Source organism: Arthrobacter sp. YC-RL1 (genome assembly GCF_001454985.1).
In the GTDB taxonomy this organism is placed as follows: Bacteria; Actinomycetota; Actinomycetes; order Actinomycetales; family Micrococcaceae; genus Glutamicibacter; species Glutamicibacter soli.
Genome location: NZ_CP013297.1, coordinates 3,591,794 through 3,647,794 on the forward strand (window position 1 = coordinate 3,591,794; position 56,001 = coordinate 3,647,794).

Annotated in this window: 52 protein-coding genes and 5 riboswitches (2 of these 57 only partly in view); of the genes, 28 read left to right on the forward strand and 24 right to left on the reverse strand. The window is 64.7% G+C overall.

The window, feature by feature from the left end:
• On the forward strand, positions 1-680 hold the end of the coding sequence (locus ATC04_RS16515; RefSeq protein ID WP_047118079.1) for an SLC13 family permease. It extends 754 nt beyond the left edge of the window; the window shows 680 of its 1,434 coding nt (coding positions 755-1,434); its start codon lies beyond the left edge, outside the window; its stop codon occupies positions 678-680.
• 90 nt (positions 681-770) lie between these two features.
• Here ATC04_RS16515 and ATC04_RS16520 read toward each other — a convergent pair whose 3' ends face one another.
• Positions 771-1,325 (reverse strand): DUF664 domain-containing protein, encoded by a 555-nt coding sequence (locus ATC04_RS16520; protein ID WP_047118080.1) that lies wholly within the window; start codon positions 1,323-1,325, stop codon positions 771-773.
• A 146-nt stretch (positions 1,326-1,471) separates the two neighbouring features.
• Here ATC04_RS16520 and ATC04_RS16525 point away from each other — a divergent pair, with 146 nt between their 5' ends.
• The 3 genes from ATC04_RS16525 to ATC04_RS16535 all read left to right on the forward strand — a co-directional run bounded on the left by ATC04_RS16525 (position 1,472) and on the right by ATC04_RS16535 (position 4,513).
• Positions 1,472-2,365, forward strand: coding sequence for a hypothetical protein (locus ATC04_RS16525; protein ID WP_047118081.1), 894 nt, complete (start codon positions 1,472-1,474; stop codon positions 2,363-2,365).
• A gap of 66 nt (positions 2,366-2,431) precedes the next feature.
• Positions 2,432-2,893: a hypothetical protein gene (locus tag ATC04_RS16530; RefSeq protein WP_052772212.1), complete on the forward strand. Its 462-nt coding sequence runs from the start codon at positions 2,432-2,434 to the stop codon at positions 2,891-2,893.
• Between the two features lie 42 nt (positions 2,894-2,935).
• The gene (locus ATC04_RS16535) at positions 2,936-4,513 is read left to right on the forward strand and encodes a sodium:proton antiporter (protein ID WP_047118082.1); all 1,578 of its coding nucleotides are present in this window, start codon (positions 2,936-2,938) and stop codon (positions 4,511-4,513) included.
• A 7-nt stretch (positions 4,514-4,520) separates the two neighbouring features.
• On the opposite strand, the gene ATC04_RS16540 is transcribed toward ATC04_RS16535, so the two are convergent.
• Positions 4,521-5,651 carry a methyltransferase domain-containing protein gene (locus ATC04_RS16540; RefSeq protein WP_047118083.1) on the reverse strand — a complete coding sequence of 377 codons (1,131 nt, stop codon included), beginning with the start codon at positions 5,649-5,651 and terminating at the stop codon, positions 4,521-4,523.
• 177 nt (positions 5,652-5,828) lie between these two features.
• On the opposite strand from ATC04_RS16540, the gene ATC04_RS16545 reads away from it, so the two are divergent.
• Complete coding sequence (locus tag ATC04_RS16545) at positions 5,829-6,800, forward strand: ankyrin repeat domain-containing protein (RefSeq protein WP_052772213.1); 972 nt, start codon at positions 5,829-5,831, stop codon at positions 6,798-6,800.
• Here the strand turns inward: ATC04_RS16545 and ATC04_RS16550 are convergent.
• On the reverse strand, positions 6,797-7,210 hold the full coding sequence (locus ATC04_RS16550; RefSeq protein ID WP_047118084.1) for a YchJ family metal-binding protein: 414 nt from the start codon (positions 7,208-7,210) through the stop codon (positions 6,797-6,799). The two genes, ATC04_RS16545 and ATC04_RS16550, sit on opposite strands and share 4 nt — an antisense overlap.
• Positions 7,211-7,429: 219 nt before the next feature.
• Here ATC04_RS16550 and purS point away from each other — a divergent pair, with 219 nt between their 5' ends.
• The 5 genes from purS to ATC04_RS16575 all read left to right on the forward strand — a co-directional run bounded on the left by purS (position 7,430) and on the right by ATC04_RS16575 (position 12,650).
• A complete protein-coding gene (gene purS, locus ATC04_RS16555; protein WP_047118085.1) occupies positions 7,430-7,681 on the forward strand; it encodes a phosphoribosylformylglycinamidine synthase subunit PurS in 252 nt (83 codons plus the stop codon).
• Positions 7,681-8,433, forward strand: coding sequence for a phosphoribosylformylglycinamidine synthase subunit PurQ (gene purQ / locus ATC04_RS16560; RefSeq protein ID WP_047118086.1), 753 nt, complete (start codon positions 7,681-7,683; stop codon positions 8,431-8,433). Before purS ends, purQ begins: the two co-directional genes overlap by 1 nt.
• Entirely contained in the window at positions 8,430-10,742 is a 2,313-nt protein-coding gene (gene purL, locus ATC04_RS16565; protein ID WP_047118087.1) for a phosphoribosylformylglycinamidine synthase subunit PurL, read from the forward strand. Before purQ ends, purL begins: the two co-directional genes overlap by 4 nt.
• 163 nt (positions 10,743-10,905) lie before the next feature.
• Positions 10,906-11,967, forward strand: a complete 1,062-nt coding sequence (locus tag ATC04_RS16570; protein WP_197413546.1) for an LLM class flavin-dependent oxidoreductase — start codon at positions 10,906-10,908, stop codon at positions 11,965-11,967.
• 20 nt (positions 11,968-11,987) lie between these two features.
• Positions 11,988-12,650 (forward strand): NAD(P)-binding domain-containing protein, encoded by a 663-nt coding sequence (locus ATC04_RS16575; RefSeq protein ID WP_047118088.1) that lies wholly within the window; start codon positions 11,988-11,990, stop codon positions 12,648-12,650.
• A gap of 69 nt (positions 12,651-12,719) precedes the next feature.
• On the opposite strand, the gene ATC04_RS16580 is transcribed toward ATC04_RS16575, so the two are convergent.
• A complete protein-coding gene (locus ATC04_RS16580; protein ID WP_047118089.1) occupies positions 12,720-13,067 on the reverse strand; it encodes a zinc ribbon domain-containing protein YjdM in 348 nt (115 codons plus the stop codon).
• Between the two features lie 199 nt (positions 13,068-13,266).
• On the opposite strand from ATC04_RS16580, the gene ATC04_RS16585 reads away from it, so the two are divergent.
• Positions 13,267-14,454: a siderophore-interacting protein gene (locus tag ATC04_RS16585; RefSeq protein ID WP_047118090.1), complete on the forward strand. Its 1,188-nt coding sequence runs from the start codon at positions 13,267-13,269 to the stop codon at positions 14,452-14,454.
• 78 nt (positions 14,455-14,532) lie between these two features.
• Here the strand turns inward: ATC04_RS16585 and ATC04_RS16590 are convergent, their stop codons facing one another.
• From ATC04_RS16590 to ATC04_RS16605, 4 genes are all read right to left on the reverse strand, one after another.
• The gene (locus tag ATC04_RS16590; protein WP_047118091.1) at positions 14,533-15,885 is read right to left on the reverse strand and encodes an NtaA/DmoA family FMN-dependent monooxygenase; all 1,353 of its coding nucleotides are present in this window, start codon (positions 15,883-15,885) and stop codon (positions 14,533-14,535) included.
• Complete coding sequence (locus tag ATC04_RS16595; RefSeq protein WP_047118092.1) at positions 15,882-16,691, reverse strand: 3-oxoacyl-ACP reductase; 810 nt, start codon at positions 16,689-16,691, stop codon at positions 15,882-15,884. The genes ATC04_RS16590 and ATC04_RS16595 overlap by 4 nt, the downstream gene beginning before the upstream one ends.
• 61 nt (positions 16,692-16,752) lie before the next feature.
• Positions 16,753-16,846: riboswitch (TPP riboswitch) on the reverse strand.
• Positions 16,847-16,910: 64 nt separating this feature from the next.
• Positions 16,911-17,516: a hypothetical protein gene (locus ATC04_RS16600; protein WP_152666765.1), complete on the reverse strand. Its 606-nt coding sequence runs from the start codon at positions 17,514-17,516 to the stop codon at positions 16,911-16,913.
• Between the two features lie 4 nt (positions 17,517-17,520).
• A complete protein-coding gene (locus ATC04_RS16605; protein ID WP_047118094.1) occupies positions 17,521-18,150 on the reverse strand; it encodes a hypothetical protein in 630 nt (209 codons plus the stop codon).
• A gap of 252 nt (positions 18,151-18,402) precedes the next feature.
• Between ATC04_RS16605 and ATC04_RS16610 the strand changes: the two genes are divergently transcribed.
• The 3 genes from ATC04_RS16610 to ATC04_RS16620 all read left to right on the forward strand — a co-directional run bounded on the left by ATC04_RS16610 (position 18,403) and on the right by ATC04_RS16620 (position 21,933).
• Positions 18,403-19,104, forward strand: coding sequence for an HNH endonuclease family protein (locus ATC04_RS16610; protein WP_047118095.1), 702 nt, complete (start codon positions 18,403-18,405; stop codon positions 19,102-19,104).
• Between the two features lie 172 nt (positions 19,105-19,276).
• A complete protein-coding gene (locus tag ATC04_RS16615) occupies positions 19,277-19,486 on the forward strand; it encodes a hypothetical protein (RefSeq protein ID WP_152666766.1) in 210 nt (69 codons plus the stop codon).
• Positions 19,487-19,728: 242 nt separating this feature from the next.
• Complete coding sequence (locus ATC04_RS16620) at positions 19,729-21,933, forward strand: 5'-nucleotidase C-terminal domain-containing protein (protein ID WP_231736017.1); 2,205 nt, start codon at positions 19,729-19,731, stop codon at positions 21,931-21,933.
• Positions 21,934-22,012: 79 nt separating this feature from the next.
• Here ATC04_RS16620 and ATC04_RS16625 read toward each other — a convergent pair whose 3' ends face one another.
• The 10 genes from ATC04_RS16625 to ATC04_RS16670 form a co-directional block, all read right to left on the reverse strand.
• Entirely contained in the window at positions 22,013-22,336 is a 324-nt protein-coding gene (locus tag ATC04_RS16625) for a putative quinol monooxygenase (RefSeq protein WP_047118098.1), read from the reverse strand.
• Between the two features lie 139 nt (positions 22,337-22,475).
• Positions 22,476-22,880, reverse strand: a complete 405-nt coding sequence (locus ATC04_RS16630; protein WP_047118099.1) for a VOC family protein — start codon at positions 22,878-22,880, stop codon at positions 22,476-22,478.
• 432 nt (positions 22,881-23,312) lie between these two features.
• On the reverse strand, positions 23,313-23,720 hold the full coding sequence (locus tag ATC04_RS16635) for an MmcQ/YjbR family DNA-binding protein (RefSeq protein WP_047118100.1): 408 nt from the start codon (positions 23,718-23,720) through the stop codon (positions 23,313-23,315).
• A 103-nt stretch (positions 23,721-23,823) separates the two neighbouring features.
• Positions 23,824-24,240: a CoA-binding protein gene (locus tag ATC04_RS16640; RefSeq protein WP_047118234.1), complete on the reverse strand. Its 417-nt coding sequence runs from the start codon at positions 24,238-24,240 to the stop codon at positions 23,824-23,826.
• Between the two features lie 96 nt (positions 24,241-24,336).
• A complete protein-coding gene (locus ATC04_RS16645) occupies positions 24,337-25,755 on the reverse strand; it encodes an NtaA/DmoA family FMN-dependent monooxygenase (protein WP_047118101.1) in 1,419 nt (472 codons plus the stop codon).
• Positions 25,756-25,757: 2 nt separating this feature from the next.
• Complete coding sequence (locus ATC04_RS16650) at positions 25,758-27,002, reverse strand: acyl-CoA dehydrogenase family protein (protein WP_047118102.1); 1,245 nt, start codon at positions 27,000-27,002, stop codon at positions 25,758-25,760.
• A 44-nt stretch (positions 27,003-27,046) separates the two neighbouring features.
• Complete coding sequence (locus tag ATC04_RS16655) at positions 27,047-28,669, reverse strand: ABC transporter ATP-binding protein (protein ID WP_047118103.1); 1,623 nt, start codon at positions 28,667-28,669, stop codon at positions 27,047-27,049.
• Positions 28,670-28,697: 28 nt separating this feature from the next.
• On the reverse strand, positions 28,698-29,585 hold the full coding sequence (locus ATC04_RS16660; RefSeq protein ID WP_082123770.1) for an ABC transporter permease: 888 nt from the start codon (positions 29,583-29,585) through the stop codon (positions 28,698-28,700).
• A 14-nt stretch (positions 29,586-29,599) separates the two neighbouring features.
• Positions 29,600-30,556: an ABC transporter permease gene (locus ATC04_RS16665; protein ID WP_047118104.1), complete on the reverse strand. Its 957-nt coding sequence runs from the start codon at positions 30,554-30,556 to the stop codon at positions 29,600-29,602.
• An 11-nt stretch (positions 30,557-30,567) separates the two neighbouring features.
• Positions 30,568-32,202 carry an ABC transporter substrate-binding protein gene (locus ATC04_RS16670; protein WP_047118105.1) on the reverse strand — a complete coding sequence of 545 codons (1,635 nt, stop codon included), beginning with the start codon at positions 32,200-32,202 and terminating at the stop codon, positions 30,568-30,570.
• A gap of 121 nt (positions 32,203-32,323) precedes the next feature.
• Positions 32,324-32,415: riboswitch (SAM riboswitch) on the reverse strand.
• A gap of 411 nt (positions 32,416-32,826) precedes the next feature.
• Between ATC04_RS16670 and ATC04_RS16675 the strand changes: the two genes are divergently transcribed.
• From ATC04_RS16675 to ATC04_RS16705, 7 genes are all read left to right on the forward strand, one after another.
• Positions 32,827-33,495, forward strand: a complete 669-nt coding sequence (locus ATC04_RS16675; protein ID WP_047118106.1) for a biliverdin-producing heme oxygenase — start codon at positions 32,827-32,829, stop codon at positions 33,493-33,495.
• Between the two features lie 94 nt (positions 33,496-33,589).
• Complete coding sequence (locus tag ATC04_RS16680) at positions 33,590-34,453, forward strand: SDR family oxidoreductase (protein WP_047118107.1); 864 nt, start codon at positions 33,590-33,592, stop codon at positions 34,451-34,453.
• A 141-nt stretch (positions 34,454-34,594) separates the two neighbouring features.
• On the forward strand, positions 34,595-35,101 hold the full coding sequence (locus ATC04_RS16685) for a sigma-70 family RNA polymerase sigma factor (RefSeq protein WP_047118108.1): 507 nt from the start codon (positions 34,595-34,597) through the stop codon (positions 35,099-35,101).
• On the forward strand, positions 35,098-35,784 hold the full coding sequence (locus tag ATC04_RS16690; protein ID WP_047118109.1) for a zf-HC2 domain-containing protein: 687 nt from the start codon (positions 35,098-35,100) through the stop codon (positions 35,782-35,784). The genes ATC04_RS16685 and ATC04_RS16690 overlap by 4 nt, the downstream gene beginning before the upstream one ends.
• A 69-nt stretch (positions 35,785-35,853) precedes the next feature.
• Positions 35,854-36,381: a hypothetical protein gene (locus tag ATC04_RS16695; protein ID WP_047118110.1), complete on the forward strand. Its 528-nt coding sequence runs from the start codon at positions 35,854-35,856 to the stop codon at positions 36,379-36,381.
• Positions 36,382-36,567: 186 nt separating this feature from the next.
• The gene (ggt, locus tag ATC04_RS16700; RefSeq protein ID WP_047118111.1) at positions 36,568-38,391 is read left to right on the forward strand and encodes a gamma-glutamyltransferase; all 1,824 of its coding nucleotides are present in this window, start codon (positions 36,568-36,570) and stop codon (positions 38,389-38,391) included.
• Between the two features lie 207 nt (positions 38,392-38,598).
• On the forward strand, positions 38,599-39,129 hold the full coding sequence (locus ATC04_RS16705) for a hypothetical protein (RefSeq protein WP_047118112.1): 531 nt from the start codon (positions 38,599-38,601) through the stop codon (positions 39,127-39,129).
• A 94-nt stretch (positions 39,130-39,223) separates the two neighbouring features.
• Here the strand turns inward: ATC04_RS16705 and ATC04_RS16710 are convergent, their stop codons facing one another.
• Positions 39,224-40,642 (reverse strand): LLM class flavin-dependent oxidoreductase, encoded by a 1,419-nt coding sequence (locus ATC04_RS16710; protein WP_047118113.1) that lies wholly within the window; start codon positions 40,640-40,642, stop codon positions 39,224-39,226.
• A 62-nt stretch (positions 40,643-40,704) separates the two neighbouring features.
• Positions 40,705-42,015: an acyl-CoA dehydrogenase family protein gene (locus ATC04_RS16715; RefSeq protein ID WP_231736019.1), complete on the reverse strand. Its 1,311-nt coding sequence runs from the start codon at positions 42,013-42,015 to the stop codon at positions 40,705-40,707.
• A gap of 49 nt (positions 42,016-42,064) precedes the next feature.
• A riboswitch (SAM riboswitch) is annotated at positions 42,065-42,155 on the reverse strand.
• Between the two features lie 266 nt (positions 42,156-42,421).
• A riboswitch (SAM riboswitch) is annotated at positions 42,422-42,524 on the forward strand.
• A gap of 5 nt (positions 42,525-42,529) precedes the next feature.
• Between ATC04_RS16715 and ATC04_RS16720 the strand changes: the two genes are divergently transcribed.
• The 4 genes from ATC04_RS16720 to acs all read left to right on the forward strand — a co-directional run bounded on the left by ATC04_RS16720 (position 42,530) and on the right by acs (position 47,339).
• The gene (locus ATC04_RS16720) at positions 42,530-43,351 is read left to right on the forward strand and encodes an ABC transporter ATP-binding protein (protein WP_047118237.1); all 822 of its coding nucleotides are present in this window, start codon (positions 42,530-42,532) and stop codon (positions 43,349-43,351) included.
• Positions 43,352-43,439: 88 nt separating this feature from the next.
• On the forward strand, positions 43,440-44,462 hold the full coding sequence (locus ATC04_RS16725; protein ID WP_047118114.1) for an aliphatic sulfonate ABC transporter substrate-binding protein: 1,023 nt from the start codon (positions 43,440-43,442) through the stop codon (positions 44,460-44,462).
• Between the two features lie 5 nt (positions 44,463-44,467).
• A complete protein-coding gene (locus tag ATC04_RS16730) occupies positions 44,468-45,304 on the forward strand; it encodes an ABC transporter permease (RefSeq protein ID WP_047118115.1) in 837 nt (278 codons plus the stop codon).
• Positions 45,305-45,377: 73 nt separating this feature from the next.
• The gene (gene acs, locus ATC04_RS16735; RefSeq protein WP_047118116.1) at positions 45,378-47,339 is read left to right on the forward strand and encodes an acetate--CoA ligase; all 1,962 of its coding nucleotides are present in this window, start codon (positions 45,378-45,380) and stop codon (positions 47,337-47,339) included.
• A gap of 112 nt (positions 47,340-47,451) precedes the next feature.
• On the opposite strand, the gene ATC04_RS16740 is transcribed toward acs, so the two are convergent.
• Complete coding sequence (locus tag ATC04_RS16740; RefSeq protein WP_047118117.1) at positions 47,452-49,335, reverse strand: BCCT family transporter; 1,884 nt, start codon at positions 49,333-49,335, stop codon at positions 47,452-47,454.
• 754 nt (positions 49,336-50,089) lie between these two features.
• On the opposite strand from ATC04_RS16740, the gene ATC04_RS16745 reads away from it, so the two are divergent.
• Positions 50,090-50,518, forward strand: coding sequence for a Fur family transcriptional regulator (locus ATC04_RS16745; RefSeq protein ID WP_197413547.1), 429 nt, complete (start codon positions 50,090-50,092; stop codon positions 50,516-50,518).
• A gap of 94 nt (positions 50,519-50,612) precedes the next feature.
• Positions 50,613-52,796, forward strand: a complete 2,184-nt coding sequence (gene katG / locus ATC04_RS16750) for a catalase/peroxidase HPI (protein WP_047118118.1) — start codon at positions 50,613-50,615, stop codon at positions 52,794-52,796.
• Between the two features lie 115 nt (positions 52,797-52,911).
• Here katG and ATC04_RS16755 read toward each other — a convergent pair whose 3' ends face one another.
• From ATC04_RS16755 to ATC04_RS16765, 3 genes are all read right to left on the reverse strand, one after another.
• Positions 52,912-53,541, reverse strand: coding sequence for a methylated-DNA--[protein]-cysteine S-methyltransferase (locus ATC04_RS16755; RefSeq protein ID WP_047118119.1), 630 nt, complete (start codon positions 53,539-53,541; stop codon positions 52,912-52,914).
• Positions 53,538-54,035 (reverse strand): sigma-70 family RNA polymerase sigma factor, encoded by a 498-nt coding sequence (locus ATC04_RS16760; RefSeq protein WP_047118120.1) that lies wholly within the window; start codon positions 54,033-54,035, stop codon positions 53,538-53,540. Before ATC04_RS16760 ends, ATC04_RS16755 begins: the two co-directional genes overlap by 4 nt.
• Positions 54,036-54,160: 125 nt before the next feature.
• Positions 54,161-54,721, reverse strand: a complete 561-nt coding sequence (locus tag ATC04_RS16765; protein WP_047118121.1) for a histidine phosphatase family protein — start codon at positions 54,719-54,721, stop codon at positions 54,161-54,163.
• A gap of 113 nt (positions 54,722-54,834) precedes the next feature.
• Positions 54,835-54,929, forward strand: a riboswitch (SAM riboswitch).
• Between the two features lie 111 nt (positions 54,930-55,040).
• Here ATC04_RS16765 and ATC04_RS16770 point away from each other — a divergent pair.
• Positions 55,041-56,001, forward strand: partial view of an O-acetylhomoserine aminocarboxypropyltransferase/cysteine synthase family protein gene (locus tag ATC04_RS16770; protein WP_047118122.1) — the 5' portion only. It continues 407 nt past the right edge of the window; 961 of the gene's 1,368 nt are visible here — the first part of the coding sequence; its start codon is at positions 55,041-55,043; its stop codon lies beyond the right edge, outside the window.

Genomic DNA, 56,001 nt, shown 5'->3' on the forward strand with positions numbered 1-56,001 from the left:
GCGACGGCACCGAAACCGCGACCATGGACGGCACCGTGCTGGATCCGAACCGCGAAACCCTGCGCCCGAAGCTGTTCTTCTTCAACCTCGCGCTGACCGTTGCCATCATGGTGCTGCTGGTCGTGGACGTGCTGCCGCTGTCCTACCTGTTCATGATCGGCACCGCCATCGCACTGGTGGTCAACTTCCCGAAGGTCTCCGACCAGGTCAAGATGATCGCCTCGCACTCCAGCGAGATTATCGCGGTAGTCTCCATGGTGCTCGGGGCCGCGGTGCTCACCGGCGTGCTGTCCGGCACCGGCATGGTCGACGCGATGAGCCAGTGGCTGGTGACGATCATCCCTGATTCGCTGGGCCAGTACATGGCGGTGATCACCGGCCTGATCTCCATCCCGGCAACCTTCTTCATGAGCAACGACGCCTTCTACTTCGGCATCCTGCCGGTGCTCACCGAGGCCGGCGCGCACTTCGGAGTTCCAGCGGTGGACATGGCCCGCGCCTCCATCACCGGCCAGCCGGTGCACATGCAGTCCCCGCTCGTCCCGGCAATCCTCCTGCTGGTCTCCCTGGCCCGCGTGGACCTGGGCGACCACCACAAGAAGGTGTTGTGGCGTGCACTGGTGGTCAGCCTGGTTATGCTCGCCTCCGGCGTGCTGTTCGGCGCGATCGCCATGGGCTAGGCGCCTGTCGGATCTGCCCCCGGCATCCGCCGCCACCGCGGCCCGCACCTCCACCCGATCGGTGGCGGTGCGGGCCGCAGCTTTTTGCCTTCAGCTGCGCGGATACCACGGCGGCAGGTAGTCCCAGGGCGGGTCCTCGCCGACGCGGCCGTCCAGCGCCTCGCGCAGCAGGTCCGCATGGCCGGCATGCCTGCCGTATTCCTCGATCACGTCGCACACCAGCCGACGGATGCTGGGGTGTTCGCCGCCGAAATCCAGCGCGCTGGGCTTCTCCAGCGCCCCGGGTTCCAGCAGTTCGAGCTGGATCTCCCGGCTGGCGGCCACGGCGCGGTCGTAGATCCGGTAGACCGCAGCGGGATCCTCGCCAACGACCTGGAACTGGTCGGTCCCGTCCGCGGTCAGCGCCAGCAGCGTTTCGGGCTTGCGCCGGGCGATCAGCCAGATGAACTTCTCGTCCTCCACGGCGGCCAGGTGCTGCAGCAGCCCGCCCAGGCTCAGCGCGCTGGACGCAAGCCTGAAGCGCAGCTGCTCGATGCCCAGCCCGTCGGCCTTGTAGCGGAAGGTCGCGCGCAGCCGGTCAAGCATGCCGAACAGGTGCTGCGCTTCCGTGCCGGCCAGCGGCGGCTCCCATAATGGTTCCTTCATCGTGCGGCCTCCTGGGTTTTTGGTGTTCCTGCCTTGCAGTATGCGCAGCCGCGGCGCCGTCCGCCAGCCTCCCCCGGCGTTTGGGGGAGGTGTGAACTGGCGTACCAAAGGTGGAGTTGCCGCGCACGAGACCGGATAATTGAGCCATGCCCCAAACCCTTGAGGTCCTTGCTCCCGCCGACTGGCTGTCCCGGGCGGCCGCGCACGAGCAGCGCGCCCGCGCCTTCGGCGAGCCCTTCGTGGCCCGCAGGATGAAGGGGCGCAAGCACCCCATCGAGGACTTCCTGTTCACCTACTACACGCAGAAGCCCGGCCAGCTCTACCGCTGGCATCCCGGGATGGATGTGGTGCTTTCCGGGCCCGAGGCCGCGCAGCGCGAGAGCTGGAAGTTCTATCGGCCGGTGGACACCGCCGCCGGACCCGGCTGGGCTTTGGATGCCGAGGCCTTCGGCCAGGCCCGCACCGAGGCCATCCGGTTCGCCCGCATCATCCTCGCCGGTACCGCGCAGCGTCCGGGCAATTTCGCCTGCTTCGGCCTGCACGAGTGGGCCATGGCCTACAAGTCCGAGGTCAACGGCATCCGCCACGAGTACCTGCCCTTGCGGCTGGGCGCCGCCGGCACGGACGAGGTGGTCGAATCGCACCGGATCCGCTGCACGCATTTCGACGCGTTCCGCTTCTACACCCCGCAGGCCGCGCCGCTCAACGAGCTGCAGCCGACCCGTGATACCCAGCGCGACCTGGAGCAGCCCGGCTGCCTGCACGCGAACATGGACCTGTACAAGTGGGCGTACAAGCTCACGCCCGCGGTGCCCAGCGACCTGGTAATGGACTGCTTCGAGCTGGCGTGGGACATCCGCACCATGGACATGCAGGCCTCCCCCTACGACTTGGTCGACTGGGGCCATGAGCCGATCCGCATCGAAACCCCGGAGGGCAAGGCCGAGTACGTGCGCCTGCAGAAGGACTTCGCGCAGCGGGCCGAGGTGCTGCGCGCCCGGCTGCTGGAGGTGGCCAATGCCCTGGTGCTGCCCGAATAAACGGACCGATCGGCCCTGCGGCCACGACCTCTGGCAATGTGCGCGGCTGGCGTGCAGAATGAGCCCATGGATGATGCGCAGACGCTGAAACGCCAGCCTCCGCTGGCCTCCGGGTTGTTGATTGCGGCCGCGGCGCTCGCCGCCGGAATTGCGCTGGCCAGCTGTTCCGCGGCGGAACCCCAGGCTTCCCCGACGGACCTGGAGATCCTGGTCCGCAATGACGGCGCGACGGTATCCGGCGAATACCGGCTGCGGTGCCAGGGCGAGCAGGTCGGCGCGGGCAGCACCCTGCCCACCGCCGAGGCGGCCTGCGCGCTGCTCGCTTCCAACCCCGCCGTGCTCTCCCCCGCGGCCAACCAGAACCGGATCTGCACCGAGATCTACGGAGGCCCCGACACCGCGCAGATCACCGGGACGCTGGCCGGGCGCAGCGTGAGCGTCTCCTTCGACCGGCACAACGGCTGCGCCATCGACGACTGGGCTGCCGCGGCCCCGCTACTGGGCGATGGCGCGTTAAACAGCAACTAAAATCCCTGATCCTGCGGGGCTGAGAACTAGAATAGGAAGACTATGGAGTTTTTCCTGCTGGTCATTGCACTGTTGTTCGCCACGATCCTGATCGTGGGTATTGGCGAGCGGATCAAGCTCCCCTATCCCATCCTGATGCTGATCTTCGCGACGCTGGCGGGCTTTTTGCCCTTCATGCCGGAGATGCACATCGATCCGGAGCTGATCCTGCCGATCTTCCTGCCGCCGTTGCTCTTCGCCACGGCGCAGCGCAGCAGCTGGTCGGTGTTCCGGTTCCGCTGGAAGGCGCTGATCCGCCTTGCCGTGATCCTCATCGTGGTCACCGCCGGGCTGGTCGCCGCTGCGGCCTGGGCCTTCGCCCCCATCGCCTCGATTCCGCTGGCGCTGGCGCTTGGCGCCGTGGTCGCCCCGCCCGACCCGGTGGCGGTGGACGCGATTGCCACCAAGGTGAAGATGCCGCGGCGGCTGACCTCGCTGCTGGAAACCGAGGGCCTGTTCAACGACGCGATGGCCATCGTGATCTTCCAGCTCGCGGTGCAGGCCACCGAGAACCAGTCCGAGGTCGGGCTGGAAATCATCCCGCAGTTCCTGCTCGGCGCGGCCGGCGCGGTGGTCCTGGGTCTGGCCATGGGCTGGCTGATTGGCGCGCTGAACCGCTTCGTGCCGAACCTCGCGGCCCGTTGCGCCGCGACCCTGGTGGCCCCCTACGCGGTCTACATGCTGGCCGAGGAGGTGCACGTCTCGGGTGTCATCGCCGTGGTGGTGACCGCGCTGGAAATGGTGCGCCGCGACCGCCCGCAGGATTCGCAGGAGCGGCTGACCCGCCACGCCTTCTGGGAGGTGCTGGAGATGCTGGCCACCGGCCTGGCCTTCGGCCTGATGGGCATCGAGATGAACTCGGTGATCCAGGAGGAGGGCAGCAACCTGCTGGGCTTCATCCCGGGCATTATCGCGATCTGCGTGGTCGTGATCGGCGTGCGCGCCGTGTGGATGTTCGCCACCTACTACCTGCCCAACCGCAAGAACCCCAAGATCTCCGCCGCCAAGGACACGCTGGTGCTCACCTGGTGCGGCATGCGCGGGCTGGCCACGCTTGCCCTGGCGCTGGCGCTGCCCAAGGTCACCGCCGACGGCGCGCCGATCGAGGGACGCAACTTCGTGGTGGTCGCCGCGTGCTCGGTGCTGCTGATGACCCTGGTGATCCCTGGGCTGACGCTGCCGGCGCTGATGCGTGTGCTGAAGCTGCGCGGCAATGAGCAGGACACCAAGCGGGCGCGCCGCGCGCTGGCCCGCCGGGCCGAGGCAGTGGCCATTGCGACGCTGAAGAAGAACGTGGAGCTGCAGGATTTGCCGGAGAACTACCAGCAGGCGGTGCGCCGGCGCATGAATTCGCTGCACACCATCCTGGCCACCGACCCGGACCCGCACGATGCGATCACCGACGAGAAGTACACGCAGATCCGCGCGGTGATCGCCAAGGCCGACGCCATTCAGGGCATCGCGCTGCAGGCTGCCCGTGCCGAGCTGCTCAAGGCGCGGCGCGAGCCGAATGTCGATCCGCATCTGGTCGACGAGATCATGGGCCGATTGGACCGGCGCACCGCGACGCTGGACCGCTAGCGGGACTTCAGGCCGCGCTGCGCTGGAGCTTGACGATGACCTCGTAGTGCTCGGTCTGCGGGAACATGTCCATGACGCGGGCCAGCTGCGGGGTGAACTTGTCCAGGCGCTTGAGGTCGCGGGCCAGCGATTCGGCGTTGCAGCTGGAATAGACCAGGTGCTCGACGTCCGAATCGTTCAGCCAGGCGGCCAGCTCGGCGGAGATGCCGCGGCGCGGAGGATTCACGATGACCGCGTCAGGGGCCCATCCCGCGCCCAGCGCGTACTCGGTGGCGTCGCCGGCGATGAATTCCACGCCCTCCAGGCCCAGGCTGCGGGCACTGGTGGCGGCGGCTTCGACTGCCTCGGTGCTGGTCTCGATGCCGTGCACGGTACGGCCTTCGCCGGCGCAGTGCAGGGCGAAGCCGCCCACGCCGCTGTACAGGTCCCAGATGCTTTCCGGATCCACGTCGTTGATCCACTGGCGGGCCTGGCGGTAGAGCGCCGCCGCGATGTGGGTGTTGGTCTGGAAGAAGCCCTGCGGACGCAGGTGCATGGGGATGCCGTTGAGCTCGAATTGCAGTGTGGTGCGGCGCGTGAGGATGATCTCCTCCTGCCCTTCGAGCACCGCCTTGTGCTCGGGCAGGAAATTCACCGACACCACCGAGCCCGGGGGCATCTTCTCCACGAACTGCGGCAGCGAGTTGCGCAGGGCCACGAAGTGCTTTTTGGTGCGCAGCACCCAGCGGACCATGATCGCCCCGGTGTCCGAGAGGGTCAGGATCACGTGCTTCAATTCACCCTTGCGCTTGGGCACGTCATAGGGGATCAGCTTCAGCTCGTGGATGAAGCGTTCGATGACCGGGAACATGGCCCGCAGGGCGGGATCGATGACACCGCAGTTTCTCAAGTCAACACCGTGGCCATCGGCGTCGAGGATGCCGATGGTGGGGTTGTCCGTGGTGCCGGAGATGACCATCTTGGCCTTGTTCCTGAAACCCTGCTCGGGGCTCGCCTGGGCAGGCAGGAAGGTCAGCTGCCCGAAACCCGAGAGCAGCTCCTGGCAGCGGTCCACCTTCGACTGCAGCTGTCGGTCGTAGGGCACCGTCATCAGGGTGCAGGAGCGGCAGCGGTCGGCGGAGAAATAAAGGCATTCCATGGTGCCTACGATTTTAGCGAAGAACCCGGGGGCGGAACGCCAAGAGTTCTCGACGCGGATTGCCCGCAAATTTTCAGCTTCGAGCGCTAAGCTCAATTGCAGATCACGTAAGTTACCGAACAGTGTTCAACGCCGCGTTGCGGCTGCGAACGAGGTTTGCGGACCGCGAAAGGAACGATGGCACCTCGTACCGGATTCACCACGACCCGTCGCGGTGTTGCGTTGCTGGCTCTTCCGCTGGCCGCCGTCATCGGCGCCTGCACCGCGTGCGGGCCAGCGGCGCCGCAGGCCGAAAGCGTCCAGTCCAGCCCGTCGCCCTCCGCTGAAAAACCTGCTTCCCCGGCGTCCTCCGCGTCCCCGGCTCCGGCCACGACGCAGGCGCAAGCCGAAGCGAAGAAGTCCGCCGCCGGCGCCGAATCGGTGGAACCCACGGCGGCCCCGAAAACCACTGCCCCGGTTGCCCCTGCTGCGCCCACGGCGAGCGTTGCGCCGCTGTCCTCCGGCGCGGTGGCGGGGGCGACGCTCAGCGCGCTGCCGACTGCGGCCGCCAGCCTCTCAAAGCAGACCTCGGCGCTGTACCGCGCGATCGAGGACGGCAAGCCGGATGCGGTGCGCAAGGCAGTCAAGGCCGGAGCTGATCTGCACGCCAAGGATTCCTCCGGGCGCACGCCGCTGATGCGGGCGGTGATCGTGGGAAATGCAGCCATTTGCAAGCACCTGCTGGATGCGGGCTCGGATCCGAATGCCAAGGACGATTACCAGGAGTCGCCATTCCTGCGGGCCAGCGCCTCGGGCATGGTCAGCACGCTGAGCGCATTCCTGGACAAGGGCGCCGACACCCGCTCGACCAACCGCGTGGGCGGCACCGCGTTGTCGGTGGCCGCCGAGAACGGTCAGGTCGGTTCCGTGCGGGCGCTGCTGAAGACCGACATTCCCGTCGACCACGTCAACGACCTGGGCTGGACGGCGCTGCACGAAACCATCGTGCTGGGCCAGGGAACCACGAATTCCATCACCATCGCCCGCTTGCTGGTGACCCACGGAGCGAATCCGACGCTGAAGGACCAGACCGGATCGGATGCCTTCACGCTGGCCAGGGAACGCCAGCAGACGCAGATGCTGAACATGCTCGTGGCGGCCAGCAGCTAGTAGAGCGCGTCGAGGTAGAACCAGGCCCCGTTCTCGCGCACGAACGTGCTCACCTCATGCTGGCTTCCGCGCTGCCCGTCCTGGGAATAGTGCGCGGTGAACTCCACGACCCCACGGGACGCCTGGGCCCCACCGGAGCGGGTCTTCACGATGTCGAGCCCTTCCCAGTGCAGGTCCTCGTCCAGCAGCAGCTCTGCCGGCCGGGTGGTTTCATGCCAGGACTGCAGCAGGTAATCGGCCAGGCCCAGCACGAAGGCGCTGTAGCGCGAGCGCATCAGCTGCTCGGCGGTCGCCGGCAGCACCTGCCCCGAGGCCCGGTGCTCGTGGAACGGCTGGCAGCATTGCGCATAGCTGGCCTGGTCCGCGTCGAGCGCTCGGCAGGGGCAGGGGCTGTCGGCTGTGATTTCCATCCGTCCAGCTTACGCGCGGCACCCGGAAATCGGTTCATGAGCCTAAAATCACATGGCGAATAACTAGGAGAAACAGTTCTAGGCCTGCACTGGCCGGTTTTACCCGTCACATTCCCGCTAGACTGGGTAGGCAAGCTCGCGGAGCGCCAAATCCCCTTGGTGTGAGACGGCACGTCTCCGTGTGGCATTTAACCCCTTCGCGCACAGGAGATACGCCGGATGCCCCGCATCGTTGTAGATGTCATGCTCAAGCCAGAAATCCTTGACCCCCAGGGTAAGGCCATTGCGGGAGCACTGCCCCGCCTGGGATTCAACTCCTTCGAGGCCGTCCGTCAGGGCAAGCGCTTTGAACTCACCGTAGACGGCGAGGTGACCGACGCAATCCTGGCCCAGGCCCGCGAGGCCGCCGAGACCCTGCTGTCCAACCCGGTCATCGAAGATGTTGTCAACGTCGAGGTCGTTGCGGACTAATGAGCACCGAACTTCCCCTGATTGGCGACTACTCGACGCCAACCGCTGAACTGTCGGGCGCCCGCATCGGCGTGGTGACCTTCCCGGGCACCCTCGACGACCGCGACGCAGCACGTGCAGTGCGCGCCGCCGGCGCCCAGGCAGTGTCCCTGTGGCACGCCGACACCGACCTGCAGGACGTCGACGCCGTGGTGATCCCCGGCGGCTTCTCCTACGGCGACTACCTGCGCGCAGGCGCCATCTCCCGCTTCGCCCCGATGATGGGCAAGATCGTGGACGCCGCGAACTCGGACGCCAAGCTGCCCGTGCTGGGCATCTGCAACGGCTTCCAGATCCTCACCGAGGCGCACCTGCTGCCCGGCTCGATGATCAAGAACGACCACCTGAAGTTCATCTGCCGCGACCAGGTGCTGCGCGTGGAGAACAACCAGACCGCCTGGACCAACGGCTACGAAGCCGGCCAGGAGATCACCATCGTCCTGAAGAACCAGGACGGCCAGTACGTCGCCGACGAGAAGACCCTGGACATGCTTCAGGGCGAAGGCCGCGTCGCATTCTCCTACGTGGGCTGGAACCCGAACGGCTCGCGCCGCTCGATCGCCGGCATCACCAACGAGGCGGGCAACGTCGTGGGCCTCATGCCGCACCCGGAGCACGCCATCGAGGCAGGCTTCGGCCCGGATCACCGCGGCACCGACGGCCTGACGTTCTTCACCAGTGTTTTGACCCACCTCGTTGGAGGCAAGAAGTGAGCGAGCAGACTCAAGCATTCAACATCGACACCGTCGATAACGCGGCAGTGACCCCCGAGGTCGAGCTGCCGTGGGCCGAGCTGGGCCTGAAGGACAACGAATTCGCCGAGATCGTCAAGATCCTGGGCCGCCGCCCGACCGCGGCGGAGCTGGCGATGTACTCGGTCATGTGGTCCGAGCACTGCTCCTACAAGTCCACCAAGACCCACCTGAGCCAGTTCGGCAAAAAGGTCACGCCCGAGATGAAGAAGGACCTGATGGTCGGCATGGGCGAAAACGCCGGTGTCACCGACCTCGGCGACGGCTGGGCCGTGACGTTCAAGATCGAGTCGCACAACTCCCCGTCCTACGTGGAGCCGTACCAGGGTGCCGCCACCGGCATCGGCGGCATCGTGCGCGACATCATCTCGATGGGCGCCCGCCCGATCGCCGTGATGGATCCGCTGCGCTTCGGCGCGATCGACCACGAGGATTCGCAGCGCGTGGTGCACGGCGTGGTCTCCGGCATCGGCGGCTACGGCAACTCGCTGGGCCTGCCGAACATCGGCGGCGAGACCGTGTTCGACCCGATCTACCAGGGCAACCCTCTGGTCAACGCGCTGGCAGTCGGCGCGCTGCGCCATGAGGACCTGCGCCTGGCCAACGCCTCCGGCGTGGGCAACAAGGTGGTGCTCTTCGGCGCCCGCACCGGCGGCGACGGCATCGGCGGCGCCTCGGTGCTGGCCAGCGAGTCCTTCGACGACACCAAGCCGTCCAAGCGCCCTGCAGTGCAGGTCGGCGACCCGTTCGCCGAGAAGGTGCTCATCGAGTGCTGCTTGGAGCTGTTCAAGGCCTCGCTGGTCGAGGGCATCCAGGACCTGGGGGCCGCGGGCATCTCCTGCGCCACCTCGGAACTGGCGGCCAACGGCGACGGCGGCATGAATGTCGAGCTGACCAACGTGCTGCTGCGCGACTCCACCCTGACCCCGGGCGAGATCCTGATGTCCGAGTCGCAGGAACGCATGATGGCAGTGGTTTCCCCGCAGAACGTGGAAGCCTTCGAAGCCGTTATGGCCAAGTGGAACGTCGAGTACTCCTGGCTGGGCGAGGTGACCGACGACAACCGCCTGACCATCACCTGGAACGGCGAGGTCATCGTCGACGTGGACCCGAGCACCGTTGCGGTGGACGGCCCGGAATACAACCGCCCGTACGCCCGCCCGGAATGGCAGGATGCCCTGCAGGCCGACACCTTCCGTTCCTCGGAGGCCGGGAAGAACCTTCCGGCATCCGGCGAAGAACTCAAGGCCGCCGTGCTTCAGCTGATTGCCAGCCCGAACATGTGCGACAAATCCTGGATCACCCGCCAGTACGACCGCTACGTGGGCGGCAACACCGCCCTGGCCTCCCCGGATGATGCAGGCGTGGTCCGCATCGACGAGGAAACCGGCCTGGGTGTGGCCATCGCCACCGACGCCAACGGCCGCTACACCTACCTGGACCCGTACGCCGGCGCCCAGCTGGCGCTGGCCGAGTCCTACCGCAACGTCGCCACCTCCGGCGCCATCCCCGCGGCCGTCTCCGACTGCCTGAACTACGGCTCCCCCGAGGATCCGGACGTCATGTGGCAGCTGGCAGAGGGCATCCGCGGCCTGTCGGACGCCTGCATGGAGCTGGGTGTCCCGGTCACCGGCGGCAACGTCTCGCTGTACAACCAGACCGGCGACAAGGCCATCCACCCGACCCCGGTGGTTGCGACCCTAGGCAAGCTGGACGACGTCGCCCGCCGCACCCCGTCGGGCTGGCGCGAAGAGGCCGACGGCCAGGCCATCTACCTGATCGGCACCACCAAAGATGAGCTGGACGGCTCCGAGTTCGCCAACCTGCGCGGACACCTCGGCGGCCTGCCGCCGAAGGTCGACCTGGCAGCCGAGAAGGCGCTGGGCGCGATCCTGATCAACGCCAGCCGCGACGGCATGATCGACTCGGCGCACGACCTCTCGGAGGGCGGCCTGGCCGCCGCGCTGTCCGAGATGGTGCTGCGCTACGGCGTCGGCGCCCGCGTGGCACTTGACGAGATCAAGTCCCGCGACGGCATCGACGCGTTCACCGCGCTGTTCTCCGAGTCGCAGGCCCGCGCCCTGGTGGCCGTGCCGCGCAGCGAAGAGGTCCGTTTCAACGACATGACCAGCGCCCGCGGCGTCACCGTGGCCCGCCTGGGTGTCGTCGACGCGCAGTCCGGCGCCCTGGAGGTCCAGGGCGAGTTCACCGTTTCGGTGGACGACCTGCGCGAAGCCCACGAAGGCACCATGGAAAAGTACTTCGGCTAGCCCCGACCGTACTGCCGCGCCACGGCGGCCGCTCCCACTTCGGGAGCGGCCGCCGTCGCGCATTTCCGGGCCGCCGCGCACCATCTCATCTCCTATAGTTGACACGTCAACAAGTTTGATGCATGATTGGGCTATCAACCTATTTCGGAAACGGGGACTGCAGATGAACGCCATCGAGAACATCGAATTCGGCATCGACACCTTCGGCGACGTGCCCAGCGGGCCGTCGGGCGAGCTGGTATCGCATGCCCAGGCCATCCGCGCCACGGTGCAGGAAGCCGTGGTCGCAGACCAGGCCGGCGTGGACGTGATCGCCGTGGGCGAGCACCACCGCCCTGAGTACGCCATCTCCAGCCCCGAAACCGTCCTGGCAGGCATCGCGACAGCCACCGAGAACATCCGCCTCAGCTCCGGGGTCACGGTGCTCTCCTCCGACGACCCGGTGCGCGTCTTCCAGCGCTTCGCCACGGTCGACGCCCTGTCCAAGGGGCGCGCCGAGGTCATGCTGGGCCGCGGATCGTTCACCGAGTCCTTCCCGCTCTTCGGCTACGACATGGCCGACTACGAAATCCTCTTCGACGAGAAGATCAACCTGTTCAACGAGCTGCTCAACGAGAAGCCGGTGACCTGGAACGGCACCACGCGCGCCGCGCTGCAGGACGTGGAGGTCTTCCCGAAGACCGAGTCCGGGCGCCTGAAGACCTGGGTGGGCGTGGGCGGTTCGCCGCAGTCGGTGATCCGCACCGCCCACTACGGCTTCCGCATGATGCTCGCCGTGATCGGCGGCTCCCCGGAGCGCTTCGCCCCGTACGTGGACCTGTACCGCCGGGCCAACGACCAGTTCGGGCACGGGACCCTTCCGGTGGGCCTGCACTCCCCCGGCTTCGTGGCAGATACCGACGAGCTGGCCCGCGAGCTGATGTTCGACGCCTACAAGGAACAGCGTGACCGGATCGGCGCCTCGCGCGGCTGGAGCCCGATGAGCCGCAGCGAATTCGAGCATGAAGCCGCCGAAGGTTCGCTGTACATCGGCTCCCCGGAGACCGTGGCGCGCAAGATCGCCACCACCGTGCAGAGCCTGGACATCGGACGTTTCGACCTGATCTACTCGGGCGGCGCAGTGGACGCCGGCGCCCGTCTGCGGGCCGTGGAACTCTACGGCACCAAGGTCATCCCGCTGGTGCGCGAAATGCTCGCCGAGAAGCCAGCCAAGATCAACAACTAAGCAGCCAGGAGGCAGAGAACATGGAGCAGCAGACCATCGGCATCCTCGGCGCCGGCAAGATCGGCACCGTGCTCGCCCGCCGCGCGCTGGCGGCAGGCTATAAGGTGCTCATCGCCGGATCCGGCGACCCGAGCGCCATCGCGCTGACCATCGAGGTGCTGACCCCGGGCGCGGTCGCCGTGGACCCTGCCACCGCCGCCGGCCAGGCCGACATCGTCATCCTCGCCCTGCCGCTGGGCAAGTACCGGAGCATCCCGGCCGCGCAGCTTCAGGGCAAGCTGGTCATCGACGCCATGAACTACTGGTGGGAGACCGACGGGATCCGCGACGACCTGAACACCCCGGGGGTTTCCACCTCCGCGCTGATCCAGGACTTCCTGCCGGGCTCGCGGCTCGTGAAGGCATTCAACCACATGGGCTACCACGACCTTGAGGACGAAGCCCGTCCAGCTGGCGCCGAGCAGCGCAAGGCCATTGCGCTGGCCGGCGACCGTTCCGCGGACGTGGAGGAAACCAGCCGGATCATCGATGCCTTCGGCTTCGACCCGCTGCCGATCGGCCCGTTGGCCGAGGGCGTGCGGCTGCAGCCCGGACAGCCGGCATTCGGCGCGAACCAGCCCCGCGAGCGGCTGGCCGAGCTCATCGGCTTGGCCGTCCCGGCGGCCCCGCTCCCCGGACAGTAGGCGCAGAGGGAAATGCCCGCCCCTTCAACCGAAGGGGCGGGCATTGACCTAGCAGGAAAGATCCGAGACCTAGATCTTCTTCACGATCGAGGACTTCAGTTCCATCTGGCCGAAGCCGTCGACCTTGGCGGCGATGTCGTGGTCTCCGGTGCCCTGCACCAGACGGATATTGCGCACCTTCGTTCCGGCCTTCAGCGCACTCTGCGCCCCCTTGACCTTCATGGTTTTGGTGATGCTGACGGTATCCCCGTCCTGCAGGACGTTTCCGACGGCGTCCTTGACGACCGCCATGGCAGTTTCAGCCGTCTCGGCCTCGGCGTTCCATTCATGGCCGCATTCGGGGCAGACCAGCAGCGCATCCATCTGGTAGGCGTACTCGCTGGAGCAGTTCGGGCATGGCGGCAAAGTATCAGACATGGAGCTAATTTTAGTGAGCTGACCTGCTTATTGTCGACCGAATCGAATATCGGACGGAAGCGGATTCCTCTTCGCAAAGCGGGCGTTTTCCGGCTGCCGGCAGAGACCCCTGCCAGTGGGACTCGCCCTTGCCTGGCCGGTCCGATTCGCTCATACTCAGGCTAGGAGCAGTAGCCCGAACAGCGCGGGAAGGCACACCATGTCGAAGCACAAATACAACAAGTACGGCCCCCAGGTGTCCATCTCCGCCAAGGAGGGCCTGACTCTTGAGGTGCTCAAGCGTGCCGAGAAGGCCGGAGCCCAAGCCGGGCAGGCAACAGCCAAGGAACACCTGTACCAGAGCATCGCCAGGGGGTCGCTGCTGAACGAGCAGCAGACCGACGAACTGCTGGCCGCCGCCGAACGGGCCGGGGCCGCGGCGGCGCTCACCGCGGCGCGCAAGGTCCTGGACAAGACGCTGCGCACCTCATTCAGGCCGAGCCACTACGCTCCGCCGGCTCCCGGCGCGGCGTCTGACGCAGCACCCGCTGCCGCGCAGGAGACGCGGCCGTATTCCGAAACCTACGAGGAGCCGTTGGCCCGCTATTCACCGCCGGTCAGCCAAGTCGAAGCCCCTCGGCACAAGGTCGACCAGCATGTCCTGACCATCACCCGGGTGCAGAAGCTCAGCGACCAGCTGGTGCGCCTCGTGGCCAGCGCACCGAAGCTCGACGGCTACCGCTCCAACGGCGCACTGGATGAATACGTCAAGGTGTATGCCGCGGATCCCGCCCTCGGGCTGGTTCCGCCCTACGACCTGAGAGAGCTTCGCCAGCGCCTGCCGCGCGAGCAGGTGCCGCGCTCGAAGTCCTACACCATCCGCTGGATCGATCCGGTGGTCGATGAGCTGGCCATCGACTTCGTGATCCACGGCGAGCCCGGAACTGTCGGGCACTGGGCAGGCACTGTCGAACCGGGTGCGGCGCTGGTCATTTCCCCGGCGCGCAGCAAGACCTCCATCCAGCTGGGCGCCGACTACTATGTGCTGGCCGCGGATGAAGCCGGGATACCGGCGATCTCCAAGATCCTCGAAGCGCTGCCGGAGTACGCGCAGGGTGTGGCGCTGCTTGAAATTGCCAACGAAGGAGCAATGTTTGACGTGAAACATCCCCAGGGCATTGATTTACGCTGGCTTTCCCGCGACGGCGTGCCGGCAGGACGCAGCGACGTCCTGGCCGAGGCTTTCCAGACGCTGGCGGTCCCGCGCCAAGGCCTGGGTGTCGTGGCCCATGCTGAACGAAGCACCGTCAAGGCCATCAGCCGCATCTGCGAGCGCTGGAACCTGTCGAAGCGCTCCAGCCACATTTCCTCCTACTGGACGCTGCGCGAAGGACGGCTGATGCGCTGACCGCTGTGCCGGCGGCCTGCCGGCCCCGGAGAAGAATCCACGAACGCAATCCACTTCGTTTGTCTTCCCGCCAGCGCATCACGACCCAGCTCCTAATGCGGGCCGGCGAGCGCGTCCCCCGGCCACCGGCGCCGGCAGGCCCAGATTGCCGCGCAGCGTGCGGTGCTCGTAGGCGGTGCGGAAGCGTCCGCGGCGCTGCAGCTCGGGGATCACCAGCTCGACGAAATCCGCCAAGCCGTCGGGCAGGCTCGGCGGCATCAGGTTGAAGCCGTCAGCCGCCCCGGTATCCAGCCAGAGCTCGATCTCGTCGGCGATCATCTCCGGCGTTCCGACCAAGGTGCAGTGCCCTCCCCCGGCCGCCAGCAGCCCGAGCAGCTCGCGCACCGTCGGCTGGTGGATCTCGATCAACCGCAGGATCGTCGTGTAGCGTCCGGCCGGGCCGGTGAAGTCTGCGGCGGAGGGAAGTTCGGGCACCGGTGCATCCAGCTCCCAGGCGCTGGTGTCCTGCTGAACGAATACCGCCAGCTGGGCCAGTGCCTGCTCGACGGGCAGCAGGTCGTTGAGCCGGCGCTGCTTGTCCTTGGCCTCCTCCAGCGTGCGGCCCACGTAGGCGACCAGCCCCGGCATGATGGCCAGGGCCTGCGGATCGCGCCCGGCCGCGGCGGCCTGGGACCGCACGTCCTGTGCGTAGTCCAGCGCCATCTGCCGGTCGGCGGCCACCGCGTAGATCGCCTCAGCATGGGCCGCCGCGAGCTCGCGCCCCTGGGCGGAGGCCCCTGCCTGGAACAGCACCGGGGAGCCTTGCGGCCCGTCGGGGATATTCAGCGGCCCGCGCACACCGAAGTGCTCGCCCGCGTGGTCGATGGCCGACAGCTGCCGCGGGTCGGTGAACACGCCTGCGCGGTCGGCCCGCACCGCCGCTGAGGGGTAGGATCCGAACAGCCCCCGCAGCACCGTGATGAACTCGTCGGCGCGGCCGTAGCGGTAGGCATGGTCGCCCAGGGTTTCGCGCCCGTGGTTCTGCGCCTCGGTATCCCACATGCTGGTGACCACATTGGCGCCGGCCCGGCCGCCGGAGAGCCGGTCCAGGCTGGCCAGCATGCGCGCGGCGTGGAACGGGGTGTAGAAGCTGGAGGACACCGTGCAGACCAGGCCGATCCGGCTGGTGTGCTGGCTCAACGCGGACAGCAGCGTGAACGGTTCGAAGAACCAGGTCGGTCCGGCCGCCGCGGCCTCCGGGGAGACGGCCTGGCCGTCGGCCAGGAACACCGCGTCCAGCAGGCCGCGTTCGGCCAGCTGCGCCAGTTCCACGTAGTACCCGGTCTCGCCCAGCCGCTCGGCCGGGGAATCCGGCGCCCGCCAGGCCGCCTGGTGGTGCCCCGCGCCGTAGATGAACAGGTTGAACCGGGCCTGCTTCCTCGATGCGCTCATCCCTTGACCAGGCCGCCGTCGACGATCAGGTTCTGTCCGGTCACCCCGCGCGAGAGCGGCGAGGCGAAGAACAGCACCGCGTCGGCGAGCTCGGCCGGCGAGGTCACCCGGCGCAACGGGGTGCCGGAGGCGATCAGGTCGAAGACCTCTTCAGGAGTGGCGGCCGAGGCATCCGTGGTGCGCAGCAGGCCTCCGGAAACCATGTTGACGTTGATGCCTTCCGGGCCCAGGTCGTCCGCGAAGGTGCGGGTCAGCGAGAGCAGCGCCGCCTTGGTCGCGGTGTAGTCGTGGTACGGGACCACTGGGTGCTGGAACAGGTTGGTGCCGATGTTGACGATGCGTCCGAAGCCCGCCTGGCGCATGCTCGGCAGCACTGCCTGGATCGCGGCGACAGGTGCGAGCACGGAACCGGCGAACTGGGCCGTGAGCTCTTCGGCGGACAGCTCGTCTGCCTTGGAACGGGCATCTGCGTTGAAGGAGAAATCCACCAGCGCGTTGTTGACCAAGGTGGTGATCGGGCGGCCGAAGTGCTCGGCCGCGGCGGCGGCCAGGTCCTTCAGCCCGGCGGCGTCGCGCACGTCGGCCTGCAATGCCAGCGCCTGTCCGGGGAATGCGGCGGCAAGTTCCTCGGCCGCCTGCGACGAGCTGCGGTAGTTGACGACGACCTTCGCCCCGGCGTCCAGAAAAGCGGCGCTGATGGCCGCGCCCAGCCCGCGGGCGCCGCCGGTGACCAGCACCAGTTGTTCCTTGAGCGGCAGTGCGGTGGTGGAAGAAGCTGCGGTGTCGGTTGCTGCGTGTGCGTTCATGGTGCTCGAACTCCTTGAAGATGTGTCAAGGCGAACGGGACCCCGGCGTAGATGCGTGGCATCGAGGTATCCAGGACATTCCCTTCGCCAGTGCTAACTGGATCAGGTTCGACGGGTTTTATCTCAGCCGCATGGCGGCACCCCGTGTCACTACGTCCCATTAGTACCACAAGCCGTCCGGGACGGCCGAACACGTGTCTTCGCCGGGTGTTTCCGGAGCTACTGGATGACCTGGACTTCAAAACCCGCCGGAGCCGAGAGCTCCGGGATCAGCTCGATGACCAGATTCTCGATATTTTTCTCGTCAAGTTCGAATTCCACGACATTCGGATCTGTCGAGCACTGGACAATTTTTTGCCGCAGCATCTTTGGCCCGTCCTTGATTCGAACGTCGGTCCGGCCCGAGCCTGAACAGGTGTACTTGATCAGATACGGGCCCGGCAAGCCATCCGTTTCCAAAGAGAACTCTTCAGGCGCAAGGGTTCCGCCCTGTTGGTATTGAAAGCGTTGGGCAGCCCATGCAACCAACCCGTGGTAGCCGCGCTGCTCGATTTCGCCCTGCCAGAATCCCATGCGTTCCGTGGCAGCAGGGTCCGCAAAAAATCCGGTCATGGCCAGATACATCAGCGGCGGGTAGTGCAGCGCAACTTCTTGACGGTTGACGATCTCCTCAGAGGACATTTCCTCGACGGGCAGCTGGAATTGCGGACTGTTCGATGGCTCCCTGGGCGGTTCCCGATCGAGCGGGCCAAGCTCGGAGACCGGAGTCGTGCACGACGTGAGCGCAAGAATGACAGCACCGAGGATAGGCAGCACTTTCTTCATTCGCTCACCTGCCATCGCTTCGGTACAGGTTGAGTTCGTAGGATCCAATCGTTTCGGGATCACCGGAGACCACAATGTAATAGCTCTCGGTGGACCGATCGATCTCAAACTCGCCGTATGTGGTTGCGGCGGGGACGTTACAGGTCATTGGCATCTCGAACGTTGGCTCCATGCCAATCTCTGGAAAATCTACGTTGATGAATACCTGCACGGCTGCGCGTCCTACACCCCAGCAGCCAAATTCAACCCTGTACGCACCCGCTTCTTCTGCGGTTCCGCTCATGGACGTCGATTCGTTGGTAACCTCCTGCTCGCCATTTTCATCCGTGACGGTCGTGGATCGGAAAAATCCCGAAATGCCCATGGAAAAATCGTCCACATCCTCACGAGTATCAAGATCACCGAAGATCGGACTGGGTCTCAAAACCTGCGTTTGCAGCTCCGAGAAAATCGGCACGCCTTCCTGGTAGTACTTCGCGTAGGGGTCTTCATCGTAGCCATGCTGTTCTGTTTCCCAAGCCGAGTCGTATCCTCCAGGTCCTTGCTGTTCCACGGTTTCGAGCTTGGATACGGGTGTGGTGCAGGCGCTGAGCAGCAGCACCCCGGTCAACAACGGGAACAAGAACTTCTTCACAGGTACATCCAAAAGGTCACAGAAACAGCATTACGCCGACCATATTTCGTCCACCGGAAGAAAACAATACTTGTCACAGCGGACTACAGCGACAAATTGATAACTTTTCCGATTCAGCATGCGAACCGCCGAGAAGAGAATCACAGAATGACACCAGACCGGTACCGGAGTTTCGTAGGTGCCGGCGCATAGAGTCGAATGCTAGGACCGCGGATTGCAGTCCCCTGCATATCCAAGGAGAGATACCACCGCATGCGACTGCCGCGCCGCACCCTGTCCCTAGTTCTCGTCATGTCCACCCTTGGGCTGGCTTCATGCTCCTCGCTGACTTCCACGGATTTCACCGGGACAAATGGCGCTCAGGCCGCGGCCCCGTCGGCCGACCAGCAAGCGGCATATGCCAAGTCTCTGGATCAGCTGGAAGACATCACCATCAAGGGCCGTGCTCCGAAGACCGGCTACACCCGCGAGCAGTTCAGCAACGGCTGGAAGGATACGGACAACAACGGCTGCGATGCGCGCAACGATATCCTTGCCCGCGATCTGGTGAATGTTGAATTCAAACCGGCCCGGGTCGATTGCGTGGTGCTGAGCGGAACGTTCCAAGATCCCTATACCGGCAAGACAATCAATTTCGAGCGCGGCCAGTCCACGAGTTCTGCCGTACAGATCGACCACGTTGTTGCGCTGTCGGACGCCTGGCAGAAGGGCGCCCAGAAATGGAGTAAGGACAAGCGTCTCCAGTTCGCCAACGACCCGCTGAACCTCCTGGCATCGGACGGCCCCACCAATGCCGCCAAGGGCGACAAGGATGCTGCAACCTGGCTGCCGCCAAACAAGGACTTCCGCTGCGAATACGTGTCGCTACAGACTCAGGTGAAGGCCAAGTACGGCGCTTGGATGACTCAGGCAGAGCATGATTCCATCAAGAAGATCCTGACGTCCTGCGTTTAGCAGAAGATCTTCGGAAACCGTTCTCAACCCAAGGATTGAGCGTTTCCCAGTAAATTACCACTTTGGGCGTATGTTCAACCGGCTGGAGTTATGACATCATTGATGTTATTCCAGCCGATAGCGAATTTTTTTCGCGATTATTTGGCGAAAATCGACAGTTCAAGGGTGCACGATGAAGTCACGGTTGCTCGGCGTAGTACTGCTGCTGGCCAGCATCTGCATTTTCGTGCTCGCGCTGGACAACTCCCAGCGCTCTCTGGCAACCACCTGCTGGGTCGCTTCAACCCTGATGTTCATTGCGGCAGCCATGCTGCTCCTCAGCGGTATCGTCGGATCTTCCTCTGTGACCGCCGGAGATCCACGACGCAAGCGCCAGCGCTAAAGCCTCCGACTCTTTTTCACCGCATGCCCTGCCACATCGGCGGGGCATGCGGCATTTCCAGTGATGCAAAACGTCGAATAAGCCCCTTGCAACGCCAAAAACATCTGTTTTATACGTGAAATCTACGTTCAAGCATCGACAGGTACACCTTCATGGGATAAATATGAGATAAGTCACACGCTTAACTCTGAGGAGGATCTATGCCTGCGTTCAGGCAGATCAAGAACTTAACGCTGACTTCCATGGCTACTGCAGCTTTGGTCGCCTCCGGATGCGTTGCCGCGCAGGCCGCCCCGGCAGCAGAGCCAGCAGCCCCGGGGACATTCACCCTGGACATTTTGGACATCAACGACTTCCACGGCCGCATTGCCGATGATCGGGACTCCGCGGGCGCCGCTGTGCTCGCAGGTGCCGTCGACATGCTGCGGGCGGCGAACCCGAACACGCTCTTCGTGTCGGCCGGCGACAACATCGGCGCCTCGACCTTCGCTTCGGCCTCGCAGGAGGACGCGCCAACCATCGAAGTATTAGGTGCCGGAGGTCTCGACGTGTCAACCGTGGGCAACCACGAATTCGACCGCGGCTTCGAGGACCTGAAGGGCCGAGTCATCGACAGCTATGCCAAGGCCTCCGGCCAGGACGGCGCAGACTTCGCCCTGGGTGCCAACGTCTACGACAAGGCCACCGGCAAGCCGGCCTTGAAGGAATACGCCATTCGCGAGGTCAACGGCGTCAAAGTCGGCTTCATCGGAACTGTCACCGAGGACGTCCCCTCGCTGGTGACCCCCACGGGGATCAAGGACCTGGCATTCGGCAACGAGCTCGAAGCGGTCAACCGCGTCGCCAAGCAGCTTTCCGACGGCGATACGACTAACGGCGAAGCATCAGTCATCGTCGTGCTGACCCACAACGGCTCGGAAAGCATCACTTGCGGCACCATCGCCGCAGAGAAAACCACCTACGGCGAACTGATCCGTGGTGCCAGCGAGCAGGTGGACGCCATTGTTTCAGGCCATACCCACCAGCCGTACAACTGCGAAATCGCGGGCCCCACAGGCACCGAGCGCCCGGTCATCCAAGCGCACCAGTACGGCACCACCCTGGGCAAGATCTCCCTCGAGGTCGACGAGGCCAGGGGTGATGTCACCGATTCCTCGACCGAGCTCTTGCCCCTTGCCATCAAGGACGACGCCGGAGACTGGGTCTACACCCCGAACAAAACCGTCGCTCAGATCGTAGAAACCGCAATCACGGAATCGGACAAGGTCGGCAACCAGAAGATCGGGCAGATCTCAGCCGATATCCTGCGCGGCGGCAAGCAACCGGGATCGGACCGCGGCGTGGAATCCACGCTGGGCAACACCGTGGCGGACATCCACCTGTGGGCCACCTCGAATGAGGACTTCGCCGGCACCAAGGCGCAGATCGCGTTCATGAACGCCGGCGGCCTGCGCGCCGACCTGCGGTACGGCAAGGACGGCAGCGTCAGCTACAAGGCGGCCGCCGAGGTGCAACCTTTCGCCAACACGCTGAAGACCTTCGACCTCACGGGCGCCCAGATCCGCGAGGCGCTGGAACAGCAGTGGCAGCCTAAGGGCTCCGAGCGCACGAAGCTGCAGCTGGGCATCTCAGAAGGCCTGTCCTACACCTACGTCGAGGACGCACCTCGTGGGGAGCATATCAAGGACATCACCTTCAACGGCGAGCCGCTGGATGAGAAGGCCATCTTCCACGTGGTTGCCAACGCGTTTTTGGCCGCTGGCGGCGACAACTTCGCGGCCTTCGCCGAAGGCACGAACCATGCCGACTCCGGGCAGATCGACCTGGACGCCACCGTGAACTACTTCAAGTCCCACGATGTCGTCGATCCAGCCCCGCTGGGACGCGCGATGATCGCCGGCACCGACTGGGCCCAGGTCGAGCTTTCCGCCACCGAGGCGGAAGCCGGCCAGGACATCGAGGTCACCGTCTCCGGTCTGGAGGAAGGCGCGCAGATCACCGCCTCGGCCTTCAACGGGGAGCTGGAAATCACCGACATCCCGGCGGCGGATGCGCAGGGAACCACCAGCTTCACACTGCCGATTGCCGAGGGCACCGAGGCCGGCGACTACGAGCTGCTGATCTCGCAGGTGCAGCGCGAAAGCATCTCCACCACGTTCACCGTGGTGGCCGCCGAGCCGCCAGCCAGCCCGACGCCTTCGGAAAGCGTATCGCCAACTGCAAGCCCGTCCCCGACACAGACTCCTGACGAGTCGAGCGAGCCGACCAGCTCGGCCACGCCGACAGCTTCGGCCACCCCGACGGACAACGGCAACCAGAATGACCGTGATGACCTGGCGCAGACCGGTTTCAGCGCATCCTGGATCGGCATTGCAGCTGGTGCCATTGTCCTGCTGGGCATCCTCCTGCTGCTGGTACGCCGCTTCGGAAACAAGAACAGCCACTAGGCTGACCGCCGCACCAGCTGCGTAGAGCGAAAGCGCGGACCCCGTTCGGGGTCCGCGCCTTCAACGCTTAATGAGTGAATTAGTCGATGACAAGTTCGCCCATGGTGTCCCAGTCCTCGCCGTCGACCTTGCGGGAGACGATTTTCGGAGTGGACACCAGCAGCGGGCGCATGGATTCCAGGCCGGCTGCGAAGTGTGCGGAGTTGACGTGGGCGCCAGCGGCTTCGTCATCGCGGAATGCCTCGACGAGCACGAACTCGTTGGGATCCTCGACGCTGATCGACCAGTCAAACCACAGGTTGCCTTCTTCGGCGCGGGTGGCCTTGGTGAACTCGGCAACGTGGTCCATGAAGCTGTCGGTGAATTCTGGCTTTACCTGATATTTAACAACGATGAAGTACATGCTTCCAGTCTATTGATCCACCGGCGTTTTGGGCCCCTCAGCACATGTATTCTTGGTCCCTTTGGCGAAACCGTGGTCCACAGGTCCCGGCCAGAACCTTCTCCGGAGGCTGGCAAGAAGGCATGAGGCAGATAGGGGCTCAAGTGGTCGGGCCGGCCTCGTCCTTCATCCAGAACGGAGAATAGTGGTATCCGTCCGGGTCGTCGAACTGCCGCTGGTACATGAACGGATAGTCATCGGTGTCGCCGATTTTTCCTCCTGCGGCTCCAGCTCGCTCGACTAGCTCGTCGACCGCTTCGCGGCTGCCCAGGTCGAATGACACCGTCACCTTCGAGGGCCTATCGGGCCCGCCGATAAGTTCTTCCACGCCTCCGACACTCGCATACATTTCACGGCTGCCGAGCATGACATACTGATCAGCCGAGATCGCAAAACAGGCGACCTCGTCGCTGGACATCTCGGAGTTCAGCGTCCAACCGAGGGCTGTGTAGAACGCAGTGGCCCGCTCGACGCTCTGGACGGGGCACGTAATGAACAGGCTCATGAATCCATGGTTCTCATTCGACGATGCGCTGTCAATGCCCCGCGTCGGCTCGCCTCAAGCATCCGCGAAGGCTCCGGTCCCCGACCTGGACTCAGGCCCCAGATTCCCGGAAGCAGGACCATGCGCCGCAGGCCCGGTGCCTTGGATAGAGGCGTCCGGCCCGGGCGATGCCGAAAGCAGGAGCCGCTTGTTTCTATTTGCAGGTAGCAGCCTGGGCAAATATAGGTAGTGAATGATTGAGCCGTATATTGAATTCCAAATTCATCCTGACAAGACTGAATTTAGGATGGCGCTTGCAACCATCCATTGTTGCCGGGGCGGCGCAAATAATCCCCCAAGTTATTTGTGCGGCAGCGAGGCTCTCCACTTACCCCCAATACGGTGGAGAGCCGCCCCTCCCGATACTTTTTGCCTTGCCGGCTTGGCCGGCATTCACCAGGAACGGCGGATGACTTCCTTGTCCCGGTTCGGCATTCCGTCGACGACCAGATCATAGGAGTCCTCGATGAGCTCGCGCATGGTTTGCTCGTCCAGCCCCATTCGCACCGAATTCCAGTGCTTCTTGTTCATGTGATATCCCGGGGTGATCTCCGGGTGCTCGCTTCGCTGCTGGTCAGCCAGCGCGGGTTCGCATTTCAGGTTCAGCAGCAGTTCGCCGTGCAGGTGCATGATCAAGGCAAACAGCTTGCCGTTCTCCCGGTCCCTGCCGGCGACCTTAAAGACTGTCGTTTCCGGCCCGAACGGATGGTCTTCATAGGCGCGGGGCATCTGCAGGCACAAGGCCCGCCAGGCATTTTCCGTGCGTTCCTTGTCGCTATGCGACGATCCATTGCCCGACATTGTGAGCTCCCCGGTTCCCTCAACGATCCACGTTTCGGAGCCAACGGTATCAGCCTGAATCGGCTTCGTGCTGGGCTATCGGCGCCCCGACGATACCGGGTCGCTAAATACGCGGAAATTCGATCATGGGGCAGGTGTCCATGACGACGTCCAAGCCGGCAGCAGCTGCCCTCTGTGCCGCGCTCTGGTCTATCACCCCTAGTTGAAGCCAGATTGCCCGCGCGCCGACGGCAATTGCCTGGTCGACGACGTCGCCGACTTTCTGCGAATTGACGAAGCAGTTCACCACGTCGATCGTGCCCGGGATCTCCGCCAGCTTCTCGTAACCGCTCCGGCCGAATACCGACTCCCCGGTGAGCGACACCGGAATGATTTCCATGCCCAGCGAGTCCTGGAGGAAGCGTGCGACCGAAGGCGCGACGCGCCGCGGATTGTTGGTCAGGCCGACAACTGCCCAGCGGCCTCGATTTGTCAGCAGTCGCCGGATGACTGCGGGATCGTTTACGTGGTTGGTGCCCATGTGCGCAACGATACCGCCGTTGCCGATGAAAGTCTGCGGATCAGGAAATGGCAGGCAGATCCCCTCCCAGTTGGATCTGCCTGCCAAGCTTTGTTGCTAGCCCTGGTACTGCATGCTGGCCTCGGAATTTGCGGCCGAGTATTCGGTGAAGGCGCCGCGGTACTGGGCTGCCGGATGGTTTGCCGGGAGCTTGTCCCCGCGTCCGAAGACCTTTTGCCGCAGGCTTCCCGGCGCATACTCGCTCTGCGCCAGGCCGCGGCGGCGCAGCTCCGGAAGGACGCCTTCGATGAAGTTGTCGTACGAGCCGGGCAGCACGTGGTTCATGATGTTCAGCCCGTCGATCCCGGCATCCTGCCAGCGCTCCAGCTCGTCGACGATCTGTTCCGGGGTGCCCACGATCTGCTGGGCCTTGGCCCGGTAGTTCGCCAGGTCGCGCAGGGTTGGATTGCGTCCCGGGGTCGAGGCCAGTACCGCTTCCAGCACGCCCTGGGCGCCTTCGGTCTTCACCGCGCCCAGTGGAGTGTCCAAGTCCAGCCCGCCGAGGTCCACGCCGATGCCTCCCCCAATATGGGCAACGATGGCCTCCAGGTCTAGATACTGGTCGTATTCCGCTTCCAGGGCCTTGGCCTCTGCTTCGGTGGAACCGACCACGAAGGAGAGCCCTGCGAAGACCTTGATATCCGTGCGGGTGCGGCCGGCGGCTTCGAGGTTGCCGATCAGCTGGGCGTTTTTCTTGGCCACGTATTCCGGGTGCGGCGCAAACAGGAACGTCGCCTCCGCATGGGTGGCGGCGAACTGCGAGCCGCGCGGCGAGGACCCCGCCTGGAACAGGAACGGGGTGCGCTGGACGCTGGGCAGGGCCAGGTGCGGCCCGTCGATCGAGTACAGCTGGCCGCGGTGGTTGATCTTGTTGACCCGGGCCGGGTCGGCGTAGATGCCCGACTCCTTGTCTGCCTTGAGCGCATCGTCCTCCCAAGAGCCCTCCCAGAGCTTGTAGGCGGCTTCCACGTACTCCTCGGCCCAGGCATAGCGGTCGTCGTGCGCGACCAGGTTGTCGCCGCCGAAGTTTCGGTGCGCGTTCTCCAGCACGCTGGTCACGATGTTCCAGGCCACGCGGCCGTTGGACAGGTGGTCGAGCGTGGAGGCCTGGCGGGCGAACTGGAACGGGTGCGCCTGCACCACCGAGCTGGTCATGGCCAGCCCGATGTCGCTGGTGGTGGCGGACAGCGCGGAGAGCAGCACCAGCGGGTCCTGGCTCGGAACCTGCAGCCCCTTGCGCACCAGCGAGGCCCAGCCGCCCTCGTGGTCGCCGTACAAGCCCACCACGTCGGCGAAGAACAGGCTGTCGAACTTGGCGTCTTCCAGCTTCTTGGCCAGCTCCACCCAGAGCGCCAGCTCGTTGAACTTGTGCTGCTCGGCCTGAGGGTGGCGCCACATGCCGCCGAGGATGTGGCTGGAGGTGTTCATCAGGAAGGCCGAGAGTAGGAAGCGCGGCCGCGAGTCGAAGGTTCCCATGGCTACTTGGCTCCCTTGGCTTCGCCGATCGAGTGCAGGCCCGTCGGGATGGTTCCGTTGATGAAGTAGTCGCCCACCGAGCGGGCCTTGAAGGCGACCGGGTTGTGGGTGGCGACGGTGCGGGCATTGCGCCAGAAGCGGTCAAGCGACTTGGAGGTGGAGACCGCCGAGGCGCCGGTGACGTCGAAGAGCTCGCTGGTGGCGTCCAGGACCAGCTTCGGGGCCGCCACGTGCGCCTGCTGCACCGCGAGCTCGGCGCGCAGGAAGGCGGACTCCGCATCCAGTCCGAGGCTCGGGTCCAGTGCGGCGTCCAGGTCTCGGGCCGCCGAGACCACGATCGATTCCGCGGCGAAGACGTTGGAGGCCAGGCGTCCCACGAGCTCCTGGATCTGCGGGTCGTCCTTGAACAGCGCGCCGGAGCCGGTGTTGAAGGTACGGGTGCGGGTGGCCACAATGCGGGCGGCTTCGTTGCGGGCGGCCTTGCCGATGCCGACCAGCACCGAGAGCAGGCACAGCTGGAAGAACGCGGGCTCCAGGGTGGAGGCCACCTTGCGCTGGATGATGTTCTGCTCGTCCACCGCGACGTCGGTGAAGATCGCGGTGCCGGTGCCGGTCAGCGGCTGGCCGAAGCCGTCCCAGTCGTCGAGGATCTCAACGCCCTGGGCATGGCGGTCGACCACCGCGTACTGGCGCCCCTCGACGCCGTCCGTGGTCGCCATGACAACTACCCAGTCGGCGAAGATCGAGCCGGTGGTGTAGTACTTCTCGCCGCGCAGCACCCACCCGGCATCGGTCTTGACGAGCTTGGTGTTGGTGCTGCCCAACGCGTTGCCGCCGCGCTCGGTGGCGGCATTGCCGAAAATCTCCCCGGCGAGCACACGCGGGAACCAGCGATCCTGGAATTCCTGCGGCTGCAGCGCAATGGTTTCCACGAAGGAGAAGTGGCTGCGCAGCAGGTGCGACACATTGGAGTCGGCGGCCGACAGTTCAATGAGCAGGCGGAAAAGATGCTCGTGGCTGACCGGATCCCCGCCGTGGCTTGCCGGCACGCGCAACGTGGTGAATCCGGCGTCCTTCAGCCACTGGACCTGCTCGAAAGGCAGGATGCGCTGCTGTTCGCGCTCCCGGGTGCCTTCGGCGATACGCGCGAATACCTCGCTGAAGCGGGCCGAGAGCTGCTGGTAGGCGGCTTCGCTGCCGTACGGTGCGGTAATGGTTTGGGTCGATTCCAGGGCGTCGGTGCTCATAGTATCTCTTTCGGAATTCAGTGAAATAAGTGCTTCGTGGATGTTCAGCAACTGCGCGTCTCGGCGAGTTCGCGCAGTACGTGGCCGGGGTTCGCTGCCAGCAGTGTTCGGGTGTACTCGTGCTGCGGGTCGGAGAAGACCTGTGCGACGGATCCGACCTCGACCAGTTCGCCGCCGCGCATCACGCCGACCTGGTGGCTGATGCGTTCAACCACGTGCAGGTCGTGGGAGATGAACAGGTAGGTGAGGTTTTCCTCGCGCTGCAGCGTATCGAGCAGTTCCAGGATTTGTTCCTGCGTCAGGACGTCCAGTGCGCTCAGCGCCTCGTCGAGCACCAGGATCTTAGCGCCGCTTGCCAGTGCCCGGGCGATGGCCACCCGCTGCCGCTGGCCGCCCGACAGTTCGCCGGGCCGCTTGGAGGCAAGCTCCGCACCCAGATTGACCTGTTCCATGAGCTGGGCCACGCGAGCGCGACGCCAGGCCGCGTCGCCCAGGCGGTAGTTGACCATTGGCTCGGCGATGATCGCTTCGACCCGCTGCCGGGGATCCAGCGCGGAGTCCGGGTTCTGGTAGACCAGCTGGGCTTCGCGCCACAGCGCGTAGCGCTGCTTTCCTCCGATGCCGGTCACCTCGTTGCCGTTGACTCGCGCGCTGCCGTTGCTGGCTTCGAGCAGGCCCATGATCATTTTCGCGGTGGTGGATTTTCCCGAGCCGGATTCGCCGACCAGAGAGAACGTGGTCCCCCGGGCGACGTCGAAGGACACGGAAGACACCGCAGTATGGGCCGCAGTCCCCTTGCCGAAAACCTTGCCGAGGTTCGCGACCGAGATCGCCAGGTCATCGGTGCTCCGCGTGTCCTGCTGGTTCGCGGTGGCGTAGGCCTGGTCAAGCAGCGCCTTGGTATACGGGTCGATGCTCTGGGAGACCAATTCCGCCACGCTCCGGTCTTCGAGGATGCGCCCGGAGTTCATGACCAGGACGCGGTCGGCGATATCCGTGGCGACGGCCAGGTCGTGGGTCACGAACAGCACGGTGGTTCCGTTTTTGCGTGCCAGCGACACGAAGATCTCCAGCACGGTCCGCTGCACGGTGACATCCAGCGCGCTCGTAGGCTCATCGGCGATGAGCAGCTTCGGGTTCAGTGCGAACGCAATGGCGATCAGTACACGCTGCTTCAACCCGCCTGACAGCTCATGCGGGTACTGCGACATCCTGCTTTCGGCGCGGTCAATGCCCACGCTTTCCAGCAGCTCGATCGCCTTGGAACGCCATTGGGCTTTGGGGACCGAACGGCTGGGGTGCAGCCTGAACACCTCGATCACCTGGGAGCCGATGGTCTTCACCGGGTCCAGGGAGGCGCCCGGGTCCTGCGGCACCAGCCCGATGCCTGCCCCGCGGATCTTGCGCCATTCGTGCACGTTCAACGTGGTCACTTCGGTGCCGCCAAAGCGCACGCTGCCGGTGCTTTTGGTGCCCTGGGGCAGCAAACCGATCAGGGACTTGGTCAGCGTCGACTTGCCGGAGCCGGATTCGCCGACGATGGCAACGATCTGCCCGCCGGGAATCTGGAGGTTGATGTTGTCCGCGGCGATGGTTCCCTGCGCGTACTGGACCGTGAGGTCTTCAATCCGGATCACCGGATTGGCGGTATTCTGTGGGGCATTCATGGATCTCTCCTTTCAACCGGGTACGGCGCTAGAAGCGGAAGACTTTGTTGACGGCTCGGCCCAGGGTAGCCATCAGCATCACTGCGGCAACGATGACCAGGCCGGGAAGGGTGGTGAGCCACCAGGCGACGGAAAGGTACTGCCGTCCCTCGGAGATCAGCAGACCCCACTCCGGCGTCGGCGGCGGGGAACCGAAGCCGAGGAAACCGAGCCCCGAGATCGCCAGGATTGCCGCGCCGAGGTCAACGGCCAGCAGCGAGAGCACCGGCCCGATCACGTGTGGAATGATGTGTCGGCGCAGAACGGTGAAGTATCCGCCCCCGCTCATCAGCGCGGCCTGCACGAAGTCCCGGGAACGGACCCGGAGCACCTCGGTGCGCACCAGCCGTGCGAAGGCTGCAATGGAAGCGATCCCGACACCGAGTCCCAGCGACAGCGGGCCGGGTTCGGTCGCGGTCACCAGGATCAGGGCGATCAGGAACGCCGGGACTGCCAGGATGACATCCACCAGGCGCATGGCCGCGCTATCGGCAAACCTGCCGGCGGTTCCGGCAAGCAGTCCGAGGATCGAACCGACAATGCTGCCGATCAGGCAGGCCAGCCCCGCGGTGAGCAGCGTCTGCCGGGTTCCGTACACAACTCGGGAGAAGACGTCGCGTCCCAGGTGATCAGTGCCGAACAGGTGCTCGGAGCTTGGAGCCAGGAGCTTGTCCGCCGGTACTCCGGTGATCGGGTCGTGGCCGGTGAACATCGAGGGAATCACGGCCCACAACAGCACGATGGCCAGCGGAACCAGGACCCACCACCGCGCCAGCCGGCGCATTGCCGCGGAGGATCCCGAGGTCCGCGCAACCGGCTGTTCTGAAGCGGCCAGGGGCGCGGCGGTCGTTTCGACGTTGTCTGCCAGAAGGCTCATGGACTTTTCCTTCCCTAGGCCGCAAGCGCGCGGGGCGAACCGGAGCGGGCGGTGATGATGCGCGGATCGAGCTTCGGATGGATGAGGTCAACCAGCAGGTTGACTGTTGTGAACACGACGGCGGTCAGCAGGACCAGCCCCTGGACCAGCGGGATGTCCTGGACGGTGACCGACTGGAGAATCAGCTGGCCCAACCCTGCACGGGCGAAAACGGTTTCGGTGATCACCGACCCGGCAAGCAGCGTTCCGATGGTGATGCCGGCAATGGACAGCGCGGCGGGTGCGGCGTTCTTCAGCGTATGACGGTAGAAAATCCACGATTCGCTGGCTCCCTTGGCCCTGAGCACGTCCACGAATGGCTGGGTGTTGACTTCCTGGACGCTCTTGATGAGCACCTGGGCGATGGGTGCGCTCAAATGCACCGCCAGAACGAAAATCGGGACCGCCAGCGAGAGGAAGGAAGCGTCCGGGAACAGCGACATCACGCCGAGCTGGACCGCCAGCAGCTGCAGCAGCACCAGCCCAAGCCAGAAGACCGGGATGGAAACCATGAGCGGCGGAAGATTCAGCAGCAGGTTGCGCAGCTTGGTGCCGCGGGCCAGGGTGGCCGCGGCCGTGAGCGCCACAGCCAAAACGACCGCGACAACGAAGGCCGAGCCTGCCAGCACCAACGTTGAACCGGCGACTTCGCCGATGCGGGCGGATACTTCAGAGCCGCTGGACAGGGAGTATCCCAGATCTCCGCGCAGCAGACCGAGTAGCTGGGAGAAGTACTGGACAATGACCGGTTGGTCGTACCCGTAGTACTCCTTCATCTGCGCGATAGTCGCCGGATCAGCTGCCGAGTCCGAGTTCAGGAAAATCGTCACCGGGTCGTTGGGAAGCGACTGAACTGCGATGAATACCGCGGTGTAGGCAAGCCAGATCACCAGCAGGGCCTGGCCTACGCGCTTGGCAATGTATCCGCCCATGGCTTCGACTCCTAGCCTTCGCTCTTCCAAGCGCCCTGGAAGATCGGGGCGGTACCGGAGGTGAACTCGACGTGGGCTGACTTGTTCGCGCCGTAAACCTGGACCTCGTCCCACAGTACGAGCGTCAGGGCCTTGTCCAGCACCAGTGCACGCTGTTCTTCTTCGACCAGCTTCAGATGCTCTTCTTCGCTGGTTGCCGCCTGTTCCTTGGCGAAGAGCTTGTTCAGTTCCTCGTCGGAGTTCAGGGTCTGGGTATTGTTGGCCGGCGCGTACACCGGGCCGAGGCCGCCGAGGGCGAACTGGCGGGTGCCGAAGAATTCGACCTTGTCGTCGACCAGTGCGTTGACCAGGAAGGTGTTGTCGGCCGCGCGGTTGACCAGCTTCACGCCAAGGTCGCGCCACTGCTGCTCGATCAATTCGAAGGCCGGCTTGATGACAACCGAGTTGTTCGAGGTGGCCACCGTGATTTCCAGCTTTTCGCCGTCCTTCTCACGGATGCCGTCGGCGCCGACCTTCCAGCCTGCTTCGTCCAGGAGCTGCTTTGATTTCTCCGGGTTGTAGGCGATTTCAGAGGACAGGTCGACGAAACCCGGGGCCTTGTGGTTCAAGATCGATCCCGCCACGACGTAGCTGTCGGACAGCACGGTGTCCTTGATGGCTTGGCGGTCGATTCCGACCTGCAGCGCCTGGCGGACCTTGGCGTCCGCCAGCTTGCCGGAGCCGATGCGCACTGCTGCCTGGTTCGTGGTCAGGTCCACTCCCTGCGCGGCGAAGACCTGGCCGCCGTTGGCTGCCAGTACCTGCTCGTCCACCGGCTGCAGACCTCGGACCAGGTCGACCTGGCCCGACTGGGCGGCGCCGGCGCGGCTTGCGACTTCAGGCAGGTACTTGACCACGAGGGAGTCAAGGTATGCGTCGCCCTGGTTCGGGGCGGTTTCCGGGGCCCAGGCGTAGTCATCGCGGCTGGTGAACACCACTTCTTCGTCCGGCTTTTCCGATTCGAAGACAAACGGGCCGGAACCGACGATCTTGGCGATGGCTGACTGGCCTGCATTGTCCAGCTTCAAGGTCTTCGGGGAGACCAGGCCTGCGGCGACCGAAGAAGTAGCGCGCAGGAAGTTGGCGTCGGGACGCTTCAGCGTCACCTTTACCTGGTTCTCCCCCACGACCTCGGCCGACTTGTAGGCGCCGAAGTCCACGTTTGGAGCGATCTGTGCATCTTTGATGCCCAGACCCAGCGCGTCAAGATTCAGCTTAACCGCTTCGGCATTAAGCGCGGATCCATCCGAAAAAGTCACTCCGTCGCGAATGGTGAAGGTGAATTCCGTCTGCTCCTTGTTCGCTTTGAAATCCTTGGCAATCCAGCCCACCAGCTTGCCGGATTCAACGTCGAAGTAGGTCAGGCGGTCAAGGACCGAGTTCAGCACGTTGGCCTTCTCGTAGAAGCGCGCTGCCTGGGTCTGCCAGTTGTTGATCGGGGTGACCTCGGCGAAGGTGAAGGTGCCGCCTTCAACCGGTTCGCCGGAGGCGGTCGGGGCGCCTTCCGCTGGGGCGGCAGTTGTCGAGTTTCCGCCGCAGGCAGTCAGCGTCAGGCCTAGGACGGTGACAAGGGCCGCTGCTTTCAAGCTCAGGTGCGAAGTACGCATCTTCGTGTGTTCCTCTCGGTGTTGGACCCGAGGATTACGCCTGATGTTCAACGATCCGCTTGTAGCGAGTTCGAGGGAAGGCAGAGATCTCCCCTTAAAGGACCGTTGCGAAATCTAGCAATCTCCATCGGTCCTGGCCTTAGCACCGCTCCCGATGTCGGGTGGTTGCTGCGACGTCAACGAGCCAGGTCTCTCAGTCGCTCTGGATGGTGTGGTGTCCAATTTCTTGAACAATTTCAGTGTCGAACACGGAGTTGAATATGACCAAGCGTGACGTAAGTAAAACGTCATGAAACCCAGCAACGGTTATCAACGCTCTTGAAACGAGTCATTTTGCACGTCACAAAGCGTCTTGTGACGATTCTTGTCGACAGCTCTGACAAATTCTTGACTCGGCACCAGGAAGCAAGATCTGTTGCGGCTCCATGGATGAAGGAGCTAGTTGGACAAAATCGCGATATCAGCGACCACGGCCCGCCCTTCCCAAGCCGATGCGTCCGCCGTCCGGTGAACACGGAAATCACCGTCTCCTGCAGAATGGAACAACCCTCGATTGAAACCGGAAATTAGGTTAGCTTAGTAAAAAATTTCGCCATTCCAATCGCGCTAAGAAAGACGGGCAACATGAGCGCCACCGACGCAACACAGTTTTCCGCCCGGCTTCGCAGCGTCACCCAGGAAGATCACCACGCCGCAGAATCCAACGACTTCATCACCAAGTTGATGGGCGGGGAACGCTCGGCACGCGACTACATGTTGCTGATTGCCCAGTACCACTACATCTACGGTGCGTTGGAAGAAGAAGTCCGGGTGCTTGCCGCGGATCCGGAACTTCGCGAAATCTTCGACGCGGCACTTGAACGCAGTGGGCAGATTGCAAAAGACCTGGATGTCCTGCTGCCGGCCCACGGGTTGAAGGAGATCCCAGCGGCGTTGCCGGCCACCGAGGCCTACGTTGCGGCAATCCGCGCCTCGGCGGCGGAACCGGCGCGCCTCGTCGCCCACCACTACCTGCGCTACCTGGGAGACCTGTCCGGCGGCCTAGCCATCGGAAAGCTCGTATCCCGCCACTATTCCATTTCCGATGAAGCATTGAACATGTGGAAGTTCGAGGCCATCGACAAGCCAAAAATCTACAAGGATTCCTACCGCGACAAACTCGATGTTTTCGGGGCGAACACCTCGCATGCCGAAGCGGTGCTCGACGAGGCGAAGCGCGGGTTCCAGTGGAACAAAGCGATCTTCGAGGACCTGCTGAAGGCAAGCGCCAGCGAGCTGAGCGCCGCATCCTAGGTTTTCGGACGTTCTGCACCGACCTGCCACCGGCCGCGGGAATGCCTTCGGCCGGCACGTCGTTGGCAACGGTAACCGTCAACGGAGGAAACTCATGAAGATCGCAGTCGCCGGAGCTACCGGAAAACTCGGCACCCTCGTTATCGATGCGCTGTTATCCCGGGGCGCCCCAGCGGGCAGCCTGGTCGCGCTCGGCAGGTCCCCGCAGAAACTCGCCGCCTTGGCAGCCAAGGGCGTGGAGACCCGCGTCGCCGACTACAACGCGGCGCACACGCTCGTCGCGGCCCTCGAAGGCGTCGACAGGCTGCTGCTGATTTCCGGCAGCGACGTGGGACACCGGATCCCGCAGCACGAGAACATCATCAATGCCGCCCGTCGTGTTGACGTGTCGATGATCGCCTACACATCCATCGCCAATGCGCGCACCGGAGCGCTGAAGCTGGCGGCCGAACACGTGGCCACCGAGGACCTGCTGGCGGCCTCCGGGGTCCCCTATGTCCTGCTGCGCAACGGCTGGTACACCGAGAACTACACGGACCAACTCATGGGCTACCTCAACAGCGGGGTGATCCTCGGCGCGGCAGGAGAAGGAAGGATCAGCGCCGCCACCCGCGCGGACTTCGCCGAGGCTGCAGCGGCCGTCCTGCTGGATGAGCAGGTTGCCGGGGGAACCATCTACGAGCTCGGCGGAGACAAGCCCTTCACGCTCGGCCAGCTGGCCGGAGCGCTCGGCGCCGCCACCGGGCAAGAGGTCACCTACCGAAATCTGGACCCGCAGACCCTGGCCGGCATCTACGAACAGTCCGGAATTCCCAAGGTTTACGCCGAGATCCTGGTGGACACCGACGTGCGTATCCGCGACGGCGCCCTTGAGGTGCACGGCTCGGACCTCGCCCGGCTGATCGGCCACGCACCCACCCCGCTGGGCAGGGCCATCAAGCAGGCCCTGAACAGATAGGCACGGCGCCTTCGGCCCCGGCGAGCGCACGCCGGCTGATTGCGGATATCCTTGGCCTGGATTGAACGAAATGCCCGATTCGCTCGTGTATCAGGCATGAGCGAGAATCAACTCGGAAAATCCCGGCCGCGAAAGGGGCGCGTGACAACCAGCGATGACGCCACCCTGCGGCTGCTGCATGAAAGATACGCGCAGCCGCTGTGGCGTTATGTCTTCTCACTGACCAGGGACTCGTACCAGGCGGAGGACATCGTCCAGGAGAGCCTGCTCAAAGCCTGGAATTCCCCGCGGATTCTCGACGAGCCGGTGGAAGAGGTCCGCGGGTGGATGTTCACGGTGGCCCGCAACCTGGTGATCGACCAGTCCCGCAGCGCACGCTCACGGCATGAACGCAGCATCGAACGGCTGCCTGATCAGCCCGCCGAGGATCACGCCGACCAGATTTTCGACGAGATCCTCATTCATGACGCGCTCGCTGCGCTCAGCGAACCCCACCGGCAGGTGGTGGTGCTGGCCTACTACGGCGCCTACAGCACGCAGCAGATCGCAACGGAATTGGGCATCGCGGACGGAACCGTGAAGTCCCGGCTGCATTATGGGACGAGGGCCTTGAAGCTGGCCCTCCAGGAACGGGGAGTAACACGATGAGCGAGCATGAGAAGTTCGCCCAATGGGATGCCGCCTATGTGCTGGGCGCGCTGGAGCCGGCCGACCGCCGGCTGTTCGAAGAGCACTTGGAGAACTGCGAACGCTGCCAAGGCGCCGTATCCGAGCTCAGCGCGCTGCCGGGCTTGCTCTCGCGCGCGCACGACCCGGAAGAGGTGACGACCCTGGTGCCGCAGCCCCCGGCGGACCTGTTCGAGAAGACCGCCCGGCGCGCGGCCTCCGCGCGCCGGCGCCGCGGCACCCGCTTGGTCCTGCTGGCCGCGGCCGCCGTCGCCGTGATCCTGGGCATCGGCCTGCCGTTCCTGCTGCGCCCTGCCGCGCCCGGACCGGTGCTTGCCCTGCAGCAGGTTGCCGGGCAGTCGCTGAGCGCCGACGTCGGCTTCGAGTCGGTGGCGTGGGGCACCCGGCTGAACATCGACTGCGACTATCCCGCAGGCTACGAATTCGGCGACGCCAACGGCCCGTGGTCCTACGCGCTGCTGGTGACCGACACCAAGGGAAGCACCATGCAGGTCGCCACGTGGAAGGCAGTGCCCGGCAAGGAGATCACCCTCCAGGCCGCCACCTCGCTGCCGGTCGACCAGATCGCCGAGGTGACGGTGAAGACCCTGGCCGGGCTGACGGTCCTGAAGTCGCCGATGGACAAGAATTTGCTGGATCAGTGAACCGGGACAGGCTGCGCCTCGTGTAGCAGGCAAGCCGCTCACGCGGACACCAAGAGAAAGGCACAGCTCATGAAATCGTCACTAAAGTCCTGGTGCGCAGCAACCTCAGCCGTCGCGGCCCTGGCATTGGCCCTGACCGGATGCGCGAACGACTCGGGATCCACCGATACCGCTTCCCCCTCCGCCGACGCCCAGTCCAGCGCCGCGTCCTCCGCCCCGGCGGAAAGCAGCCCGAGCGGCGACATGGGTGCCGCGTCCCTGGCGCTCGCCGACTCCTCGCTGGGCAAGATCGTGGTCGATGGCAAGGGCATGACGGTGTACCAGTTCGACAAGGACACCCAGGGCGCCGATTCCTCGGCCTGCACCGGACCCTGCGAAGACCAGTGGCCAGCGGTCCCGGGCGGAACCGATGTCACGGTTGACGGGGTCACCGGCAAGACCGGCACCATTACCGGGGTGAACGGCGAAAGCCAGCTGACGCTGGACGGGTGGCCGCTGTACTACTTCGCCGGCGACAAGAAGGCCGGCGACACCGCAGGCCAGGGCGTGAAAGACGTCTGGTGGGTGCTGGATGCCGCCGGCACCCCGATCAAGTAGCCGAAGCACAGTCCGGCAGGACGCCCGGGGGCACGCCGCGGTGCGTGCGCCCGGGCGTTTCCATGCCCGCGGCCGGTTTAATAATCGGGCGAAATCAGCATGTGGCGCGTGTCACACGGCGCTGGAATGATGTTTGTCCCGTACATTGGCGCATACTTCATCCCCATCTTCTGAGGAGATTCAGGTATGTCACGACCACGTATCCGGGCCCTTGCCTGCGCCGCAGCGCTGGCCCTAGGACTGGGAGCAGCATCCGCAGTACCGGCGAGCGCCGATCCCAGACAGACCGAGAAGGACCCCGTCGCCCAGGGCAGCGGAGGCGCCGTCGCCTCCGTGGACCCCCAGGCCTCCGCAGCGGGAATCGAGATCCTGCGCAAGGGCGGCAACGCCGTGGACGCGGCGGTCGCCACCGCGGCGGCCCTGGGCGTCACCGAACCCTACAGCGCCGGCATCGGCGGCGGCGGATATTTCATGTACTACAACGCCAAGACCGGAAAGGTCAGCACCATCGACGGGCGCGAAACCGCCCCGGCGTCCATGCCGCACGACGCGTTCATCGACCCGGCCACCGGCAAACCCTATAATTTCACCCCCGAGCTGGTCACCAGCGGGGTCTCGGTCGGAGTCCCGGGAACCCTGGCCACCTGGCAGCGGGCGCTGGACAACTGGGGCACGCAGGACCTGAAGAAGGTGCTGCACCCCGCCATCCAGACCGCGTCCCGCGGGTTCGTGGTGGATACGACCTTCCGCGAGCAGACGCTGGACAACAAGAAACGCTTCGAAGCGTTCCCCGACACCAGCAAGCTCTACCTGCCCGGCGGGGATGCCCCGAAGGTCGGCAGCGTCTTCAAGAACCACGACCTCGCGGCCACCTACCGATTGCTGGCCAAGAACGGACCGAAGGCCTTCTACCAAGGAGAGCTCGCGCAGGAGATCGCTGACACCGTCACCGCGCCGCCCAAGAACGCGGACACCGACCTGCCGGTGCCGGCCGGCTTCATCACCGCAAAGGACCTGGCCGACTACGCCGTGGTGGAGCAGGCGCCGACCAAGGTCGAGTACCGCGGGCTCGAGGTCTTCGGCATGGCCCCGTCCTCCAGCGGCGGCACCACCATCGGCGAATCGCTGAACATCCTGGAGCAGTTCGACCTGTCCTCCATGCAGACCCCGTCCGCGCTGCACCACTACCTGGAAGCCACCGCACTGGCCTATGCCGACCGCGGCAAGTTCGTCGGCGACCCGGCATTCGTGGATGTGCCGACCAGGACCTTGACCAGCCAGCTCTTCGGCGCCGAACGAGCCTGCGCGCTGGATCCGGCGCGTGCCGCCGTCAAGCCGGTGGCTCCCGGGGACGTCGAGAACTTCGACGGGTTGTGCCCGGCGGAAACCGGCGCACCGGTGGACGAGCAGGACACCGAGAACGTGTCCACCACGCACCTGTCGGTGGTGGACCGCTGGGGCAACATGGTTTCCTACACGCTGACCATCGAGCAGACCGGCGGGTCCGGCATGATGGTTCCGGGGCGCGGCTTCCTGCTGAACAACGAGCTGACGGACTTCTCCACGGTGTACAACCCCGAGGATCCGAACCGCATCGACCCGGGCAAGCGCCCGCGTTCCTCGATGTCCCCGACCATCGTGCTGCGCGACGGGCAGCCGGCGCTGGCCATCGGCTCGCCGGGCGGCTCGACCATCATCACCACGGTGCTGCAGACCCTGGTCAACCGCATCGACCTGGGTATGGACATCGGCCAGGCCATCGCCGCCCCGCGCGCCTCGCAGCGCAATACCGCGGCGGTCACGGCCGAACCGGAGTTCATCACCGCCTACGGTTCCGCGCTGGAGGCCTTCGGCCACAAGCTGACCCCTGCCGGGGACTCGTTCACCCCGCAGGCTGAAATCGGCGCGGTGGCGGCCGTGGAGGTCGACTCCCACGGCAAGCTCACCGCGGCCGCCGAACCAGTGCGCCGCGGCGGCGGCTCCGCGATGGTGGTGAAGCCGGCCAAGTAGCCCGGCGGGCGCCGCCCGCTGCGCCGCTCCTGCGCCCCGTCCGGCCTGCGGACGGGGCACAGCGTGCTAAGCCACTGGCTGCCCGCGCAAAAAAGCTTGCGGGATGCTGAACCGGAGCGGGCTCTGTCTCGTTCTCACCTTGTACGGTTTTCCACGCTCCCGCCCTCGGCTCTGCGGGAGGAACCAGGACGAACAAGGAGCACGATCATGGGCAAGGCATTTTCGAAAGCCGCGGTCCTCACCGCAGCCTTGACGTTGGTTCTGGCCGGGTGCTCCGGCCAGAACGGTTCAGCCCAGGACAATCCAGGCCAGGGCAATTCCGGAACCTCGAACTACGGGGTGCCGAATACCGGCAGCAGCCCGGTGCCGAATCTCAAGCAGAACGGAGCGATCCTTGAAATGCGGCAGACCGAGCTGGGCAGCATCGCCACCGACCAGCGGGGCATGAGCATCTACCAGTTCGACGAGGACACGCAGAACTCCGGGGCTTCCTCCTGCACCGGCGGATGCCTCGACTTGTGGCCTCCGGTCCCCTCGGGCCCGGCCTCGCTGAGCGATGCCAAGGGCATCACCGGGAAGCTGGGCACCATCACCGGCGCCGATGGCAAGCCGCAGCTGACGCTGAACGGCTGGCCCATGTACTACTACGTTTCGGACAGCAAACCCGGAGACACCAAGGGCCAGGCGGTCAGCGACGTGTGGTGGGTCGTGGACAGCGCCGGCGTGCCGATCCACTGACCTGTGGCGCAGCACAACCGCTGGTTAACTGCCGACCGGCCCCGCCGCCCTTGACTGGGCTGCGGGGCCGGTAGGCCGTGCGGTAGTTCCGGGATCAGACCTGGGCGGCCAAGCGGTTGGAGACCTTGAAGGACGCCGCGCGGTGGGTGTCCTTGACGTGGTCGCCTGCGCCGAACAGCTTGTTGCGCAGCGAGCCGTCGGCGTACTCGGTCTTGTACGCGCCGCGGGCCTGCAGCTCGGGAACCACGTACTCGACGATGTCCTCGAAGGTGCCCGGGGTGATGGCGTAGGCCAGGTTGAAGCCGTCGACGTCGGTGTAGTTGACCCAGTCGATGAGCTTTTCGGCGACCTCGGCGCCGGAGCCCACGGTGATCGGGCCGAAGCCGCCCACGCCAACCCATTCGGCCAGCTGGCGCACGGTCCACGGGTTGCCCTCGTCGCCGCTGGCCTTCTGGAAGGTGGCCACGGAAGACTGGATGGCGTTGGACTTCACGTCGGCGCCGATGACCTCGTCCGGGTTGAAGGTGGACAAATCGATGCCCATCCAGCCGGAGATCAGCACCATGGCGCCCTCGATGTCCGCATAGGACTTGTAGTCCTCGTACTTGGCCTGGGCTGCTGCCGAATCCTCGGCGGTGATGATGGTCTGCATCGCGAAGATCTTGATGTCGTAGCGGCCGCGGCCCGCGGCCTCGGCATGGTCGCGGATCTTGGTGACGGTGTCCTTGAGCATTTCGCGGGTCGGGCTGGTCACGAAAACCGCCTCCGCGTTCTGCGCGGCGAACTTCAGGCCGCGCGGCGAGGTGCCTGCCTGGTAGATGACCGGGGTGCGCTGGGTGCTCGGCTCGGTGATGGCGATGCCCGGAACCTTGAAGTACTTGCCATCGTGGTTGATCGGGTGCACCTTGGCCGGGTCGGTGTAGACGCCGGTTTCCTTGTCGGCCTGCACCGCGTCGTCTTCCCAGGAGCCTTCAAGCAGCTTGTAGACGACCTCGAGGTATTCGTCCGCATGGTCGTAGCGCTCATCGTGCTCCATCTGGTCTTCCTGGCCCATGTTGCGGGCGGCCGAAGGCAGGTAGCCGGTGACCACGTTCCAGCCCACGCGGCCGTTGGTCAGGTGGTCGAGGGTGGCCAGGCGGCGGGCGAAGGGATACGGGTGCTCGTAGGCGGTGCCGGCGGTGACGCCGAAGCCGAGGTTCTCGGTCACCGCGGCCATGGCGGAGACCAGCAGGAACGGGTCGTTGACCGGGGCCTGGGCGCCGGTGCGCAGCGGGGACTCGTTGGTGCCGTTGTACACGTCGTAGGTGCCCAGCACGTCGGCGATGAACAGACCGTCGAACTTGCCCTTTTCCAGCACCTTGGCCAGGTGGGTCCAGTAGCCGATGGTCTTGTAGTCGGCGGCCTTGTCCTTCGGGTGGCGCCACAGGCCCGGGGACTGGTGGGCGACGCAGTTCATGTCGAAGGCGTTGAAGAGGATTTCCCGCTTCGCGTTATGTGGCTGGTTCTCGCTCATGGATGTGCCCCTTGTTCGTGGTTGAGAAGTGGAAGTCTGGTGGGTGCGCGGCGCGGCGGCCGCTAGCCGGCGTGGTGCCCGGTGGGTGCGGCGAGGTCGCCGGTGACCGAGAGGCGCTGGGGCTGGACCCCGTTGATCTCGTAGTCCCCCACGATGCGCGCCTTGTAGATGGCAGGGTTGTGGGTGGCGATGGTGCGCGCGTTGCGCCAATGCCGGTCCATGTTGCAGCTGCTGCGGGTGGACGAGGCGCCCAGCCCGTCGAAGAGCTTGCTGGTGGCGCTGATGACCAGCGGCTGCACGATGGTCTGCGCCCGGTTGGCGGCCAGCTCGCAGACCGCAAATCGCTCCTCCGCGTTCAGCTGCGCGTCCTGCAGCGCGGCTTCGACCTCCAGCACCGCTCCGATGACCACCGAGTCCGCGGCGAAGACCTCCGCGGAGACCTCCCCCACCAGCTGCAGCACCTGCGGTTCGCGGTGCACCGGGACGCCGGTGCCGGTGGTGAAGCTGCGGGTGCGCGCCTGCACCGAGCTGCGCATGTCGTTCAGCGCCGCGCGGCCGATGCCTGCCTGCACCGCCATGAGCACCAGCTGGAAGATCGAGGCCTCGGGGTCGTTGGGATCCTCCGGCATGAAGCTGTCCACCGGCACCTGGTGGAACTCGGTGGTCCCGGTACCGGTCAGCCCCTGGCCGAAGCCGTCCCAGTCGTCCAGGATCTTCACGCCGCTGTGCTGGGTAGAGACCACGGCGATCTGGCGTCCCGGGCGCTCCGGATGGGCCACCGCGACGGTGGTCCAGTCCGCGAAGATGGTGCCGGTGCAGTAGTACTTCTCGCCATTGACCACCCAGCGGCCGTCGACCTGGCTGGACTTGGTATTCAGCGTGCCCAGCGCGTTGCCGCCGTTTTCGGTGTAGGCGTTGCCGACGATCTGCCCGGCCGCGATGCGGGCGAACCACTTGGCCTTCAGCTGCTCGTCCTGCAGGCGCAGCACGTCCTCGACGAAGGCAATGTGCGCGCGCCAGAGCTGGCCGATATGGGAATCGGCCTCGGAAAGCTCGATCAGCAGGCGGAAGACGTCGCTGAGCCGGGCGCCGTGGCCGCCGTCGGCGACCGGCAGGCGCAACGCCCCGAAGCGGTCGCGGTTCAGCAGGCCCACCTGTTCGAAGGGCAGGATGCGATTGCGGTCGCGCTCCTTGGCGCCGGCGGCGATCTGGGCGAACACCGGACGGAAAATCGCTGCAAGGCGCTCGTAGTCTTCGTCGGCCCCCGGCCCCGGAGTCATCTTGAGCAGCTGGCGGGTCGGACGGTCTTCGGTGAACTCGTCGAGCTCCAGCGCATTGCCGGCCCCCGGGGTGCTCAGCGTGTTGAAGTCCACCTCAAAATCGTTTTGGGGTGCGCCAAAAGACATAAAAAGTCCTCGATTCTTTCCATCGATCCTGGCGGTAGCACCGTCCCTGTCATGGGTGGTTGCTGCGGCGTCGTGGAGCCAGATCTCTCAGCCGCTCTGGATGGGTCGTAATCATTTGTAGCCGTAACAATCGGGCGGCTCCAAGCCCCGTAGTCATATTTCGTCGCTGAAAACGCACGGGTTGCAGAGGCTCGCGAGTGCCGATTGCCGCGAACCGCCGAAGATGACCCAAGGAAGAGGGGCAAAGATCGATCAAACCAACGTTCAATGAAATAAATAACGAAATATCCCACATATTACGCGTTCAGATCGAATATTTTTCATGTTACGCAGGATTTGCAATGGAATCGTTCGAATGCATGTAATGGATGCGTAACCATCCCGAGCGGCCGAGAGATCTGGCTCTATGACGCCGCAGCAACCACCGTTGAATTCCCGGAATTCACGGCCGGTGCTACCGCCAGGACCGATGGAGATGATCATGGCTACTGCCTTTGCCCTGCCTCAGACCGAGGTTGCAACCAGCGCATCCAGCGCGCTGTCCGTGGACTTCCACAATGTCTCGCGCACCTTCACCACCAAGAAGGAGCAGCGCACCGTCCTCGCAGACGTCAACCTCCACATCGAAGCAGGACAGGTGGTGGCGATCCTCGGAGCCAGCGGCTGCGGTAAGTCGACGCTGCTTCGCTCGGTGTCCGGCTTGGACCATCCCACGGGTGGCGCCGTCTTCACCGGCACCCGGGAAGTCAACGACATCAACGAGCTGTGCGCGGTGGCCTTCCAGGAGCCACGGCTGCTGCCATGGCGTTCGGTGCGCGAGAACATCGCACTCGGACTGGCTCCGGGGACCAGCAAGCCGGCCGGCATTGAACTCATCAACCAGCTGCTGGAGCTGACCGGGTTGACCCACGCGGCCGATCTGCGGCCACGCGAAATTTCCGGCGGCATGGCACAGCGCGTATCGCTCGCCCGAGCACTGGCCCGCCGCCCCGGCGTGCTGCTGCTCGATGAACCATTCGGCGCACTGGATGCACTGACCCGCCTGAAAATGCAGGACCTGCTCCTGTCCATCCATGCGTCGTTCCCGACCACCGTCCTGATGGTGACCCACGACGTCGACGAGGCGCTGACCCTGGCAGATCGGGTGATCGTCCTGGGGCGTGCCAATGGCCAGCAGTCAGCGACGGTCATCGAGGACCTCCGGCTGTCCGCGGCGCACCCGCGTAGCCACAGCGACGCACTGTTCGTCACCAACCGCGCCCACCTGCTGGGACTGCTAGGCGTCGACACCGCAAACCACTAATACCGGTTTCGCCACCGGCATCTCGACTTTCTTCTACGGCTGCATCCACGCAGCCGCTGCACTCGCACGCACAAATCAAGGAATTTCCATGCTCGCACACCGTTTCACCCGTCGTACCGCACTGTCCATCGCCGCCTTGGCCGTCGGCGCCGTAGCCCTCTCCGGCTGCGCCGGAGAGAACGCCTCGGCAGCCGGCGACGGCAAGACCCTGTCCATCGACTACGCCACCTACAACCCGCTGAGCCTGGTGCTCAAGGAAAAGGGTTGGCTGGATGCGGCAGCCAAGGAACAGGGTGTCACCGTCGAGTGGATCCAATCCGCCGGATCGAACAAGGCAAATGAAGCGCTGCGCGCCGACGCGGTGCAGGTCGGTTCCACCGCTGGCTCCGCCGCACTGCTGGCCCGCTCCAACGGCTCGCCGATCAAGACCATTTCGCTCTACTCGCAGCCTGAATGGGCGGCGCTGGTGGTCAACAAGGACTCGAAGATCACCACCCCGGCAGATCTGAAGGGCAAGTCGGTCGCCGCTACCAAGGGCACTGATCCGTACTTCTTCCTGCTGCAGACCCTTGAGGAGGCCGGTCTGAGCGAAAAGGACATCACCCTGCAGAACGTCCAGCACGCCGATGGGCGCACCGCGTTGGCCAACGGCTCGGTCGACGCATGGTCCGGTCTCGACCCGATCATGGCCGCCGCCGAACAGGACGGCGCCAAGCTGTTCCACCGCAACCTGGACTACAACACCTACGGCGCACTGAATGCCCGCGCGGACTTCATCGAGGAAAGCCCGGAGCTGGCCCAGCTGGTGGTCGACTCGTACGAGAAGGCCCGCGAATGGGCCGTTGCGAATCCGGACGAAACCGCGGACATCCTGGCCGAGGTCGCAGGACTGGAGTCCGAAGTCGCCCAGACGGTGATCAACGAACGCTCGAACCTGGACGTGGACACCGTTCCCGGCGAATCCTTCACCAAGGTGCTCGGCAACATCGCCCCTACCTTGGTTGCCAGCGGCGACGTATCCAAGCAGGAAACCGTTGACGAAGCGCTGGCCACCCTGGTGGATGATCAGTTCGCCACCAAGGCCGACGCCAAGAACATTTCCGGAGAGTAATCATCATGTCCACGCCAACTCAGATTTCCCAGGCAGCCGGCGGCAGCTCTGCCGCTGCCGACCGGCACAAACCTGGCTTCGCCGCTCGGATCCTGCAGGCGCCCAAGTGGCTGTTGTCCTTGATCCTGCCGGTGGTCATTGTCGCGGTATGGCAGTACGTCACGGTCAGCGGCATCGTCGCCCCCTGGTCGCTGCCGACCCCGGGTGCGGTGCTCGCCGCGGCCGGTGAGCTGTTCCAAGACGGAGATCTGAGCAAGCATGTCGGAATCTCCACCCAGCGAGTCCTACTGGGCTTCGCGATCGGCTCGCTGCTCGGATTGCTCTTTGGCGCGCTGGTGGGCCTGTCCAAGCTCGCCGACGCCCTGCTGAGCCTGAGCATCGGGGCTCTGCGCGCGGTCCCTTCACTTGCCTGGGTACCGCTGCTGGTGCTGTGGATGAAGATGGGCGAGGATTCCAAGGTCACGCTGATCATCATCGGCGCGTTCTTCCCGGTCTTCACCACCGTCTCGCTGGCCCTGCGCCACGTCGATGCGCAGCTGGTGGAAGCCGCACGCTCCTTCGGGTTCAAGGGCCTGAACCTGCTGCGTACGGTACAGCTGCCGGCAGTGGTCCCGTCCATTTTCTCCGGACTCCGGCTTGCACTGGCCCAGGCCTGGCTGTTCCTCGTGGCAGCAGAATTGCTCGGCGCCTCGATGGGGCTCGGATTCCTCCTGACGGATTCGCAGAACAACGGCCGTCTGGACCGCTTGATCTTGACCATCATCCTGCTCGCGATCTTCGGCAAGATCACCGACGCCCTGCTGTCGGTGGCCGAACGCTGGGCCATCCGGCGCTGGACGTAAACCGGGCACCGACACAGCCCATGTCCTAGTCCGCCACCACCCGATTTCGCATTTCAACCCAAGGAAAACCGCAATGACCACCGAATTGGCATCCAGCACAGCAGCCGCGACCACGGAGAACCGCCATGAATTCTGGGACGAAGCGGCAAACCTTCTGGATTGGGAAACCCCCTGGCACACTACCAGTCAGATCATTCCGGCGGATCCCCAGGCCCAGCGCGGCCCGCAGATCTCCTGGTATCTGGGCGGCACGCTGAACGCCGCAGTGAACTGCGCGGACCGCCACGTGGCCGCCGGCAACGGGGACAAGGTGGCCCTGTACTTCGAGGGCGAACCGGGCGACCGCATCGCGGTCACCTACAAGAACCTGCAAGAACGCGTCTCGCAGGCCGCCAACGCGCTGCTGGAGCTGGGCATCACCAAGGGCGACCGCGTGGTCATCTACCTGCCGGTGCTCATCGAAACCGTGGTGATCACCTTGGCCTGCGCCCGCATCGGCGCCATCCACTCGCTGGTTTTCGGCGGGTTCTCCGCAGAGGCCCTGAAATTCCGCGTGGAAGACACCAAGGCGAAGCTGCTGGTCACCACCGACGGGCAGTTCCGCCGCGGCACCTCGGTGCCGGTGAAGGACAATGCCGACCAGGCCGTGTCCGGGGAGAACAGCATCGAGAAGGTGCTGGTCATCCGCCGCACCGGCGATGACATCGCTTGGACCGAAGGCCGCGACGTGTGGTGGCACGAGGTCGTCGAGACCCAGTCCACCGAGCACACCCCACAGTTCTTCGACTCCGAGACCCCGCTGTTCATCATGTACACCTCCGGAACCACCGGCCAGCCCAAGGGCCTGGTGCACACCACCGGCGGCTACCTCACCCAGGCGGCCTACAGCTACAACCTGCTGTTTGCCAACCCGGACCGGGCCCAGCGCGCCGACGACGTGCACTGGTGCACCGCGGACCTGGCCTGGGTCACCGCGCACACCTACGAGATCTACGGTCCACTGGCCAACGGCGTCACCCAGATCATCTATGAGGGCGTGCCGAATGCCCCGCACCCGGGACGCCACTTCGAGATCATCGAACGCTACCGCGTGACCAGCTACTACACCGCGCCGACCCTGGTCCGTTCGCTGATGGGCTGGTTCCCGGACGGCATCCCTGCCAGCTATGACCTGTCCTCGATCAAGATCGGCGGCACCGTAGGCGAATCGGTGAACCCCGAGGCCTGGCGCTGGCTGCGCTCCCAGGTAGGCCGCGACACCGCCGAAGGCATCGCCATGGTGGATACCTGGTGGCAGTCGGAGTCCGGGGCGACCATCCTCTCCCCGCTGCCCACCGACACCCACTTCAAGCCGGGCTGCGCCGCGCGCGCTCTGCCCGGGGTGAGCGTGGACATCGTGGACGCAGCGGGGAACACCGTGGGGCCGAACCAGCAGGGAAACATCGTCATCACCGAGACCGGGCCGTCCATGGCCCGCACCGTGTGGGGCAACCCGCAGCGCTACTACACCAGCTACTGGCAGCAATACGTCGAGCAGGGCTGGTTCCTCGCCGGGGACGGCGCGCGCTTCGATGAGGACGGGGACATCTACATCCTCGGCCGCACGGACGACGTGATCAACATTTCCGGGCACCGGCTGTCAACCATCGAGATCGAGTCGGCACTGGTCACCAACGCCGGCGTGGTGGAGGCCGGGGTCTGCCCGACCCAGGATGCCAAGACCGGGCATGCGGCCACCGCGTTCGTGGTCCCGCTGGACAAGTCGCTGATCGCGCTGGATCCCGATGAGGCCACCGCCGCACGCCAGGCCGAGTTCATCGCCCAGTTGCGCGGCACCGTGGCCGCTCAGATCGGCCCGATCGCCAAGCCGCGCGATGTGGTGCTGGTTCCGGACGTCCCGAAGACCCGCTCGGGGAAGATCATGCGGCGCCTGCTCACCCAGCTCTTCGAGGGCACCACGCTGGGCGACACGACAAGCCTGCAAAATGAGCCGTGCATCCCGGAAATCAACGAGATCTGCCGCGCCCGGGGCTGACCGCAGCCGCTGTCCGCATTGATTAGAAGCTGGCCGGGCCCGTGCACCATGCACGGGCCCGGCCAGCTTGTTCAGTTCCGGTTGCCTTGCCGGGGCAGCCCATCAGTCGGTGTCAGGATTTCTTCGGATCGCCGGGCTTCGGCCCGGCCGTGTCGGTTGGCTCGGTTGGGTCAGCTGGTTCGGTGGCCAGCAGCACTTCGCGCTCTTCCACCACCGTCCCGTCCTCGGTGCCCAGCTTCGCCGCCTCGACCACCGGAATCTCGGTGGTCATCAGACTGAATCCGCCGCCCTCATGGCGGTCCACGCCGCGCGAGACCGAATTCTCCAGGACCTGGCGCGCCACGGTGCTGCGCAGCACCAGCGGATCCTTGCTCAGGTCCTTCCAGATGGCCACGCACAACAGAAGCATCACGACGACAAACGGCAGCGCCGACACAATGGTGATGTTCTTCAGGCCGTTCAGCGCTTCGGCTGGATTGTCGCCGCCCGCCAGCAGCATCACGGCAGCCACCGCTCCGGTGGCCACACCCCAGAAGACGACCGATTTCCGCGTGGGGTTCTCGGCGCCCTTCTCGCTCAGGGCGCCCATCACGATGGACGCGGAGTCCGCTCCGGTGACGAAGAAGATCGCGATGAGCAGCACTGCCAGCACCATCAGCACCACCGACACCCATCCGGCAACCGGAAGCTGTCCCAGCATGTCGAAGAGAATCAGGTCGAAGTTGATGTCCGGAGCGCCGTCCACGATCTGCGCCAACTGCGCCGAGGTATCCCCGGCACGCTCCGCGCGCTCCTGGATGCCGATGGCTCCGCCGCCGAAGATCGCGAACCACAGCAGAGTCACCGTGGAAGGCACCAGCAGCACGCCGGTCACGAACTGGCGGATGGTGCGGCCGCGGGAAATACGCGCGATGAACAGGCCCACGAACGGGGTCCAGGAGACCCACCAGGCCCAGTAGAACACGGTCCACGAGGACAGCCAGGAGGAAACCGCTTCATCGCCCGAGGCCGCGGTGCGCGAGGCCATCTGCGGCAGGTCGCCGATGAACGAACCGATGGCGTTCGGGATGACGTTGAGGATGAACAGGGTCGGCCCGCCGATGAACACGATCAGGGCGAGGATCACTGCCAGCACCATATTGGTGTTCGACAGCCATTGGATGCCGCGCTCGATGCCGGAGACCGCCGAGGCCACGAACAGCGCCGTAAGGATCGCGATGATCACGACCAGGACTCCGGATCCGACCTTTTCCATCATGCCGGTGGCCTGGATGCCGCCGCCGATCTGCAACGCGCCCAACCCCAGGGAACAGGCCGAGCCGAACAGCGTGGCGATGATGGCCAGGATGTTGATGACGCGGCCGCCCCATCCATGGATGGCCCGGTCGCCGAAGATCGGGGTGAACATCGAGGAGAACAGCTGCGGGCGCCCCAGGCGGAAACTGCCGTAGGCCATGCCCAGGCCCACGATTGCATACATGGCCCACGGGAACAGGGTCCAATGGAACAGCGTGGTGCCCATGGCGGTGCTCAGCGCCGCATCCGTCTGCCCCTCGACGGTTCCCGGTGGAGGGGACATGTAGAAGAACAGGGGTTCGCCGACACCGTAGAACACCAGTCCGATGCCCATGCCGGTTGCGAACATCATGGAAATCCACGACACCGTGCTGAATTGAGGTTTCTCGTCGTCCTTGCCCAGCGGGATGCGGCCGAAGTTCTTGGCCGCCACGACGATGGCGAAGACGGCGAAGACCGAGGCGGCGATGATGAACAGCCAGCCCGTATTGGTAATGACCCAGTCAAGGGCTGCGTCCGCTACTGTGCCCAGTCCATCGGGCGTGATGAAACCCCAGATGATGAAGGCCAGTGCGAGTGCTCCGGCAATGCCGAACACCCAGTAGTCGGTGCCTTCGAGCTTGTACTTCTTCGGCTTACGCTGCCGAGCTGAGTGCAGCTCGCCAACGATCTCTTCTATTGATTGGTCACTCTGCTTCATTGCGTTCTTTCCCCACCAGCCAGGCAGGGGCCGAGCATATCGGCCACCTGACTATCGGGGGCGCCAGCTCCCTTGCGGGGGAACGCCATCCGGCTAGTGCATTCGGTTGAGGATTGCTTTGACTGCTTCGGTTCACTGAATCCAAGATCGACCCGCGGCACACGATGAAAGCTTGCGTGCTTGTGCCCATACTCTACGTACAAACCAGACAATTTGGCGGAAATTATTTGTCGAACCTTGGCTCAAACGGGCCCAATTAGGGCTTTTCCATCATTAGTGAGATCGACATAAAGGTCAAACTTCACGAATCATCCAGCCCTTCCAATACACGGAATTACGATCGATGTTTCCCGTGACTAGAGGAATGCAGGCATCGAGTGTGAGCTTCGTCGCCGGTTGAATTTGTCTAATTTATACCGCAATAAAGTTGGATATATTCGGATATTTTCGACAAGGGATTGTTGAAAGATTGGAGAAAACTTTTCCCCATGATCGTGAATTCAAGAAATTCACACCGCTCAAAGATGCCCCGCTACGCCCGAGAGCGGCGCCCGCCGCCTCGAAGCGCGCAGTTCCGTGGCCACCGCATGGATCAGGGAGAGCTGGGATCCTTGAAACCAATTACATCCATGGAGACGCATATATGCATGTCAAGCCATACTCGAGAACATTCATCCCCTGTTCGGGAAAAAGTAACCCGCAACACACCGATTCTTATCTTGACTCATTCAAAATAAGTAGGCATGCTTGAGACATGACATCAAAGGCAGGGATCGAGCAGGTGCTGAAAGAGGCATCCATGCGGGTGACGCAACCTCGCGTTGCGGTACTCGCGGCGGTGACTGCGAACCCCCATGCCGACACCGAAACCATTATTTCGGCTGTGCATGAGGAGCATCCGCATGTGTCCCACCAGGCGGTATACGACTCGCTCAAGCTCTTCACGAGTCTGGGTGTTGTGCGGCAGATCCAGCCTCAGGGGCACATCGCCCGCTATGAGACCCGCGTTGGCGACAATCACCACCATGTGGTGTGCCGCTCCTGCGGGCAGCTGGCGGATGTCGATTGTTCGGTCGGGGCAGCTCCGTGTTTGCACGCCTCAGACGATCACGGCTTCCAGATAGATGAAGCCGAAGTGATCTACTGGGGCAAATGCCCGGATTGCCAAGCCTTGAACAGCTGAAAAGCACCCCTTAGTTCCCAAGCCCCGCCGGATGGGCTGAAAGCCTCCCGGCGGACGCTGCCCCAAAAACCCCTTAAACCGGAAGGAAGAGCATATGTCTGAGACGACAGCAGGTCAGTGCCCAGTAGTCGGCGCTGGCCGAGTGCACCCAACCCAGGGCAACGCCAACACCGAGTGGTGGCCGAGCAAGCTGAACCTGAAGATCCTGGCCAAGAACCAGCAGGTTTCGAACCCGCTGGACGAGGACTTCGACTACACCGAGGCCTTCAGCGCCCTCGACTTGGCGGCCGTCAAGGCCGATCTGGCTGAAATCATGACCCAGTCCCACGACTGGTGGCCAGCAGACTTCGGACACTACGGTCCGTTCTTCATCCGCATGGCATGGCACTCCGCCGGCACCTACCGCTCCCACGACGGCCGTGGCGGCGGCGGCGCAGGCCAGCAGCGCTTCGCGCCACTGAACTCGTGGCCGGACAACGTGTCGCTGGATAAGGCTCGCCGTCTGCTGTGGCCAGTGAAGAAGAAGTACGGCCAGGCCATCTCCTGGGCCGACCTGATCCTGCTTGCCGGCAACGTGGCTCTCGAAGACATGGGCTTCGAGACCTTCGGTTTCGGCGGCGGACGCAAGGACGTCTGGGAAGCTGACGACGACGTCTACTGGGGCCCGGAGAAGGTGTGGCTGGACAACGAGCGCTACACCGGCAAGCGTGACCTGGAAGCCCCGCTGGCTGCAGTCCAGATGGGTCTGATCTACGTCAACCCTGAGGGCCCGGACGGCAACCCGGATCCGCTGGCTTCGGCCATCGACATCCGCGAAACCTTCCGCCGCATGGGCATGAACGACGAAGAGACCGTAGCCCTGATCGCCGGCGGCCACACCTTCGGCAAGACCCACGGCGCCCACGCCGATGACAAGATCGGCCCGGATCCGGAAGCAGCCCCGCTGGAAATGCAGGGCCTGGGCTGGAAGAACGGCCACGGCACCGGCAAGGGCGCGGACACCGTGACTTCCGGCCTCGAGGTCACCTGGACCTACCACCCAACCCGTTGGGACAACGAGTTCTTCCACATCCTCTTCGCCTACGAGTGGGAGCTCTTCGAGTCCCCGGCAGGTGCCAAGCAATGGCGCCCGGTCAACGGCGGCGGCGCAGGCCTGGTCCAGCCGGCATTCGATACCCTGGAGCACCGCGAACCGCGCATGCTGACCAGCGACCTGGCTCTGCGCTTCGACCCGATCTACGGCCCGATCTCCAAGAACTTCAAGGAGAACCCGGACCAGTTCGCCGATGCCTTCGCCCGTGCCTGGTTCAAGCTGACCCACCGCGACATGGGCCCGAAGTCCCGCTACTTCGGCCCGGAGGTTCCGGCCGAGGATCTGCTCTGGCAGGATCCGCTGCCGGCAGCTCCTGAGGTCACCCTGGGTGCCAAGGAAATCGCCGAGCTGAAGTCCCTGATCAACGGCGCCGAACTGTCGGTGCAGCAGCTGGTCTCCACCGCGTGGAAGGCCGCAGCGACCTTCCGTTCCTCGGACAAGCGAGGCGGCGTCAACGGCGGCCGCATCCGCCTGGAGCCGCAGGTTTCGTGGTCGGTCAACCAGCCAGCGCAGCTGAAGCCGGTGATCGCCAAGCTCGAGGAAATCGTTGACCAGTTCAACGCCACCTCCGAGATCAAGGCTTCCTTCGCCGATGTCGTGGTCCTGGCCGGCAACGTGGGTGTCGAGCAGGCTGCCCTGGCCGCAGGCCAGCAGGTAGAAGTTCCGTTCACCCCGGGTCGCGTAGACGCCACCCAGGAGCAGACCGACGTCGAGCAGTTCGCCTGGCTGGAGCCGGTCGCCGACGGCTTCCGCAACTACGACTCGGGCTTCCTGGACCTGCCAAGCGAGTACCTGCTGATCGACCGCGCGAACCTGCTGGGCCTGTCGGCTCCGGAGATGACCGTGCTGCTCGGCGGCCTGCGCGTTATCGGCAATAACTGGGACGGCTCCAACCTGGGCGTCTTCACCGACACCCCGGGCGCACTGACCAACGACTTCTTCGCGAACCTGCTGGAGCTCGGCCTGGAGTGGACCCCGTCGGCAGACGAGCAGACCTACACCACCACCGACGGCCGTTGGACCGGCAGCCGCGTGGATCTGGTCTTCGGTTCCAACTCCGAGCTGCGCGCCCTCGCCGAGGTATACGCTTCGGACGATGCCAAGGAGAAGTTCGTCAAGGACTTCGCAGCGGCTTGGGCCAAGCTCATGGACGCAGACCGCTTCGAGCTGGCCCGCAAGAACTAGTTCCCTTGCGCTAGCTTCTAGCTGAGAAGCCGGTGGCCGCCGCCTTCCTTCGGGAAGGCGGCGGCCACCGGTCTCTTCATTTGCAGTTGCTGCCGGCACAGTGTTGGCGGCATGCTCAGAACAGGGTGGCTTCGCCGCCGCCGAATTCCGGGTTCTCCAGCTTCAGCAGCTGCGTTTTCACGCCCAGTCCCCCGAGGTAGCCGCCCAGCGAACCGTCCGTGCGCAGCACGCGGTGGCACGGAAGCACAATGGGCAGCGGGTTCGTGGCGCAGGCCGAGCCGACGGCCCGCACCGCCTTCGGCTTGCCGATGTGCTCGGCCACTTGGGCGTAGCTCTGGGTCTGCCCGTAGGCGATGCGGCCCAGCTCCAGTTGCACCTGCCGACGGAACTCGGTGGAAAGCCGCAGGTCCAGCGGCAGGCTGAACTCCTGCAGCGCGCCGGAGAAGTATTGGTCGAGCTGCCTGGCCGCGTCGTCGAGCGATCTGTCGTCCTTCAGGATCCGCGGGCCCACCTTGTGCGCCAGGACATCGAGGATGCGCTCATGCCCCTCGGTTTCAAAGGCCACCCGGACCAGCCCGGCCTCCGTGGAGGCCAGCAGCAGCCCTCCGATCGGGCTGTCGACAATGCGGTAGGAGATCTCGATCAACTGCTGGCGGCGGGCATCATGAACAAATTTTTTGTTCAATTCGGCCAGGATCCGTTCTTCGTCCCGCGTCGCCGGGAAGGCGGTAGTCCGTTCGCTCATGACAACTCCTCCAGCATCTGCGCGTGCTTCCAATGGGCACGCAGGTTCTTGATTCCGTCGCTGCCCGCGCGGCGGGCGGCCGCTTCGGAACCTGAAAGGATCTGCGAGATCTGCGCGTAGCTCAACCCGCCCAGGTACCGGTAGGCGAGCACGAAACGCTGCTTCTGAGGCAGCGCCTTGACCGCCTGCCACAGTTCTCCATCCATGATCCTGGCTTCGGGCCGTCCCGCCTGCCCGACTTCTGTCTCGGGCAGCACCTCGGCCAACACCTCGGACGGGTTCTTGCGCAGTTCGTCGATGGCCTTGCGATGGGCGATGGTGACCAGCCAGGCCTGCACGTTGGCATCATCCGGCAGATCCGGATAGGCCTTGAGCGCGGCTAGGAACGTTTCCGACCACGCATCCTGGGCGCGATGCTCATCCAGCAGGGCACGGCACACACGCAGCACGGCCAGCCCATGGTCCTGGACAATCCGTTCGAACGGTATCTGCATGGCTCTCCCGGCAGCTGCTTCCCCTTGCGGGCTCTCACCTTGTAAACGTACCGCAGGCGCCGTTTGTGAGGTCGGCAGCGAAAATTTTTTGCTCCGCGGCGCCAAGGCGCAATTGGAGAAGCCAGCTACAGGCGCACCGTGTCCAAGTCAGCGGCGATTTCTTCCAGCCGCTTCAGGTCGATGTCGATCACTTCGCCGTTCTCCACGCCCTGGGGCTGCCGGCTTCCGGCGAGCGCGTCGCGGATAGTGCGCATGGTCGCGCCGTGGCTGACGACCATGATCCTGCGCCCCGCGTGCTCCTGCACCAGCTGGAGCAGCGCAGGCAGCGCCCGGTCAAGGATCTGCTGGTGGGTTTCCAGTTCGTGCTGCACCTCGGCGGCTTCCAGATCGCTGACCTCGGCCATGATGCGCCCCTCCAGCGGGCCGAAACTGCGCTCGGTCAGGGTGTGCACCGCCGGTCCGGTCTCCGCCCCAAGCTGCTCGGCGATCAGCGCCGCAGTCTGTTGGGCGCGGGCCAGCGGGGAGGCCAGCAGCAGATCCCAGCCTTTGCCCTTCAGGAAGCGCCCCAGGCTGCGTGCTTGGTGGCGTCCGGTCTCGTTCAGCTCGATATCGGTGCGGCCCTGCAGGCGGCCAGCCAGGTTCCAGTCGGTCTGCCCATGTCGTACCAATGCCAGCGCGGTGTCCATGACTCGAGCATAAGCGCAGCGCAAAGGTATCGAAGAATCTGTGGCGAGGGAAGCAATACGCAACGTTACGACTCATAGTTGGGTCATTTTCGGTCATGTTGCGAAGATTGTTACAACCATCCCGAGCGGCCGAGAGATCTGGTTCGATGACGCCGCAGCAACCTGCCACAGCCGGTGGATACGGTGCTACCGCCAGAAACGATGGAGCTGCTTTCCGCCTACCCGGCGTTCAAGCGACATTGACCGGGATTCCTGCCTCGATGGCTTCCGTGTTCGGCACGGAGGCCAAGAACGTATCGACAAGGAGTCATAAGCCACCATGGCAGACCACAAGTTTGGATTCCGCACCCGCGCGCTGCACGCCGGAGGCACCCCCGATGCCGAGCACGGCGCCCGCGCGGTGCCGATCTACCAGAGCACCTCGTTCGTCTTCAAGGACGCCGACGATGCCGCGAACCTGTTCGCCCTGCAGAAGTACGGGAACATCTATTCGCGCATCGGCAACCCGACCGTTGCCGCGTTCGAGGAACGCATGGCCTCGCTGGAAGGCGGCCTCGGCGCGGTAGCCACCGGCTCCGGCATGGCCGCGGAGTTCGTCACCTTCGCCGCGCTGGCCCAGGCCGGCGACCACATCGTGGCCTCGGCCAAGCTCTACGGCGGCACCATTACGCAGCTGGACGTCTCGCTGCGCCGCTTCGGCATCGACACCACCTTCGTCGACTCCAACGACCCGGCCGATTTCGAGGCGGCGATCGGCGAGAACACCAAGGCCGTCTACACCGAGGTCGTGGCCAACCCTTCCGGAGACATCGCGGACCTGGCCGGACTGGCCGAGGTGGCGCATCGCCACGACATCCCGCTGGTGGTCGACTCCACGCTGACTCCGCCGTACATCCTGCGCCCGATCGAGCACGGCGCGGACATCGTGATCCACTCGGCCACCAAGTTCATCGGCGGCCACGGCACGACCCTGGGCGGCGTGGTCATCGAGTCAGGCACCTTCAACTGGGGCAACGGCAAGTTCCCGACCATGACCGAGCCGGTGGCCAGCTACGGCAACGTCTCCTGGTGGGCCAACTTCGGCGAATACGGTTTCCTGACCAAGCTGCGCAGCGAGCAGCTGCGCGACTTCGGCCCGGCGCTGCCGGCGCAGTCGGCCTTCCAGCTGCTGCAGGGTCTGGAGACCCTGCCCCAGCGCATGGACAACCACCTTTCCAACGCCAAGCAGGTCGCCGCCTGGCTGGAAGCCGACGAGCGAGTCACCTACGTGAACTACGCGG

Bases quoted from the DNA above. Each gene is read 5' to 3' on its own strand.
- ATC04_RS16520 (WP_047118080.1), bottom strand. From the start codon at position 1,325: ATGAAGGAACCATTATGGGAGCCGCCGCTGGCCGGCACGGAAGCGCAG.
- ATC04_RS16525 (WP_047118081.1), top strand. From the start codon at position 1,472: ATGCCCCAAACCCTTGAGGTCCTTGCTCCCGCCGACTGGCTGTCCCGG.
- ATC04_RS16530 (WP_052772212.1), top strand. From the start codon at position 2,432: ATGGATGATGCGCAGACGCTGAAACGCCAGCCTCCGCTGGCCTCCGGG.
- ATC04_RS16535 (WP_047118082.1), top strand. From the start codon at position 2,936: ATGGAGTTTTTCCTGCTGGTCATTGCACTGTTGTTCGCCACGATCCTG.
- ATC04_RS16540 (WP_047118083.1), bottom strand. From the start codon at position 5,651: ATGGAATGCCTTTATTTCTCCGCCGACCGCTGCCGCTCCTGCACCCTG.
- ATC04_RS16545 (WP_052772213.1), top strand. From the start codon at position 5,829: ATGGCACCTCGTACCGGATTCACCACGACCCGTCGCGGTGTTGCGTTG.
- ATC04_RS16550 (WP_047118084.1), bottom strand. From the start codon at position 7,210: ATGGAAATCACAGCCGACAGCCCCTGCCCCTGCCGAGCGCTCGACGCG.
- purS (WP_047118085.1), top strand. From the start codon at position 7,430: ATGCCCCGCATCGTTGTAGATGTCATGCTCAAGCCAGAAATCCTTGAC.
- purQ (WP_047118086.1), top strand. From the start codon at position 7,681: ATGAGCACCGAACTTCCCCTGATTGGCGACTACTCGACGCCAACCGCT.
- ATC04_RS16570 (WP_197413546.1), top strand. From the start codon at position 10,906: ATGAACGCCATCGAGAACATCGAATTCGGCATCGACACCTTCGGCGAC.
- ATC04_RS16575 (WP_047118088.1), top strand. From the start codon at position 11,988: ATGGAGCAGCAGACCATCGGCATCCTCGGCGCCGGCAAGATCGGCACC.
- ATC04_RS16580 (WP_047118089.1), bottom strand. From the start codon at position 13,067: ATGTCTGATACTTTGCCGCCATGCCCGAACTGCTCCAGCGAGTACGCC.
- ATC04_RS16585 (WP_047118090.1), top strand. From the start codon at position 13,267: ATGTCGAAGCACAAATACAACAAGTACGGCCCCCAGGTGTCCATCTCC.
- ATC04_RS16590 (WP_047118091.1), bottom strand. From the start codon at position 15,885: ATGAGCGCATCGAGGAAGCAGGCCCGGTTCAACCTGTTCATCTACGGC.
- ATC04_RS16595 (WP_047118092.1), bottom strand. From the start codon at position 16,691: ATGAACGCACACGCAGCAACCGACACCGCAGCTTCTTCCACCACCGCA.
- ATC04_RS16600 (WP_152666765.1), bottom strand. From the start codon at position 17,516: ATGAAGAAAGTGCTGCCTATCCTCGGTGCTGTCATTCTTGCGCTCACG.
- ATC04_RS16610 (WP_047118095.1), top strand. From the start codon at position 18,403: ATGCGACTGCCGCGCCGCACCCTGTCCCTAGTTCTCGTCATGTCCACC.
- ATC04_RS16615 (WP_152666766.1), top strand. From the start codon at position 19,277: ATGAAGTCACGGTTGCTCGGCGTAGTACTGCTGCTGGCCAGCATCTGC.
- ATC04_RS16620 (WP_231736017.1), top strand. From the start codon at position 19,729: ATGGCTACTGCAGCTTTGGTCGCCTCCGGATGCGTTGCCGCGCAGGCC.
- ATC04_RS16625 (WP_047118098.1), bottom strand. From the start codon at position 22,336: ATGTACTTCATCGTTGTTAAATATCAGGTAAAGCCAGAATTCACCGAC.
- ATC04_RS16630 (WP_047118099.1), bottom strand. From the start codon at position 22,880: ATGAGCCTGTTCATTACGTGCCCCGTCCAGAGCGTCGAGCGGGCCACT.
- ATC04_RS16635 (WP_047118100.1), bottom strand. From the start codon at position 23,720: ATGTCGGGCAATGGATCGTCGCATAGCGACAAGGAACGCACGGAAAAT.
- ATC04_RS16640 (WP_047118234.1), bottom strand. From the start codon at position 24,240: ATGGGCACCAACCACGTAAACGATCCCGCAGTCATCCGGCGACTGCTG.
- ATC04_RS16645 (WP_047118101.1), bottom strand. From the start codon at position 25,755: ATGGGAACCTTCGACTCGCGGCCGCGCTTCCTACTCTCGGCCTTCCTG.
- ATC04_RS16650 (WP_047118102.1), bottom strand. From the start codon at position 27,002: ATGAGCACCGACGCCCTGGAATCGACCCAAACCATTACCGCACCGTAC.
- ATC04_RS16655 (WP_047118103.1), bottom strand. From the start codon at position 28,669: ATGAATGCCCCACAGAATACCGCCAATCCGGTGATCCGGATTGAAGAC.
- ATC04_RS16660 (WP_082123770.1), bottom strand. From the start codon at position 29,585: ATGAGCCTTCTGGCAGACAACGTCGAAACGACCGCCGCGCCCCTGGCC.
- ATC04_RS16665 (WP_047118104.1), bottom strand. From the start codon at position 30,556: ATGGGCGGATACATTGCCAAGCGCGTAGGCCAGGCCCTGCTGGTGATC.
- ATC04_RS16670 (WP_047118105.1), bottom strand. From the start codon at position 32,202: ATGCGTACTTCGCACCTGAGCTTGAAAGCAGCGGCCCTTGTCACCGTC.
- ATC04_RS16675 (WP_047118106.1), top strand. From the start codon at position 32,827: ATGAGCGCCACCGACGCAACACAGTTTTCCGCCCGGCTTCGCAGCGTC.
- ATC04_RS16680 (WP_047118107.1), top strand. From the start codon at position 33,590: ATGAAGATCGCAGTCGCCGGAGCTACCGGAAAACTCGGCACCCTCGTT.
- ATC04_RS16690 (WP_047118109.1), top strand. From the start codon at position 35,098: ATGAGCGAGCATGAGAAGTTCGCCCAATGGGATGCCGCCTATGTGCTG.
- ATC04_RS16695 (WP_047118110.1), top strand. From the start codon at position 35,854: ATGAAATCGTCACTAAAGTCCTGGTGCGCAGCAACCTCAGCCGTCGCG.
- ggt (WP_047118111.1), top strand. From the start codon at position 36,568: ATGTCACGACCACGTATCCGGGCCCTTGCCTGCGCCGCAGCGCTGGCC.
- ATC04_RS16705 (WP_047118112.1), top strand. From the start codon at position 38,599: ATGGGCAAGGCATTTTCGAAAGCCGCGGTCCTCACCGCAGCCTTGACG.
- ATC04_RS16710 (WP_047118113.1), bottom strand. From the start codon at position 40,642: ATGAGCGAGAACCAGCCACATAACGCGAAGCGGGAAATCCTCTTCAAC.
- ATC04_RS16720 (WP_047118237.1), top strand. From the start codon at position 42,530: ATGGCTACTGCCTTTGCCCTGCCTCAGACCGAGGTTGCAACCAGCGCA.
- ATC04_RS16725 (WP_047118114.1), top strand. From the start codon at position 43,440: ATGCTCGCACACCGTTTCACCCGTCGTACCGCACTGTCCATCGCCGCC.
- ATC04_RS16730 (WP_047118115.1), top strand. From the start codon at position 44,468: ATGTCCACGCCAACTCAGATTTCCCAGGCAGCCGGCGGCAGCTCTGCC.
- acs (WP_047118116.1), top strand. From the start codon at position 45,378: ATGACCACCGAATTGGCATCCAGCACAGCAGCCGCGACCACGGAGAAC.
- ATC04_RS16740 (WP_047118117.1), bottom strand. From the start codon at position 49,335: ATGAAGCAGAGTGACCAATCAATAGAAGAGATCGTTGGCGAGCTGCAC.
- ATC04_RS16745 (WP_197413547.1), top strand. From the start codon at position 50,090: ATGACATCAAAGGCAGGGATCGAGCAGGTGCTGAAAGAGGCATCCATG.
- katG (WP_047118118.1), top strand. From the start codon at position 50,613: ATGTCTGAGACGACAGCAGGTCAGTGCCCAGTAGTCGGCGCTGGCCGA.
- ATC04_RS16755 (WP_047118119.1), bottom strand. From the start codon at position 53,541: ATGAGCGAACGGACTACCGCCTTCCCGGCGACGCGGGACGAAGAACGG.
- ATC04_RS16760 (WP_047118120.1), bottom strand. From the start codon at position 54,035: ATGCAGATACCGTTCGAACGGATTGTCCAGGACCATGGGCTGGCCGTG.
- ATC04_RS16765 (WP_047118121.1), bottom strand. From the start codon at position 54,721: ATGGACACCGCGCTGGCATTGGTACGACATGGGCAGACCGACTGGAAC.